Raw genomic sequence first — 57671 nt, 5'->3', positions numbered from 1 at the left:
GTAGTACGCACTCGCCGCATGTGCACGGTGGTGATCGACGTATTCGATGTTCTCGACCAGTTCTTGGACAGCCCCCGAAAGAGACGTCTCGGCAGCCAGTTTCTCGGCAGTCTCACGAACGATTGCGGGAGTCTTCGCAAGTCCAGACTGAACGGCTCGCAGTCCCTCAGCGAGTCGATCGACACTGTTGTCGGTGCGTTTCAGTTCGGTACGAAGAGTGCGACCGAGTGGCGCATTCTCTACTCCCGCCAGCGCGATTCGGTCGACCGACTCCACGTCTTCGAGGAGTTCGTTGACGGCACTCGATGGAAACCGGGCCTCGCGTTTGATCCTCGAAAGGCGACTCTCGTTCACTGCGGCGACGATTTCACCGTCGACGAGTACCGCTGCCCCGCAATCGTGATAGGGATAGCCGATGCCGACAACTGTCGTCATTGGGAACGAAATCCGATTTCGCCTGTAGATACATCTATCTGACGTCGGTTACAATCAGGCGGCACTCGGAGAGAGATGGTGCTAACGAACTCGATCAGTGATCGCATTTTTTCACGGCTAATACTTCCGCTCTTTCGGAAGCGCACTGTGTCCCGCGACGAACTTCGACGTCGATGCAGTGACCAGGGGGCCCATTGGCGTCTCGAGGCCGACGAGGTCTCGTCTCACTCCGATCCCGGACACGATTCGGTACTGGGCCGTTTGGAGTCCGGATACGACACGTCACCGCAATCGGTCTGTGAACTCCGCGACGTACGGCTGTTCGGCTCGCGAGGCTTGTTACAGACGGCCGACGGAGCGTTCGTCCTCCCGCGGAACGCCCCGTACTGGTTCGACGAGCAAGTACGCCACGGCTCTCCGCAGGCCGCTCTGGACCGACTCCGGCAACGGGTCTCGGGAGCAGTCGGATCGACAGATCCCGATTCGACGATCGACGTGGCGGTCAATATGGTTATGCGGACGAGACCGCACTACGCCCACTGGCTCCTCGAGTATCTGCCGATGCTCCGTGCGGTCTCCTTCTACGAGGAGACGACGGGGACGACGCCCACACTCATCGTAAACAGCGACCCGCCGGACTGGATGCGAAAGTCACTCGATCTCTTGGGGTACGACGAGAGCCGACGCCACGAGTGGGACGACGGACGCGCCACGATCGACCGCCTGGTGTTCCCGTTCTCGAGCGTCGTCGGGAGCACTCTCGGGGCGGTCTCGTACGTGCCTGCCGAACACCGGTGGCTCCGCGGCGAGTTGCTCGACAGCGTGTCGGGCACTGATCCGAGCGGCACCAATCGCTATTACATCTCTCGACAGGGGATGGATAAGCGATACGTTCTCAACTTCGACGAGATCCGGCCGATCCTTGAGGCGTACGATTTCGAGATCATCAGGCCCGAGGAGTTGGCTGTCACTGAACAGATTCGGACGTTCTCGCGAGGGTCGTTTTTTGTCGGGCCGCTCGGCGGCGGATTACACAACACGTTCTACGCGACGGCGGCGACAGTTCTGGAGCTCTTACCGCCTCGAACGCTCTATCCGACTCAATGCCTCCTCGACAACGAACTCGGCCACGACTACACGCGGTTGGCCGGCGACCAGTATCCGGTCGCAGCATACGAAGCGGCTGCAGGAGCGGGTCACAAGAACACACCGTTCCGTGTCGATCCTGCCACCCTCCGACTCGCCATCGAGTCCAAGCTATAGTAGCGTTTGCAACTGATCGCGCATCGGACCGCACGACGTCGTGCGATCGAGTGAGAAGGCGTGCAGACGCTACTGTAGGCGGCGACGGTGAATCGTAGACAGCCGCTCTTTTGTCCACCATCACTACCGAGTCGCTGACTGGATCACCGAGTGGAAAACGGGTCGGCTGGGGGTCACGAGGCGGTCGCTTCCGGTACGGTGGTAAGGCATATATCTGCGGCAATCGAGCAGTTTGGTATGACACAGTCCGGAGAGCAGACACTGTCAGACTCGGAGTTTAAGCAGTATCAGGACGAGGGCTACGTCCTCACGGACGTGCTCGCAAACGACGAGGTCGAAGCCGCGAAGACCCGATTGCGAGAGTACGTGACTGGGCAGCGTGAGACCGGCGACCTCGCTATGCAACTCGAACCGCGCGTCGAGCAGGGAGAGGTTGAGGTCGAAGACGAGACGAAGGCGTACCGAAAGATCTCTGGGCTCGTCAGACACGACGAGTTGTTTTACGACCTCGCCACGAAGCCAGCGATCCTGGAACCGATGAAACAGCTTCTCGGTCCACACCTCAAGATGTACTGGAGCGGGGCGATGCTGAAGCCGCCCCAGATCGGCTCCGAGAAAGGGCCACATCAGGATCTCCCGTACTGGCCGATCCAATTCCAGGGTGAGTGTTCCGTGTGGATCCCCCTCGACGAGGCCACTCCCGACAATGGATGTATGCAGGTGATCCCCGGCGCCCACAAGCGCGGACAGCTACCGCACGTCAGCGTGGAGAACGACTTCGTCATCCAGGACGATCAATACGAGGAAAGCCAGTTCCAATCCGTCCCTATGGACCCGGGAGAGGGGTTGTTCTTCTACGGACTGCTCCCGCACTTCACGCGCTCTAACCAGACGACAGACTGGCGACGTGCAATCGTCTTCGCGTATACGTCTTCTCGGTCCCGGTACACGGCAGACAGTGACCTCCCGGACTGTGTCCACGTGTCTGGGGAGTCCTTCCCGGGGTGTATCTGAGGCCCCGAGGGGACCCGCATCGCTACTCGCTCGGCCCGTTCGGGACGCGGCGTCGCGGGGCTGCGGGAGCGGTCACGCGTTCAGGAACCGTTGCCACTCGTCTTGGTACGTCGAGAGGTTGTCGGGTGCGACGTTCAACCGCGCCCACTGGCTCGACACCTCGTATCGCTCGTTCTTCCGTTCGATCATATCCCTGATCCGATCTACGTCGTAGTCTTCGGGGTGGTCTTCGACGTAATCCACGATGCGGTCAGACTGTATCCCCGATAGGTACCCTCTCGTCTGTATCATATCGGCTCCGTGAACGTCCGACAGCGCCCAATCGGCCAGTTCGTAGAACGCCCCCTCACGGCCCCGGTCTACGGCTCCTTGGGTCATCAGCCAGTTGTCCGCCCACGGCATCCCGCCGGTTTCCGGCAGCGGTGGATAGCCGACATCAGCCCCCTGGTCCTGGGCAGCGATGACCGCGGACTCGAAGGTGTACATATACGCCACTTCCTCGTTGACCAAGAGATTCACCGAATCCTGGAAGCTCTGCCAGATGGTCTTGAACTGACCGGCCTGCTTTCGCTCGATGAGGAAGTCAATGACCGTTTCGATTTCGTCTTCGGTCATATTGTTCGGCTTTTCGATGTCGGCCAGTCCAGCGCTGTTCATGTAGAGGGCACACAGCATCGGGGTCACCGAGTAATCGTCGACGATTGCGGTCTGTCCCATAAACTCGTCATTGTCGAACAGGACCCCGAACGAATCCGGTTCCGGTGCCCGGCTCTCGACGTAGGCTACCGAATCGACGTTTCGGACGCTCGGCACCGCGACCAGTTCCATCCCGTCGTCGGTCGGATACCGCAACGTTCCCGAGTAGATACCGCCCTCTTTGTAGTCTGGGTGAAGCGCGTTCCAGTTTGATATCTCGGATTTGTCTATCGGTTGGATCACGCCCTCCTCTCGCAGCAGGTCTTCCATCCCGTTGTCGTCGAGTCCGCCGTTGTCCCAGAGGGCATCGAACCGGTCCTGCCCGTCCCCGGCAACGAAAAGCGAGACGATATCGGACGGAGCCCCGGAGACGGATTCCCGTTCGAGTTCGACGCCGTGCAGCTCCCGGAACTTCTCCGCCCCGTGTGGTTCCTGTGGCAGCGCTATCGTCGGCGCAGCCACTCGCAACGTGTCAGCAACCGTATTGTCTTCTTGCCCGCCCGTACAGCCCGCTAGTACGCCCGCAGCTGAAAGGCCGGCGACACCTTTCAGCAGGGTTCGTCGATTCACCGATTGCATTTGCTGCCTCCGGAGAACCGGATGCACGGGGTTTTGTCCCTCTTGCCACTTTCCTGAACAGTTTCGACCGGACACAACTTGCCTGCTGATTCAATAGATAAATGCCTTTTGCGTTACCCCGATCGCTCCCCCTAGTCGGGGCGACCGCGTCCCCGGTCGGTAGTGCTTCCGGAAACCGGGGTGATGTCGTCGAGGTCCGGATGCCCGAGGTGCCGCGTCGCCCGGTCGGACAACCCCTCGACGTCGTCGGCGGCTCTAATCTCATCGCGGATCTGTTGCCAGTGTTTGTGTCTGGCCACGACAACCGCGGGGACCGAATCCAGGTCGAGCAACTGCGCGAGACAGAGACGGTGCTGCCCTTTGAACTGCCAGTACAGTTCCCCGTCGCGGCCGACGTTCACCCCGATCTCGTTCAACCGCGGCCGCTTTGCGTCACGGTTCTGTGATTTCGTCACACTCGGTTCCTCGTCGAGGAGTTCGGCCTGCGATTTGTATCCCTCTTCTCGGATTTTCTCGAGGAGTCGGTCGTACCGCCGGAGATACGCCAGTAGTTCGTCTTCGGTTGTACACCCTCGCCATTCCTGACCGCGGCGCAACTTCGACCTGACTTCCCGGTACTGTCTGGTCGCTTCCCACGGGATGCCGTCCTCGAAGTGTCTGAACATCGAACGGGCCTGAAATCGGCTTCGAAGGGGCAGCGTCGCCTCGTCCCACCGACCACCGTAGACGACGTTGGCCTCGTCCAGAACGGTCCCCATTTTCGTCCGCGTCTCACGGGTGACAGCGGTCGGATCGATCCGGATGAGTTTCCCCTCCGGGGCATCAGAGTACGACTTGTCCGTGAGCAGTGTTCGCTCACGAACCCATCGGTACAGGCGCTTCCGGTGGTACCGGAGGTGACTCCGGAAGCTATCCAGCGTCAGTCTTCGGCCTTCGGGTGTTCGCAGATCGTAGAACTGAATGAAACCCGGGTCGCCCGGGTCGTCGGGATCGATGTCACTCATTACTCACACATCCCTGGTGTGTGAGTTATAAATGTCAAGGAGAACACCTGCGCCTCACTCGTTTTGGACCCTATCGACCGTCACGGAGGACCGCCACAGATTCAACAGGACCAACACAGTCACGACCACCACCGCGACGAGAATAAACAAAATGTTGACAGTGTAGACGTCCTGCGTGAACCCGGAACCACTATACTCGGCGTAGAGATACCCCGAAAGCGGCGTGAACGTCCCTCCAAGCAGGTTCGCTCGGACCGGTTCGTTGAACGTCAGCAGGAAGGCGACGAGGAACGCGGAGATGATGCCGTCCCGTGCTAGCGGTGCCTCGATATCTGTGAACACGGCGACATCGCTCGCGCCGAGATCGCGAGCCCCGTCTAACAGGGTCCGAGGAATCCCTTCTACAGTCACCAGGAGAACGAAGAACGCGAACGGCAACACGTAGACTGTCTCGGCGAGCAGTAACAACCCGAATGATGGACCGGCGTCTACGGCGTTCGCCAGCACCAAGAGCGGCATAGCGTGTGCGCTTCCCGAGGTGAAAAGCGGGCCGGCCATAAACGTGAGGTACAGTTTCCGGTGAGACGTCTGCCGATAGCCCCGGGTCGCTAAGATTGCCAGGATCGTCGCTATCACTCCGGCTGTCACGCTCAGTACGACCGAGTCGTATATCGCCAGTTGTATCGTGCGGTCTGACACCGTCCGGACGATCGACCCTTGCGCACCGATCAGTACCACGTAGAGAATCGGGAGAAAGAGAAATCCCAGCACACACGCCACGTAAACGAACCCGACGACCTGCTTCAGATCGTCACTCCCGACTGCGCGTAGTATTCGATCCATTGTGCTACCTCTCACTCGCGTCGAACATCTCGTCCAGATCCGAATACCAAGCCACAGTGAAGAGGCCGGCGACTGGCAAAACTAACGCGAGGACAGCGAGCGCACTCACCTGCGGCACAGCGAGTAGATCGTACGCGCGGTTGATCATCAAGCCGAGTGAGTTCGACATCGGCCCACCGAGTACTGACGCATACAGGGGGCTGCTGATCGCCTTCGCAAACACGAACATAGCTCCGATCGCGATTCCCGATACGCTCAGCGGGACGATCACGTCCTTGACAACCTCGAATGGCCCGGCCCCGAGATCGGCCGCCGCCGCAGCCAGTGATCTCTCGAGCATCGTCATCGATAACCAGGACGTGAACACGACGAAAGGCACGACACTGGCCATTAGTCCGAGAACTGGGCCTGCTGGACCGTACAGAAGCACCGTCTGTTGGCTCTCGAGGACGCCGATTTGAGCCAGGGCCTCGACGAGTCTGGAGTTCCGGCCGAGGATCGGGATCCACATAAGCACCTTCGTGAGCGGGTTCACCAGAAACGGGACGGTAAACAGACTCAGAACGACGATTCGACTGTACTCGCTGGCTCGGAAGGCCAGAAAGTACGCGACTGGGAAGGCTACTATCGCGGCTGCGAGGGCGGTCGTCACCCCCAGTCGGAGCGCCCCGGTGATCTGGCTCCCCTGCTGAAAAAATATCGTCTGATATGCCGCGAGTGAAAACCCGGGCTCCATCCACAACCCGGCGGATTTCCAGAAACTAAACACGAACATCGCTGCCATCGGTAGATAGAATCCCACACCGACAGCGACCACTGGCACCCAATTCAAAAACCGTCTGCTGGGTTTCGTCTGCATCTAGAATTAGAGCCTGGTTACACGTATTTGAGACACTTTTTTGAAAGTTACTACTTCGCGTGTCCCACGGAGGCTCTTTGACCCTCCGTTCGCATTGAGCCGGATCCTGTCACGGGACTCGGTTACCGTGTGCTGTCACTTCGTCGCTTTTATGTGCAACTCGGATCTCCGTTCTCGCTCGTATTCGACGTTGAAACCGAAGGAATCGATTCTCTCCCGCAACTGCTCGGGCGTTTCCCCGTAGTCCTGCACTGCAGGGCGTGTTCCGTGGTCCTTCGGCAGGTGGATCTCGCAGTATATGGAGCGACACTCCTCCCGTCGAAGTGTCGCTTCCATTCCATCGAGCACGAACGGTTCGGCCCCCTCGACGTCAAGCTTGACGACTGTTGGGTGGGGCACGCAACCATCCTCGGTGAGCGAATCACCGTCGACACACCCCACGTGAATACTCTCAGCGTCTGGAGCAATGGTTCCCGTCTGCATCCCCGGGGTCGGCGGCGTGGGCGATTTGAACTCCACTGTCCCCGTCGTGTTGTGGAGAGCCACGGAGCAAACCGAATACATCTCAGCGGCCGCGTTTCGGGACAAGTTCGACTGCAGTTGTGCGACATTCGGGGGATACGGCTCGAATGCGGTGACGTGCCCGGCTGATAGCTTCCGGGCAGCGAAACAGCTGAAGACCCCGAGGTTTGCACCGATGTCCCAGAATACGTCGCCGTCATCGAGTTCGTCGACAACATCTTCGAGAAACGGACGCTCTCGGCGACGGGTCCAGGGCACGCCGAATTCGGCGTCCACGGATCGGGCAGAGAACGTTGCCTCGACGTCCCCCACGGTGAAGCTATAACTTGCTGGTTCAGGCATCGGTGGCTGTGTCACCGAAATACAACCGATGGGACGTATAGTTCTCGATCGGGCGACCCACGAGTACGATCACCTGCCCCCCGCATCGTCGTCGGTCACGAGTGTCTCGACTGCCGTCGTGTCGACTCTTATGTCCCGGTGTCGGGGGGCGATGCTCCGGTCAGCGACCGTTTCACACGCGAGACAGTCGTATGAGATACCGAGTTCAGCGGCCAACAGGAAATAGTGTGCCACGGGTCCCGTCTCGGGGAGAAGTTCGACAACGCTGACCGGGTCCTGCGTCCACAATAGGTGGATCAGCCCAGCGCCGTGGGGCCCTATGACCTTCTCTGCCCCGGCGAACAACCGAACCTGCTCCTGGAAGGAAAGCGCGCTCAGCTCGACGGACTGGAAGCCGAACTCCGCGATCGTGTCCAACAGCTCGGACTTATTCACGACCCGCCGGCGACGTGCGTCCTCGCGTGAAACATATATCCGATTCGGGGCGTCCGTCTGTCGGTCGGGTATGTTCGACGTGATGCGGTCGCCGACCCAGCGTAGGTTCGCTGGCGACGGCATATGCGCTCCGTGGCCGCTCCGGTATTTGTGGGAGGGAACGATCAAGGAGTCCACGTGGAGCGGCGCCTCCGGCCGTTCGATCCAGCTGTCTGATGGATACCCCATAAGCCTCAGCGAGTCACGTTGCCAGTCGGCGAGGTCGGACGGAACAATCAGGGTCGGGTCCCGGTCAACCGTTCGGCAGTATGCCTCGTAGGCACGCAGTTTCGGTAGTGTCTCGTCGAACCAGTGGGCGAAGATCTGGCCCCGCCGGTCCGCGAGCAGGAACGCCGTCTCGAGTTCGTCTGCTGGCTCTACCTGCCCGAGTAGCGCACGAACATCCGAAGGCGAGAGCGTCCGGTAGGTTCCGCGACGCCACGCTTCGGCACCCACCGCTTCTGGAACGACTTCCAGAGTACCGACCGCCTCGGGGACAACGTTTGCCCCGTCGGTCCGGAGTATCGGGACCGAGCCGACGATATCGACGTCCGAAAACTCACAGAGAAACCGGTTCGACGGCGTGTAGGTCCCCTCGGCGGCGGATATCGCGGTCGGTACTTCCTCCGCGAACTCACCATCGTACCTAACGGTGACGGGTTTTGCCGGCTGAACCACCGTCTGCCCGCGAGCAACCGACCGGATACGGGCATCGTCGACGGTGACAAAAGTTTGGTATATGTGCCGCTCAATGGAGGACGGCACGGACCGAACCCGCCGGCAAATCGCTGCTCTCGCATTCTCAACGCGTTTTGTGATGGCTTCTACTATCCACATACGAACAACGCCTGCCTCCTTCGCCTCGCACCCCGCATCAGATTATGGAAGTGTCAAGGCTAAACCCCCGCCCTTCAGGGAGGGGGATACAGCCGACAACTCCTCCACCGACCACGTTCGACGGCACAATCGGATATTCCACGCCCGGTCGTTATTACCATATACTATTCCGCTCTTCGGAAACAGGTTTTGGTCGAGTAGAGCTGCCGCTGTAGAAGCGTAGCGGGTAAGGGTGACGCGGTAGCGTCATCCGAATGCAACGTTCCCGTTTGAGTTGCCGAATTCAGAGGTGAGCGCCGCGAACCTGCAACGGGATGTCCTCATCGGCAAGCTTTCTGAGAATCTCGATACAGTCTGTAACGATGGGAAGTGACGGTGTTCGGCGATGGAACAGGTCACCTGTATGGATGACTGCGTCGACGTTTTCTTGGAGTGCGCGGTCGATGGCGGTCTCGAAAGCGCGCGTGAAGTCATCCCTGCGAGTATCGCTCCGGTATTGCCGATTGCCGAGATGTGTATCGCTTAGATGGAGGAGTTTGGTCGTTGCATCCGAACTGTTGTAACCTGACAGCGGTGGGTGCAATAACGTATGGCAACCAAGGTGAAAGTAGGGAGATACTGAGTATAGCTCAGAAAAGCCGTCCGGCTCCTGGAGGTGGCGAACGAGGGGATATACGCGACCGATGATATGCCCGAGCGGTGGCAGGGCGTAAAAAGGGTATCGTGTGAGAGCCAAGGGCCGGTTTCGTTTACCGTCGGTATTGGGTTCGAGGAGTGAATAGTCGACACCACGCGAAAACAGTTTTCCGTACATCCAGTACCCGTCTCGCCTGCATCCCTCGTCAGATTCGGTGCCTTGGTCGCAGTGTGAGAAACACTTCGGTGGAGGTGGCAACCCGAATTCTTAAGTCATTATCGCAGTAATCATTATCCTAAGTATGACCTTCTACGGCCGGGAGGGCGAACTCGATACACTCACGGGTGCGGTGGAGTCCCCCGGTTCGGACTTCGTCGTCGTCTATGGCCGGCGTCGGGTCGGGAAAACGGAACTCCTCAAAGAATTCTGTGCTGACCGTCCCCACATGTACTTCCTTGCCGCGCAGGAAGCCGAGCATCGACAGCGCGAGAAGTTCCTCGACCAAGTTGCGGATTACTTCGACGAGCGCGTCCCGCGAATCGACGGTTGGGACGAAGCGTTCGAATACCTCGGAGAGAACCTCCAGCGAGAGGATCTTGTCGTCGTCATCGACGAGTTCCCGTATCTCGTCGAAGAGAACGACTCGCTTCCATCGTACATACAAGCGTTCGTTGACCAGGCACTCGACGGAACGGACTCGATGCTGGTGCTCTGTGGGTCGAGCGTGAGCACGATGGAGTCAGAGATCCTGGGGCACGAGAGCCCACTGTACGGGCGACGAACGGCCCAACTCGACGTAACGCCGTTCTCCTTTCAACAGGCACGAGAGGTCATCTCATACGACATCACGGACGCGGTTCGCTCGTATGCCGTCACGGGTGGTACCCCGATGTACCTCACGCTGTTCGACTACGACCAGTCGCTCGCGGCGAACATTCGATCACACGTCCTGTCACCATCTGCGGTACTGTATAACGAACCCGAGTTCCTCCTGCGCACCGAGCTCCGAAACCCAGCCCGGTACATAAGTATCCTCGAAGCAGTCGCACTGGGCCATACGACACCGAACGAGATCTCCGGCGCAGCGGGGATCGATTCGGGACCGCTCTCGAAGTACCTACAGACACTTCGCCGACTCCGCCTCATCGAACGAGATGTCCCAGTCACGGCCTCGGGGAAGAAATCGAAGCGGTCACGGTACCGAGTTGCGGACGAGTTCCTTCGGTTCTGGTTTCGGTACGTGGAACCGCATCGATCCAGTATCGAGGAAGCACCGAAGATCGTGTACGACGGGACGATTGAACCGGACCTCCCAGCGCACGTCGCAACCACGTTCGAGGACGTGTGCCAAGAAGCCGTCTGGGAAGGGATTCGACGCGGCGCATTCGAACCGTACTCCGAAGTCGGTCGCTGGTGGTACGGAGACGAAGAGATCGATATCGTCGGGCTGGCACCGAACGACGACCGCATCCTCCTCGCCGAATGTAAGTGGACGACGGATCCAGTTGGGGAAGACCTCGTCGAGAGCCTGCGAGCAAAGGCGGAGAACGTCCGATGGGGACCGTCGGATCGAGACGAACAGTTCGCCCTGTTCTCGAAAAACGGGTTCGTCGACGGACTCGAAGCACAACTCGACGACTCGTGGTCCCTGTTCAGCGTAGCGGACATCGACGACCTACTCACGCCGTCCTGAGTGTTTCGCTACTAATCCAAGGGAACGTATATACGACGAACAACCAACAATCAAAAACCGCAAAATGCCTGTTCTGGACGATCTCTCCGGATTCGAGTTCGAGGACGTGATGGAGGATGTTTTCCGGAATCTTGGCTACGAGAACGTTCGACAAGCAGAACGGACGGCTGACGAAGGACGCGACATCCTCATGGAAGAGGTCGTGGACGGGACTCGCCGGGCCATCGTTGTCGAGTGTAAGCATACAGGAACTGTCGGGCGACCAGTGGTGCAGAAACTCCACTCGGCGATTGCGACCTTCGAGTTCGACGGACCGAAGCGTGGGATGGTGGTCACGACTGGTCGATTCACTAATCCGGCTATCGAGTATGCCCAGCGACTCCAGCGCAATGATGACCCGTATCCGATTGAACTCATTGACGGTGAAGACCTCCGTGAGATCGCTGACGAAATCGGACTCGACCTCTACAACGGTCGAATCGAGATCCTGTGCGACGAAACGCTCCGACCGTATGACCCAGCGACGTCGGTGACTGCGCCTGTCAAAGAAGTATTCCAAGACATCGAAAACATCCAGTTATCGAATCTTCCCGCGCCGTATTCCACCGTCACGTTCCAACCAGTCGTCGCCGTGACTGCGGATACGAACGCAGTCTTTGAGACATCAGTTGGCGTGATCCACCAGATCAACGAACGGTCCCGGTTCGTCGTCCACGCCGAACGCGGACGCCCCCAAACTGCGTCAGATGATGTTTCGACCCTCGTGTTGGAGAACCTCCACGCGACTGTTGATCTCGACGCAGATCGGTTCGAGAGTTTGTTCGATGCAGTTGAAGATCGGCGGTTCGGGCAAACCCAGACCGAATACAAAGACTGGACCGTTGAACGACTCCGAGACCATCACACGACGACCGTCTCCTACACCGGAGACAACAACGTCACGTACACGAAAACGTGTGAACCGAATCGGTCCGACATCTCAGTACAGTCAATCGAACCGGTGTACCTGCCGCAGGTTCGGCACACGACTGACCTACAGGAGTACTCGTATCCGTACGAGTATTTCGCGGCAGGACCATCACGCGTAACGAGCGAAGACGGAATCCACCAGTGCGTCCACTGCGACACAACAGGCACCGACAACGCCTACACGTACTGTGCGAACTGCGGAAGTATCAACTGTGACTCGCACATCAAAACCGAGCGACTAGAGGACACACCGGTCTGTACCGGGTGCGCGGTGACCGAGCGCTTCGCGTTCAAAGCGAAGTACTTCTACGACGAGGCGAACAGAGACACGTTCCGCGAACAGTACGAAGCGATGCCGTTCTACGAGAAAGCAATGGAAAACACGCCGCTTACCGTTGGCACAGTCGTTGTACTCGTACTCGTCTTACTCGGTGTATTCGTCAGTATTGGCGGTCTCTAACAGCCCTCGTGGCACGTTCACTACCGACCCTCGATTTCGTCGATTGCGACCGACGCCGCGTGACGCACCTCCTCGTTTGGATCAGTTTTCTCGATGTCTCATAGCCGCTCCAGTGTGTCTTCGGCTGCGAGATAACCGAGTGCCCAGCAGGCAGTGGACCGGGTGTCGGCCTTGCGTCCTACGGCGACCTCGTGACGCCGGAAGGTTACGGGAACGTCTACAACGTCTCCGGCTGGTCGGAGAACGTCCTCTCGTTCATCGAACACGCCGAGAATCCCAAGCAGATCATCGAGGAAATCGAGGCCTTCGAGCCTGCATAGCGTTGTCCTTTCATCTTTCTCCGTCGAGCGCGAGTAGTGTAGTTCGGTATCACGCGATCGTGCCACGACCGAGATGGGCGTTCACGGCTCCGCAGGAGCCGTGAGCTCGGAGGAGGTTTCCTCCTCCGGCGTTCGAATCGTCCCTCGCGCACTCGGAGCGCAGCTCGTGAATCAGACTGCCCGAGCGACGCTCTTCTACAGAGGTGACACTACGGCAACCACCAGTGACAACGACCCCGGACCGACGACGACTGCTGTCGTTACGATCCGTATCCCATGTGGCGCAGACGACGATCTCGTCACCGACGCCGAAGATCGCCTCTCACAGACTGAGAACATCAATGCCGTCACGGTTGACAATCTGTACGGTATCGCTCCGAGGCTTTCGGCAACGTCTATCACCATCAGCATCACCCTTCGTTGAACCACGACGATGACGGTACAGAGGTGAGGAACCATCTAGCCGAGATCCCCGGCCTTGAGTCAATCAAGCGTATCGGATGACCTGACCCGGACACCGCTATTCCCGACGATTTATCCGGTCACCTGCTGAGGAACATCTATGGGCGGTATCGAGCTCCGGAATGGAACACTCGTCGTCGAACGCGAGCCGAATCAGCTCGACGAGCTGGCGATCAGATTCTCCGAGATTCTCGGGCAGTTCGACATCAAGCACGTCTACATCGCGGGCTACGTCTCCATTCTCGCCGGGCGGGCGCGCTCTACCGAAGACGTCGACGTCCTCATCGAACAAATCGACGAGGAGACTGCAGTCGAACTCGTGGAGACGCTTGACGAGAAGGGGTTCTGGGTCCCGGCGATGCCGCTCTCTTCGATGTACGAGATGCTCGATAACGGCGACAACATCTGGGTCGCCCCGGAAGACCAGATTACGCCGCATCTCGAAGTGAAGTTCGCGCGTGACGAGTTCGACCGCGCGTCCCTCCAAAACGCGATCACAGCCAGGATCGGTGATGAGGCGATCTCGATTGGGCCGTTAGAACTCCAGGTCGCATACAAGCTCCACCTCAGCGCACAGAAGGACATCGAGGACGCGGTTCACCTCTACACGCTCTTCGAGGAAAGTCTTAGTGTGCCCCGTCTCGAAGAGTGGGTAACGCGACTCGGTGTCGAAGACGAATATGAGCGACTCAAACGCGCCTGAGCACCTCGATGCGAAGCATAAACGCAACCGTCAGCAGCGCATCGCGGGCATCAAGCGCTGGGTCGAGTACATCAAATCAGAGCCACCGGAGACGTGGGGACCCCAACAGAACGCGGTCGTCAACGACCAACTCGATGCGGCCCAAAGCGTACAGACCTCGGCGGCACATCAGCAAAAAGTGAAAGATGTAGCGGCCGAGATCCTCGAAGCGAGCGACAAGTCCGACGTAGAATCGGAGTAGACTGGTGTCTGTAGAACCGCCTGACTAGTGGACTTGCACTACGTTCTCTCTCATATACCCGCGTATGTACGTGAGTACGCACATAGGAGTGTACCACGAGGCGAAGGTAGATTTTGAAGAGGAGTCACTTTGTCGATGGTATGTTTCGACGGTCGTTCCTCGGTACTCTCGCAGCAGTACCGTCACTTCCGCTGCTCCCCGACCGAATCCATCAGGATAAGCGCCAACCCGTTCCGTCCGAAGGCAATCTTATGTTATGGTTCCATTTCTACGGGGCGATCAAACGCGACCGTCTAATGAGCACGGAATGGGCGCGCAAAAAGACCGTGGAGGAGCTGAATCTTCAGAATCTCACCGATGAGGAAGCTATAGTAGCGTTCGCAACTGATTGCTCATCTGATCGCACGACTGCGTGCGATCGTATGAGCGAAGACTTGCGAACGCTACTATAGCCGGCTCTTAGAACTGGCGAACGAAGGGGTGTACGACACTGACGACGTGGCTGAACGATGGCGTACCCTTTTCGAGAATATGGAACAGGAACTCTGAGGTGCGAGGAACTGCGCGGAGGCAGATGGGATCATATCTGAACTGCTGAGTTGAGTGGGGGGAAAGGGCCGAAGTTGGACGCCAACGTCTCTCGCGCGCGGCCAATTCCACTCTCTGCCCAAGTGTTATTCCTCACAGTGTCATTCAAACGGAAGCGAATCCCATGATACCGGCGACCCCCGTTCTGCAGCGTGATGAAATCCAAACGTCCGAAGAGGGGTTTCTTTATAAGCGCCGTACCGCCGTCTGCCAAATGTTGCCTGTCACGCAGAATGATGGGCGCTGCAGGCTCCGGTTCGACTATCGAACGAATCGACCTTTGAGGCGTGAGGCGGCTGAAACCAGCCGTCTCAAAATAGGTGTTCAACCGGGGGTTCGCGTGGGACCGACAAATGAGTTTGGAACCCATCGAACCCGAACGCGCGCTCGAACTGTACATCGCTGACCGAGAAAACAACGTCTCCCAAGCGACGATCTACTCCCACCGGTCACGGCTTGGGCACTTCATCCGGTGGTGCAACGACGAAGCTGGGATTACGAACCTGAACGAGCTGTCGGGTCGCCAGCTGCACGAGTTCCGAATCTGGCGGCGTATGGAAGGCGATCTCTCACCGGCAACGGAGAAGACCCAGATGGACACACTCCGAGTGTTCGTCAAGTGGTTAGAGTCCATCGACGCTGTCGAGCAAGATCTCCACACAAAAGTTCTGTCGCCAACGCTGAGTGGTGACGATAACATCCGCGATGAGATGCTGGACTCCGACCGAGCAGAGCAAATCCTCACATACCTCGAAAAGTACGAGTATGCCTCGCGGCCGCACGTCGTGCTTACCCTAATGTGGCACACGATGATGCGTGTTGGTGAAATCCACGCGTTAGACTGTGAGGATTACGACTCAGTTGATCAGTCGTTACAGGTGGTGCATCGTCCGGAATCCGGAACGACACTGAAGAATCAGAAGAATGGCGAACGGTTCGTCGCGCTGTCCGACGAAGTCTGTGAGATACTGGACGACTGGTTGGAGCATACCCGCCCAGCTGTGACTGATGAGCACGGACGAAAGCCCCTAGTCTCAACCCCGAGCGGACGAGCTCACACGACGACGCTGCGCGGTGACTGCTACCGCTATACTAGGCCGTGTGTGGTCACGCGGGACTGTCCTCACGGCCGTGACCTTGACGAATGTGAGGCGAACTCGTATGATTCAGCCTCTGAATGCCCCTCAAGCGTGAATCCTCACGCCCTTCGTAGAGGCGGGATTACACACGCACTGCAAGAAGGCTGGCCGATGAAGGCAGTTGGGGATCGTGCGAATGTGAGCGAGAAGGTACTCTCGATGCACTACGATTCGCGTACTGAGGAAGAGAAAATGGAGCAGCGACGCGAATATCTAGATGACCTCTGATTCACGATAGCACCCAAAGATAGCCGCTTGCAAGAGCACACTGCATTCTCTATTTTTCGCAGATTCTCCGTTTGAGGAAGTTATAGTATATAAAACTGCGGCTGAAGGTGGTTTTCACAGAAAATCCAGGAACTCTGCAAAATCCATTCCAAGTGCTATGCACGAAAAACATAGCAATAGAGGGGTAGAGCACACCAATTATACGTCGACCCTCTCGGACAATTTTGAAGAGATTAGAAAAGAGCGTGGAAGGTATGTCATGAAGATTGATTCGAGGGTGATGGAGTTCATTCACGACTTAGGAGCCGTGTTCACCCTCTACGAAAAATATGGTACTGGATACGTTGGATGTCTTATGTCGTCAAAACAGGACACGAGATATTACGAAGTTGATCCCAGTAAAGTAGTCAGCATAGAGATTGAATGGCCTGAGTCTGGCTGCCAATTAGTCGAGCTTGCAGTGTTACCATTACTGAATGGCAGTTGGCAACTCACATACTACGATGAAGAATATGCGAAAACACGGTTCTACGAGCTCTTCAACGGTGAAGGGATTTCTGTTCCCTTATCGCAGGAACAGCAAGATTCCCGACCTCGATAGAGTCAGGTGAAATCACCCAGACCACTCTGCTCCGTGGATGTATCTTCCTCTTCATCTTGTTCATACTTCTCCATCTTGGCCTCTTGCTCTTTTGTCGCACTCTCGCAGTACCGGCGAATGAAGATATTCGCTAATTCTTGTGTTTGATCTAGCTCTTGCGATCCTTCTTGGATGTTCTCTTCACCCACATCTTGTACCAAGCCCATAAACCGAATTGCATACTCATCATCATCCTCATCGTTAGCCAAATTCGCACCACAGAGGAAATCCAGTGCTCGACGAATCCAGATTTCCCTCACTGTTCCATTATGCATATACTCGTTGACTCTCTCGGTCAGGCCACCAACAGAAACCTCAACGGAGATCTCCTTCTGCCCATTCGTCGCTTGCCACTTCTCGTACTGATCATCACTCAGATACTCCGGGAAGATCTTATGCCATAGGAACGTGGCAAGGTAAGGACCCGGTGGAGCATCATTGCAGATCGGCTTACGAACCTTGAACGGAGTGAAATGCTCCGGATAAACTTCGAGAGTCTGGTACTCCCCTTCTTCACCCAAAATAGAGCTTAATGAGTTCTCTGTATCCAAACCTTCATCCTGGAATTCAAATTCCAACTGGGTCACTCGTTGAAACTCGTACCGCGACATCAAGGCATCTTGATTGAACTGATACCTGATCAGAACTGGGTTGTTCGTGAAGTCAAACTCGTCTTCCTCTGTGATAATCCGTTGTAGTCGAGTTCCGATCTGCGGGGCTGATGACCCTTCGATAATGATGACGATGTCACAGGTATCCGGGACAGCATAGCTATCCTCTGCGTGTTTCAGAGCGAGGTCGTCGTCGTAGTTAGCGATTTGCTCCAGCTCTGAAAGAATAGCTCTCCGGTCGTCCGGAAACGTCCGTTTGATCTCACCAATAAGACCGTATGAGTCCTCGAAAAACAGTGTGAAATCGGGGGTTAGCGTCTTTTGGCTGGAGTCTAATGACGGGAATCTGTCGAAGTAGAATCGATCAAACTCTCCTGCATAAATGTGATTCAGCGAAGCTTCCCAGCATGAAACAATATCGACCGCAGTATCATAGACGCTGAATTCTTTCAATAGCTCTTCTCGACTATCAGAAGACAAGATCGTTCACCCCCCGACGAAATCTTCCACTCCGTAGCTGGACTCCTCTGTTAGCTCAACGGCACTTTCGTCCAGATCTCTGTACAGCTTGTCAGAGATCCGCATCAGGAAATTCGTCGAACCTCTGTAACTTGGGACGATTTTAATCGTCTTGGAGTCGGTCACGAAGACATCACAACTCGACCCATCGTTGAAATCAAGTACTGAGATGTGGGCGTACGGGTTCTTGTGGTAGACGGTTACGCTGGATCTGGACAAATCAGAGAGAGCAGTGATTAGGTCCTCGTTGTCTTTGGTGGACTGGAACACGGGGTTAGCAAACTGGATTTCAATCTCCTGGATGTCCCCAGTATCACGTGACCGCTCTTTGTCCGTGAAGAGTTCAGCCTTCTTTTGCCCAAAGCTGACGTAGTCGTCAAGCAGATAGTTGAAGAACAACTCGACGCTGCCGTCCGATAGGGTGGTTGTGCCGTCACGGGTGATCGTGGCCTCTAACTCGATTTCGTCTTCCGACATTGATTTGAAGACCAGCGAATCAACGTAGTTACCGCCATCACGAGCATCCCGGAATACCTCTGGATACGGCCTAGTCTTGTATGAAATCTCGCCCTCTTCTCTGTGGGAGTAAGCAACTGCTTGCGTAACGATTATTTTCGAATCAGGGCTTACAGACTCGCTGAAGAGATCCAAGACGGTTTCAAGATCTCTTGATGTTGCGTAAAATTCTGAAATGTGCGGTTCGCTCTTACTGATGACCCAACCTAAGCCACGATCAAAGAAATCGGAGTCATGGGCAGTCAGCGCTGTCCAAACCTGGGTATCTTCGTGGTTGAAGATAGCAAATGAACCCCTGACCGTTCGTCCCGATCTTTTGATTTCTCGTTCGACATCTACCTCGTAGTGATCACCGTGGTTAACAACTTCAACACTACTCTTGTTGAAACGGGTATTCAAGAACTCAAATTGGTCGATAGGATCTTCGTGTGCAACGATGGATTTGAAATATACTGAGGAGCGAGGATTTTCCTTCAGATATGACTCGATACCGCGACGAATCTGCGATAGCGAGCAGTCTGAGTAAGCTCCTAAATCGGAGCTCTCACCTAATCCGTACATTGAAATCGGTAGTCCGGTACCAGCTTTTTGTTTTCTACGCGAATACTCCAAACCTCTTGGAATAAATCTTTATCCCAAGGTATGACTCGTGTCTTTGTCCCTGGCCAGGGTGATTCTGTGATGTCCATCTTTCTGGCTATGTTATCGCGTTTTCACTATCTCTGTTTTCTGAGTGCCTGGCACACCTCTCAACGACGCGAACTCCATCCTGCAGGCAGCTCCCTTAATCAGCCAGTCGTTCATTCACTACTCCGTTGACCTGATGCAGAAGTTCCAAGAGATCATTCTCAGCGTTCACCCGGTACCGTTCTGGCGAGGAATCCTCAACGGGTTCAAGAACACCCAGTACCAGTAGGAGATCCAGATGCGTATACACGGATTGGCGACTGACGCCTGCTTTGTCAGCGAGTTCTGTCTTCGTGAATTCGGATCCGGGTAGTGCGTCCAGCAGTGCATCAAGGATATAGCCGACGCTTTCATTCTGCACGAGAATCCGCCATCCACTCGGGTATTCGTCGCGTAGTTCGTCTATTGAGAGGTCCTCAACGGAATCGGCGGGAGATTTGTGGCTTGACATAGTGTGTTCCAGGCGAAGGATACTCTGGTAGTTCTGTATTGATCCCAACGCGTGTTAAACCTATTGGACATCGGCGTCATCTTGGTTTGGATATTTATAAATATCGGCGGTACAGAGTTTCCCGTAATGTCGGATGCTGCGGCGAAGTTTGTCTGGAAATTGGCTCGCCGTCACTCATGGGGGTCACCTATCCCAGCTGAACAACTGATTCGCTTAGTAGCGGGAACAGAAGATCACGACGAACTCGCCCGTGTTCTCGAAAACGAGGTGCTTGAGCTCCCATTTATCGTACAGTCCTCGGATGGGATCCACATCCCAAACGGTCAAGACGCCCACGTCGAGGCAGCCAACTGGTTGCGAGAACAGACGGATTTCGCCGACTTCACAATCAAGGCGACATTATCGCGGCTTCCAAACGGTTGGCCAAACGACGAGTGAATGGAAATGATGTAGCTTCTGTTGTAACTATACTATGGCTCACTTCCACCCTCTATAACACGAGAAATTATTGACGCTGTGTCGTCATCAAGACGTTCCGGATTTACAACCAAGTTGTATATCCAGTTCGTGGAACAATTTTGCTCAATACGGGTCTTATACAGAAGTTCACCATAAGGGGTTAGTGACCACTCTGCTTCTGGATCTTCTCGCGTCACCGGACGATTCACTTCACTGGAATCCTTGTAAGAAAGTCGTCGAAGAACATGCGTCCTGCTATGTCGAGTGGCTTTTATTTCGTCAAAATTTTCAACATGCGTTTTGCCATTCTCTCCCAAGGAGCAGACAATTGAATCGAAGTCAACACTCCAAAGCTCACGACTCTGAATGTGAAACACGTCTTCTATCAGATCTTGAGCCAGGCGATCAATACTTCGGAGCCGGGTTTGATTTGCGAGCTTGGACACAATAGACTCGAAACCGGTTCGGCGAGCGTCTTCTGAAGTCGGGCTCTCACTCGGGGGGTCAGGATGTTCAGTTGGGTTAGGATCAGTTGATGAGGATAAGTCCGTGTAATCAAGTTCGACGGAAGTCTCGTCGACAATCTGGTCCCGTGTATACTCCTGTTGCTCTATTGGAGTGGGATCTGTTGATGAGGACATTTGCATATTCTCAAGGTGAGCGAGAGTCTCGTCGTCAATCCCGTGCCGCGTGTATTCCTGTAAAACAGCGGTAACTAAGGGTGGCGCGGGAGCAAATCCTTGTTCACGTAATATCTCCCGGATTTCGTTTCGCTCTTCTTGGAAACCATCATCTTCGTGGGCTTCTGTGCCGGCAGATACCAGCCGCGTCTCATAGTAGTCTTCCAACTCCCCGAATAACTCAACCAAATTCTGCGCTTCCCGTTCCCAGTCCCGGTCAGATTCCCCAACGAGCCCGATAATGAACCCCCAAACGAGCTCTGCCGGCACCTGTTCGTCGTGAATAAAACGGATTATACTGCCAACCTCGAAGCCGAGATCTAATTCCGGGTCTGATCGTTGGTAGGCTGTTCGGGCAATAGGCGACTCTCGAACCACCTGTGAGCGATTCGAAATCGAAAGAAGACCTTTCCAGATTTCATCCTCATATTCTTCCAGATAGCCGTGGTAGTATAATAGCGATATGTCGTCAATCAATTGCTGAACCCGATCAGGGAGTTTTTTCGCTTTAGGACCAATCCGCTCTTCCATCGGTGAGGGCGAGTCCTCGCCTGCATCTCCGGTCAGGAGAAATTGTTGTTGCATAGGGGCTAGGCTTCGCCGCTCACCAGCATCCATCTCATCCGGATCCCAGAGTGGGCCGTCCATGAGAGAAGTATATAAAGAACGTAGAAAAAGTAGTTTCGGGGTCACTCGAACCAGCTTCTAACCGGCTAGATGTGCGTGTATGCGACGTACAACAGTTCGTCAGCAGCAGCACGCGATAAACACGCAGCCGTTGGACGGTGGTCGCTCATGTCTGTAGACGACGATCTCTCAAGCGAGATCCAACGCGTCCTACACGAATACGGTGACTCGCTGGATCCACTCTCGTTCGATGAAGCAGTCGACCTGTTCTTGAAAAATAATGAATCGGAGCTCAAGCCTAGCACGCTCGGTGAGTATGAAGACGAATTAATTCGGTTCACGGATTACTGCGAGCGGAATGGTGTTGAGGATTCATCGGATCTTGCAGGCCGAATATTCCTGGAGTTCAAAATCTGGCGGCGCAACGAAGGCCACGACGAGGATGAACCACTCGGTAACAAAACCATGCGGGATGAGATGTATCTGTTGCGGAGCTTCACCCGATTCTTAGCATCGATCGACGCGGTGAGGCCCGGCCTGCACAGGAAAATAGAGATTCCCTCGTTGGATCCTGGTGATGGAAAGCGCGATATTGATTTCGCTGCCGAACGATTAGAAGCGATTCTTGATCACCTGGAAAAGTACGAATACGCAACCCGTGAACACGCTGTCTGGGTACTCTTCGCTGCGACAGGGCGGCGTCCCAGTGACCTCAGATCTCTTGACTGTGATGACGTATCTCTCGATAAAGAGAACCCGCACATTGACTTCCAGCATCGAGAGGGAGAAACACGCCTCAAAAACGGGAAAAATAGCGAGAACTCAGTCAGTATCAGTGACACTGCTGCTGAGGTACTCGGTGATTATATCGATGTGCACCGGATCGATATTGTCGAAGATGATCGTGAGCCTCTGCTAACAAGCACCTACGGTCGCCTATCGACGGGTACAATTCGGAAATATGTCTACAAGTGGAGTCGTCCGTGTATGATTGGGCAGGACTGTCCCGACGGCCGTGACGAGAATTCCTGCGAAGCTATGGAGTCGATTGACCAAGCTACCAAGTGCCCGTTCAGTAAACCACCTGTGGCACTCCGACACGGGTACATCTCGAACCTACGGCGAGAAGGCATCCCGCTTCACGTCATCAGTGATCGATGCGATGCCAGTGAAGACGTGATAGAAAAATACTACGAGGAAGTTGATGAGGATACGAAGCGGGAATTACGGCGGCAAGAACTCGAAAAAGCATCTGACGATCGCGGATACCTGTAGTCGCTGGTTCTCCCAAGGCGGTTTAATGACAGCTTCGCTCGTTACGTGTTCGTATTCGTATTTGCAGAGGCACGATAAAACCGTTCACAGGGCCGTTCCACCCTGTTCTTCGATGGTCAGTTGAAGAGTAGATCTGGCTAGTGAAGCGTTGGTGTATATTCTGGATTCGTTAACGAGATTCTCGAAGATGTTCTATTGCGGGTTCCCATTCCATAAACTCCTCTCCACATTCGCAGTACAGTACTGGCGCGTTCACATCCTCTCTTTGTAGGATTTCACGATTAACCGGTTCGACCTTATCCTCGGACTCGATATACTGATATTCGATCTCGACTCGCGCTGGCGCGTCTTCATATAATACGTGTTCAGTCATAGAAGGAACTTCACCACACGAGTATTTAGTCTGTCGTGAATCGGGCTCCCGCCATAGGCTGAGTTCACATTTACTACGGGACTGGTTAGAAGATTAATATATCACCCTGGGAATTGGCCTCTATATCTCTCCTATCGTAGTTACAGAGATGTACTTAAAGACGCGAAAGAATCTGGATTTGGAAATGTAATAAATCTGAATTTGCCAAAATTGCCAGGAACTTTTTGAATTTCTTCTTGGGCGCAATGTGTAACCATCAGTGCGATACTGACAAGGAGTGCGCCAAGAATACCGATACGACCCACAAAACTTCGGTTAGCGGGAAAGCCAGCACCGGGGCCTGGAGCGAAGTTGATTTTTCCAACCCAACTTCCGACGCATACCCACCAGCCTGGCTCGAACGTGAGCAATGGATGGGCCACCGCGATAAGCGCCCATTCGCACCCTGGGGCGTCCGCGATCACCCCGATGCTGCCCCAGACAAAGATGCTCGGTACAAGTGGAGCCTATCTGAGAACTACGTTGACGGTGAGAAGATTGCGATGGCGGAACACGACGAGCGGCTCGACGGCCGCGTCTTCTTACAGCAGGAAGATGATCCATTTGCATTCGTTGACGGTGACGATGTCCGCGATCCCGAAACCGGTGAGGTCCACCCAGCGTTCGTAGCGGTCCTCGAACATCTTGGTCTCACCTACGCGGACGTGTCGATCTCAGGCACGGGCATCCACGCGCCATACATCGCGTCTGATGGACTCCCACTCGACGGTACAACGCAGGCATCTTTTCCTCTAGATACTGAGCCTTGGGGGACGAACGAAGAGCTCCCGTCCATCGAAATTTACGCTGGCACACACGTCTGCGTAGCTACCGGCGACCACGTACGTGGGACGCCAACTGACATCCGTGAGTGGAACGCTGACGCGCTACGATCGATCTTGGAAGCTAACGGCTACGATGACGCGCTCAAGGTACAGCACGATACTGACCGCGACCGTGCTGATATTGACGACTACGAACCCGATGCCACGACCGCCGACGAAACGACCGAAGATGCCCGGGACGTGCTGGCCGCTGTCGACCAGCTCCGGCCACAGGATCTTTCTCTTAGGACTCGTCAGGTCGGGAGCGACTCAACCGGGTGGGAAACCTGGGATCCCAGTACGTACCGCCACTCAAGCGGGAAGGATTCACTCCACACTCCCGACCGCGAGATATTCTATGACCAGAAGAAAGGCGAAACATTCGGCGTTCTCAAGCTATTCGCGCTTGAGCAAGATACCCTGTCACGCCCCGGTGAACGCCTCGCCGGCAATAAGTGGTGGGAAGCCATCAAGAAAGCCCGTGAGGCCGGTGCACCGATCCCTGAGTACGTTGGCGGGCACGGGAAGGATGGTCAACCTATCGGGGTGCTACCGTCTGCTGATCGAGACCTCACGACTGCTGCTAGTGGCTGGGATTGGAAACACACCACCCAGCAGGATGAGGAGACGCTTACCATCAGCGAGGCACGTGATCGCACGACCAACGCAATCGCTGAAGCATATACAGAGCACGATCAGACGCTGGTTGAAGCGCTGCCCACGATGGGGAAATCCTACGGCGCTGTGAAAGCCGCTGCTGAGACTGGACAGCAGGTCACGATTCTCACTGGCCGCGGGCATAACGAGCAGTACAATCAGTTCAGAGAATGGTGCGACGAGTTCGGCCTGGATTACTACACGCTCCCGAGTTTCACTCGCCACTGTGATACTGCCAACGGCACGTACGGCAACGACTTGGCCGACACTGTTCGTAACTGGTATCAGCGCGGTGCAACCCCGAAAAAGATCCACAAGACCGCCGAGTATGTCCTTGATCACCCGCTTCCCTGCCAAGAAGACGAAGCCCGGACCTGCCCATATACCAGCAAATGGGATTTCGACCCGGACGAATTCGATGTCCTCATCGGGCACTACTCACACGCATATAAACCGAAAGTCACCACGGGCCGCGTCGTCGTCGTCGACGAATTCCCCGATACGTATGAAACGATCCTTCGCTCCAAGCTGCAAGGTGCTGTCTCCTACTGGCTTGACATCACGCCTGACGTTCCCTTTGACAGCTACACGGATCTCATCGAAAACCGCGATGATCAAGAACGACGAGGACAGGCACTCCTCTGGTTCAAACACAATTGTGTCGAACCTGACGAGATGCACGTCTTCGACGACGAGAAGGCGCACGCTGCCGCCCCAATCGCCGTTTACACACTCCTCGACAGCGAAGATCTCGGCAACGGATTCGAGTATACCCAAATCGACGACGTTGGAATTGGAGTTCACAATCGAGCAGCCGGGACTGTCTCATTCCTACACACGCCCAGCCTAGACTACGCCAGCAGCGTCGTCGGCCTTGATGGCACCCCGACGAAGCAGATGTGGGAACTCGCAGTCGGCGAGCGACTCACGCATCGACCAGTACTCAAAGACGAAGAGCGCACAGAGTACATCCGCGACGCTCTCAACCTCAATCTCGTGCGTACCACTGAGTACGTCAAGCCCTACAACCCTGATCCAGGATCTGCTGGCGATCGTATTGCTGTGGATAAAGACGCTGCACTGCTCGACGCAGTCGTCGAGAAACACGGGCAACGCCCGGCACTGATCACGACCACAACCGCACTCAACGAATACGACGATGCAGGGCTGATTGATCTGGACCGCAGCGCTCCAACCGGCGACCGCGTTACCGACGGCCCCGTAGACTGCGCCAAATGGTACGGCGATGTCCTCGGCAGTAACGAATTCGACGACACACGCCTCGGCGTCGTAATCGGTTCCAACCACTATGGTGACGGGTTCATCAAAAAGTGGGGGGCGTACGCTGGACAGGCCGTCGAACGGAACGGCGAGAAGGGTAGCGATCTCTCCTACGGTCAGTTCGGCGATAAGGTTCTCCTGCATATGCGTGAACACGATACGCTCCAGGCAGCGATGCGCTTCGGCCGCGACGGCAACGGCGCTGTCGTCTACGTCCACACGGACACGCTTCCCGAGTGGGTACCACTCGCCGGCGAGGGACGGGTCGTGACGACGTGGAGTGACGGGATGAAAGCCGTCGTGCAGGCGCTTGAGGATCTCGGCGAGGTGACTACCGCCGCCATCGTCGAACACCCGGCCGTCGATCTCTCACGGCAGCAGGTTTTCAAGCACCTCGAAACACTGCGTGAACGAGGCATCCTCAACCGCGAGCAGGATGACGAGGATGGCCGCCGGGTCGTGTGGCGCGACGACGGCCTGCATCGCCTCAGCGATCACGGTGACGTAGACCTCGACCCTGTCGAACTGGAAGAACTTGACGACGACGAGGAGCTTCGTCAACTAGCACGTAATAGTATCTATACGTGGAAGTTTACGAACCAAGACGGGGACAAGCCGAATCCCCGCGGCCAGTCCGGGCCTTCACCATCTGCTGATGATGGTCCCGGTGAGGCCAGGAGTAGTTCTACCTGAGGCGGCTAGTTGGTCCTGGTTAGATAGCACGTCAGTCGCTGGCTTCAGTAAGAGAGCGACAAAATATATTTCACGGACACTTTCGTAGAGGGTCGGGTGTCAATTATTCGCTCGACGCGTTACAGGACTTGGCTCACACAGCGCGTCAATTCTCGGCTTGAAGGTCTTGCAGAAGCAGCTAAAGGGGATCAAAGTCTTCGAGATGCGTATGATGCCGAGTTAACTAGTCATGGAAACAGCGAGGAGAAGATCGCTCGAAGCCATGAGGGACGGGAACTAATCGAGTTAATTCAAAATGCTCGGGATGCGATCCAGCCGTCTGGTCCGGGCCAGGTCTATGTCGGAATTCTTGACGAAGGAATCCTGGTAGCGAACACTGGCAAGCCATTCGATTTACTCGATGAAGATACGGAACGGGCGGTCAAAATGATTGGTGAGTCGAATAAAACGGATTTGGAAGATGATGACACGGCTGGTGTCGATATGGATTCTGATTCTGTCGGTCACATCGGAGTTGGACTCAAATCTACCGTTGCCGTCGGGGATGATTTTGAGGTCTGGTCAAGGCGACCTGGAGACTCAGAAACCCTACGCGTCAGGTATAGTCGAGCTTACATCACTGCAGCTGTCGCAGCACGGTTCGGTCATCAACTTCCGACCGAACTGAATCTTAGTGATGGACTGATAGGGCCGTACGCTAAAGCCGCTGCGAACGGCCTCTTTAACCCAGATCAACAGTTCGTCAATGACCCGATTCCCCTGAAAGACGATCTCGGCAAAGCACCTCTATTCTGGTTTCCGTGGCCGCTTGACCCGTCATCACCTGGCCCATCGAATTCAACGCTCGCGGACCGAGCGAATAAGCTGTTGACGGCACCGCAGGAAACCCTTTCACAGTTCGCAGAACCGCCTTCGGACCCATTCCGAACGGCCGTTTTTATCGAGTACAGGGACGATATGTGGCGGACGCTATTATCTGCGTTTGACATCCCAACGCCAATTGAATCGCCGGACGACCCGGCTGCAAGAGCGGATGAACTTTGGGAGAAGTTATCGTATTATGGCGATCGGGCAGAAGGGTTTGATCCGGAGACGCTCATCAACCTTGGAAAGATAGACGACTTGTATCTTGAGCGAATTCCTCAAGAATCGGCGAATGAAACCGAGCACTGGGATGTCACTGAGACGACGCCTCAACGGACAATCCCAGACGACGGGGTGAAGCATCGAAAGTTCGATGTGAAAATATCTACTGATAGTGGGAATCAGACGGTAACGTACGACAGTTACGCGGGAGAGTGGGACGGGACCGGAACGACGCGACCACGACTCGTTATTGAGCGTCCACGTACGGATGCAGATGGAATCGCGCGAGCAAGCTACCCGTTACATCTCTATTATCCGATTTCAGCAACAGACGATGCACTCCCGGTCTGTTTCCACGGTCGGTTCCGAGTGACGACAGAGCGGAAAGATCTGAGCAGGAGTAGTGCTGATCACAACAAGCGAGTCCTCAAGCACGGAGCAGAACTCTTCGGGCGGGTTGCGGGCGGAACAGCTATGCTTGCGTGTGATCCTGAGACAGCAGACCACTGGAATCGGTATCCGTGGCTGTTGCTTCCTGATACGGAATCAGATATGGAATATGTGCCCGAATCCCCCAAGGATACGGCTGATCTCATATCTTACTTCCGGCGACAAATCCTCGAACATCTGCGCGACACTGCTGCAGTTCCAACAGTAAACGGGCCGACAACTGTCGATAGTATCACACTATACCCGTCGAAACCCGTTTTCAAATCGTTCGCGGCAGCTGCTGAGATTGCAGATACCTCTGGGACGGCAGCTATAACGGCCGGGACAGATCCGGTTCCGACATTAGAGACACTCCGTGCTGCGTTGACGCTGCAGTCAAAACGAGGTGACTCAGAGCGCCGGCGTCAGCGATGGAAAGCTTTCGTTGGGGCAGAGCGAGCAACAGCAACGCTGAAAGATTGGGCACAATGGCTGGACTCCAACCTCACCGTCAACGAATCTTCACCGTCGAGTACAGGTGCCCCAACTAAAGTTGTCCACCATCGCCGTGGGAAGGACCTCTTCGGCGGGATGGTCGAACTCGTTGACAAGGCTGCTACTGAACTGGATACGTCGATTGCAAACGTGTTGAAAAAAGACTGGTTGGCGGACACGCTTCCAGGAGTATATTTACTCCCCTGTGAACGGGCGGACAGCGATGAAACAGTTGAACTTGTCCCAATTGAACCGAGTCCCAGCGGTCAAATTGAGCGGGGAACCCAATCAACACGAACCGTTCTCTGGGGATTAGACCGCGAGTCATTACCGTTTTCGTACCCCCCAGAACACGGGCAATTCGATGTGTTCTTTTTTGATCAAGAGTCGCAACGCGGGGCGACAGAAGTGCTGAGCGATGCTGGTAAGACCCGTACATGGGGTGTTCGTGAATATAATGACCTTCCGAATCTGTTCGAGGCACTCCTACAGACATTCAAACCACCGACACGTGACCTGGATCTCGGGAGCGTGGCTGCTCTCGCCACGCTTGTCTCAAACCTAGAGGTTGACTCCACAACACTGGGTCAAACCGAATTAGCCGTCGGGAGTCGCTCGCACTTCGTTAATGCCTTATCCAAGACCGATCGTCGCTCACTGCTTCGACTCCGACTCGGGGTCCGTCGATCCGCGATACGCGGACCTACCTTCCCCGACACAAAGCTATCTGATTTTTCACTCTCCGATTCCTGGCAGCAGCTCCGGCACAAAGCGCTTCAGGCCGCTACAACTGATTCAGGGGCCGGGGGCGACTCGAACACACTAGAGGAACCAGAATGGCAGTCCACCGGCGACTTTGACGCGTCTTCACTACCCGATCTAACGCAAGATGCTGATGCTTGGACGGGATTCCCTGAAGACCTGACTGAGACTGACACTCGCCGTGGACTTGCTCGTGCAATCTCCCTGCTCGGCGTCAGTAGTCTCCCCGGTATTCGATACCTGCCGTTCCACGGGGAAACACATCCGCCAGTTAACGAAGGAATCCCTCACTGGCATCCATCAGAATGGATCGATGAAGGTCTTCCGACGTGGGCAGTAAATCACAGAGAAAGTCTCCGGTTAGCAGTTGAGACAACCAATTACACACAGTACATTACGAGCTATAATCACCATCCCAGAGCAACGATCAATCATCTCGGCTGTGAAAAGGCCCCGACAACCGCAGACTCATCGCATCAGCAATCGTATCTTATCGGGTGGACATGGTTCGACCCTGCCCAGCTTTCAACACTGGAATCGAATCCAGAACGGACTCGGGCGCTTCTTGAGAGGTATAGTAACGAGTATCGTCAGAATCTGCTCACAACGAAGTGGCACTGCCGTCGGTATAATGGGTGTTCGATGAGGGACGCAACCGTCCCGACGGTCGCAAATCTACAGTTACGGCAACTGCCGATCTGGGACTCTATCGTGAAGGTAACGGATTCGCTTGAAGAGCAGCAAGCGTGGGAGTCAGAGCAATCTCAGCTTAGTTACGCTGTCATCCAGACCGAAGGCGGTGGGAGATCGGGGTGGCGACTGTTCCCACATATAGACCCTGACGGTGAGGATGTGTTGCTTAATGAGTCGCTCCTCGCTGAATTTGGTGTTGTTCCGCTTGGTGAAATTGACGTTACGGGCGCAGAACATCGACTTCAGCAGGTACAAGCGGTATTGGCCGATGTTAGTACAGATGAGTTCGACGAAATTGACGAACCAGTACCGCTCTCAATTCCGTCTTCACAGGTAGAAAATTGGAAGCGAGCGTACTCACAGCTACTTCGACCCATCCTTGATGCATGGGATACACCAGATGACGCTAACGCGGTTGATGCGAAATTAGATGAGCTATTATCCACACTCACGCATATTCCGCTGAAACGAGAGGGTGAGTGGTATACGGCGTCTATTGAATGGGTTCGTGACCACGGCGGATCTGCCGTCTGGCGGTATCCGCGTGAAAATCCTACCCGGTGGGTGAAAACAGCGCTCTCGATAGCCTATGAAGGCCAGCCAGGGTACCGTTTTGAGCATCCTGTACAACAAGCAGGGTTTGCTGAATTCGCTGATAAAGCGCTTGACATTCCATCAATCTCGGCCACGGAGCCGCAACTGTCTGCTGAGGAGTTCAATGCCCGAAAGCGCCCTACAACCGGATTTATCGGTCGTTCAAAACTACAGAGGTGGACTGATACGCTCCAGTCGCGTCTACCACTCCTTTTGGCGACTATCTCAGCACGTAGTCATAACCGTCTTGAGTCAGCGACGGAAACGCTGCGAACCGGAATTGACAACATAGCGGTCATAGAGCGGTTACCTGCCGATATTCGAGCGGATCTTTCTGATCCAAAATCAGTCACGTACCTTCTCCCAGATAGAGTGGAGTCCAACGGTGAACAGGCGCGAGGGATTGCTGTCGTTGCTTCCGAGGTAGATAGCCCGACTATCGGAGACCTTACTCAGGCGATCGCACTTCTCACGAAGCAGTTCGGGCACCTTGGAACAATCCAGCACGTGTTAGAAGCGGATGAGTATACTCAGGCGCGTCGTCGACTTGAAGGAACATTCCCCGTTGAGGATGCCGAACAGTTCCTTGAAGAACGTCGGCGAACCAACCTTCGAAACCGCCTCGAACTAGCTGCTGATTTGCTTGATTGGCTTGGCCACGAACGCCCCCCAGTTGAGGGGGCTGCAAAGCAGTTACAGGAGCGCTCAAACGAAGAGACTGATCTCTTCGAACGGCTTGGTAATGATGTCCGGAGTAGTGGTGAGGTTTCGGGACTCCCTGATGAGCTTCAAACATATCTTAACCGCTGCCGCAGTGTTGACCGACCAATCCGGGAAATAATTGCACTACTTTTCAATCCTGGATCTGAAGGAGTTTCAACGATCCGTGAACACATCACGGTACTCTCCTATGGAGATCGCAAACAGGCACTTATCGAATGGTTTGCCGTTCATTCACGTGAACTACCAGGTGATTTTGTCCCCTCAGAGATCGCCAGTCAGTGTCGTCGGCTATCTCAAATCGACGCTGTCTGGGTTGAGACGGACTCGGAGTTCGTCCAATCGCCAGTTGATTGGCATAATGCAGTAGAAGAGAAGGAGACGACGCTAGCGTGGCACGAGGAGCTACCGGAATACGCTTCCGCCGAGGATTTCGGGACGTACTGGCTGGACCTCTGCAAAGATGATCGCGCTACTGCATTAGCCGACCGCCTTCACTCACAGCTCACAAATGAACTCCCGGATCACACAGCGGCAGCTGTCCGCGCATACATCATTGACGGCGAACCACTACCATCGCCAACGGAGTCGTCCCCTGATCACAAAGAACGAGCCTTCGCTTCTGCGACAAACTATCTCCGCGAAAATGAGATCTCTTCATTAGAGATTATTGATGATGAGTCAGTGTCTGCTAGCGTCGCTCCTGATAGCTCTGATTCAACAACAGCAACTGGTGGTACTGGCGGGCAACCGCAATCCTTCACTGGCAGAGGCGAACTTGCTGAGGTCGCTGTCACACTCGAAATCCTAACGCGAACCGCCGCGTGGTTAGAAGCGGACGCAGAACACGAAGACATACTCATTGACCAATTCAAGGATCTGTATCTAACGCAGACCAAAGACGGAGACGATGCTATCGACTATAAATGGCATACTGAAGGTCGTTGGAACCGCGATCTTCTCCCACTCCTCAACCAGGACTCAGAGCAGCTCTTGAACGAGTTCATCAATTGGCAGTCAACGATTCCAACTAGTGGCTCTCTTGCCGATCTCGCATCCGTTTCATTGCTTGACGTGTCGGGTGAACAAGGCCCAGGATTCGACATCATTGACCCAGTAACACGAGACGGGACCTCGTTTTCACCACGCCCGGTTGAGATCAAATCCGTCGCAACCACTAATCCACCATTCAACATCCGTCTATCGACGAACGAGTATCAGCAGTGTAAGCTCCACGTCAGTCAGTCAGATCACCCCTACATACTACGTATTGTCTACGTCCCATCGGACGACCCAACAATCGCAGCGTCTAAAGACGTTGCAACGTATCAGATCACGAGTGTTGACGAACTCAGAACCCTCGTTGGAGAGCCATTTGATATGCAGGTGCGCAGCGGGTATCTACGGCCCACACTCGACGAAAAGTGAACGCACTCGAAGTTGATATTTTGCTGAAAGCTAATCTGTCGCGTCTGCGGAATTAGGAAGCCTCATCAAGCCACTCTCCCAGTGACGACGAGGATCTTCGTCAACTGGCACGTAATGGTATCTATACGTGGGAGTTTACGAACCGTGACGAAGGCGAGCCGACGCCCGGCGGTCAGTCTGGGTATTCACCAGCAGCTGGGGATGGTCACGGTGAGATCAGAGATAGCATCACACGACAAGGCTGGTTGATCCCAGCTTGGAAGTGGCTTAATCGCTGGCATCAGTAGCGTGACGGCCAGTTTGGATTCTATTTGCTGACCCTATCCACCCTGAGCGGACGAGTTTTCATTACTATCCGTTCCAATACTCGTATGTCTGCTACAGGATTTTTGCAAAGATAAAGCGGATTTCACGTAGAGGAGACCGACGAAGGATCATAGTCTCATCTTCAGTATGAGAGCGACAAACTCAATTATTGTTATCGACTCCCCATCGCTTGAGCAGATAACCGATCCCGCCTAGTGCCGTGAGCGCTTGCACTATGCCGAATCCAGGTTGGTCTACGGTAGTTGGTTCGGCTTGTGTACTCGAATCATCAGTTGATCCCTGGTCTTCTGACGCATCCGTGTTGTCGTCTGCTGCGGTCACCTCGAATGGCTCTGACTCGACTCCATCCACACTCACCGTATATTCACCGGGAGATGTGAATGAGTACTCGAATTCAGTACGGTCGACCTCGCCGGGTGCAATGGTCACTTCGGCCGTGTCGACGGTTTCGCCGTCAACTACCAAGGTGGGGGACGCAGTTGCCTCGGTAGCTCCGAGGTTCTCGTAAGAAACGCTTATTGTGAGAGTCTCTTCTACAGTGAAGGTTCCGCTGGGCCACTCTATCGTACGAGAGAACTGCGGGCCGAATTCCTCGTGCTTTTGCCGTCGGTGGAAATCGACCACGTCCTCGATCATTGCGTCCGTAAGCTCGTGACCTGCACCCTCATATGCAGTAAACTCGGCAGAGACCCCAAGCTGTTCGAAGATCGCTTGGCTAGTTCTGAAACGGTCATCCACCTGTAGTGAGCCAAAAACCTCGGAAATCAAGGTGTCAACCTCACCTGAGCCTCTGTACAGCTTGTGGACGTATTCTTCTGGATTCTCCGGATCTTGATCTTCAGCCCCAATATACCAGAACTGGTTGGTTTCAAGCCACGCGTCCCTGTTGAATTCGGTTCCGATTAGATCCGGGAGATCACCGACCCCGACAGACCAAGGGAGTGTTGTTGTGCTTGGATCCCCCGCGGTTGGAATGTCCTCACTGAGTTCTTCGAGAGGAAGCACAGCGATGCCGTTCCCACCGGCTGAGAAGGCGTTGATTCGTTCTGGGTGAAGAGCTGTGAATTTATCGTAGAATCGGCCATTAGACGAGAACCCCTCGGCGTGGAATTTCTCTGGAACGTCGTATGGCTGATCTGAAAGCCGTGTTCTGGCATCCTCGACCATTGCAAGTACCTGCAGATCAAGACGAGGCGGGTCTGATCCAGATAGACTCAGATTCTCATACGACCCGTCTTCACTTCTGCTCGGGATGAGTGCAACCAACGCAGGAGAGTTTACTTCAGTTGCAATTTCGTTTAGTCTCCCATTCTCGATATGCCCATGCCCTGATTCGAGTCGCCTTTCTGTTTCAGACGGAACCCCTCTCCACGGGCTGTTCCCAACGATTAGTGGTCGTGTACCAGTGTCATTTGATTCGGTAGTGGAGTTGGACGTGCTTGGGGTGTACAGTAAATACGGCCAGTTGAACCCGGCGTCAGGATCTGCTTCGACGAGTTCAACTGTTGCTTCTGCTCCGTTTGCATCTGGTTCATTTAGCGGTTCGTCAACTGCCACGGTCGCGCGGGCACCGCCGTAGGAATACCCACCCTCTGGCGGTTGAATTGAGATGCTAATCAGTTGCGTTTCCGGGATTGGTTCGTCAAGTTCGATCGTGCGATTAGAGAATTCAGTCCCGGCCTCAACGTTGAGGACTTTGTACCGCTGTCGATCCCCCTCTGAGTGAAAAATAATGATTTCTGCTTCGACTTCAGTATAGAGCGATTCTACAACCACGGATGAGCCGTCTGATTCTTGATCGTTGAATCGTACCGATACGTTAGCGTCCTCTTGAGCTACGGCTCCTGTCTGGCCTAGTGCGAGCGTGCCAACCGCTGAGATTCCAGCCAGCGTTAGAACTTGTCGTCGATCCCACGACGAAGCGGTATCTTCCATCGTAACAACGAGTGCATAGGTCAGTCACTAAATGATTAGTAAATCCCGTAGTACACTCCACCAAATCCATCTGAATGCCTCTGTTGGATTCCTCAAAAAGTGATATATTCTGACCCGGTCGCGGTCCATACAGAGGATACAAACGTCATATAACCCCGCCTCGCTTGTGGATAATCAAGGCGAAAATCCGAGAGAAAGCTACTGAACTGCTTCACCAATAGCCTTGACGAACTCCTCGGCGTGTTGTGACCCAATGAGAATTGAACGCCCGTTCTTCCGTTCGATCCAGACCCCCTGACTGCCACTGACATTATATGCGATCTTCCCGGGTACCCAACGGATTCCCCAACCCCCGAACTCACGAAGGGGGCTGTACTGTTTGGACTCGTAACGTTCAATCTCTGACCACGAAATGTGACGGAAGGACCGATGAATAGGCCACATTTTGAAATAGATGCCGTCGGTTCTAACTTCAGTGTGGAGACGAAGACTGTAGATTAGTCCAGCGACCCCAACGACGATGGCGAGTCCACCCCACAAAATAGGGCCTAATACAAGCATAAGAACCGCGATACCCCCAAGAAGTCCCCATATCCACGGATGACGAAACCGCTGTACTTCACGAAATCGTGGATTTCCTTCCATAAGTGGGTTGTTCAAAATTGTCGATACTCAGTAATAGGCTCTCCGGACATCGGGACTCAACCATATCAGACACGTCTTGTAATTCGTACGGCTATCGGACTACCCCTTGAGCTGGTCGGACTCTCGGTAGTCAAACGCACTTTTCACCGACCAGCTGTTGCTGATGAGAATGTATCTGAAGAATAGGAGTTCACCAAAGCCATCTGAATAGATCGATGCTGACGTAATCTATCCATCATATGTGACCTTCTATTGAAGCGATGGGAGCTGGTTCGAATCCGTTCTGTCAGGGATGGCTTCGTTCCTGCTCGATTCAACTTCGGAACCCCTGTTTCAGCAAAACGTACTCATCCCTGCGCCGAGGCATAGTATCAATTAAAAATAAAGAATATTTTCTTTCTAGTCGGCGGATTCATTTGGATCCACGCTGTATGCTCAAGCAACGATGTCCTCGGAGCCCGCCGCCACGACGCCTGATCCTGATGAGGGTGATTTAGAGCAGTACGTGGATGACCAGTTGTTTAGCGGGAGTATGGGAACGCTCACGGATCACGTCACACGGAAAGCAGCACTGGGTGATGGGCGACGGTACGCGATCCTGTATTACCTGTGGGATCGTGAGGAAGTCGCCCGAAAGGAACTCGCTGAGATCATCGACGACCCTGGATTTGATCTCACCCACCACCTCGGAGAACTCGTTGATGCTGGTCTGATTACCCGTGTTGGAGCTCCAGAGGATACAGATGGCCGGCAAACCTTCTACCGGATCACACATATCGGCCAGCAGGAAATCACGTCTGATGTCCAGAATATCACTGGCTCTGGACCGTAGTGACTGTTTCCGCTGTCCCTGTCGAGACTGCTAGAGTTTGACGGCGAGGCGAATCTTCGTTAACTGGCACGTAATAGTATCTATACGTGGGAGTTTACGAACCCGGACGAGGACGAGTCGAGCCCACACGGCCAGTCCGGATACTCACCAGTAGCTACCGATGGTCACGGTGAAATTAAGGGAGAACACCACCTGAAGCGGCCGGATGATTCCAAATCGGTAGACGATTGAATCACGCAGATCGGCCAGAAAAAACGACGGCGGTTTGTCGGAAGAGTACTTGTTCAGCGTTATTCAGGATCAGCTCTGACGATTATGCGTCTTCCTCGATACCGATATTCTCTATCACGTGCCGCTTGATCTCCTTTTCGCGTTCGATGACGAAGTTGTCAAAGTCATCGTCGAGCAAATATTCATACGCAGATTCAGAGATGAAGTGCTCCTTCAGTAGGCTCTTTACTTTTTCTTCACTCCCGTGGCTCTTGATCATCTCCTCAACGTAGTCAGAGGGCTTCTTGCGCTTGATTTTATTATTCGTCTCGTCCAGAATCAACGTTCGATTCACTATCGAATCCCGATAGAGATCAAAGGATTGCGCTTTCTCTTGATCAATCCCCTGTACCTTCTTCGGGAAGATGTGATGATCGTTGATGCGGTGGTCAGTGAAATCACCGGTCCCCAAGATGTTTCCACGATAGAAGTCCCTCGGCCCGTTCAATGCGAGCAAACAGATCACGCCATTATACCGCCCTGAGCCTTTGTCAGTACTTTTCAAATCGAGTTCCTCGATGAATTCAGCATCAACCTTTGCGATCTGTTCCATCGTCTTCCCTTGGGAAATCCATTCTTTCCAATCTCGAAAATCGCTGCCCATTACCGTGTCTGAGGAGCCACCGTAGTCTTTCGAGAAGACAGCAGCCCAGTACCACCGCTTCAGCATCGTTCGGAACTCGGGGTCAGCGACAGAGCCGTCATACTCCCACAGAACAGCCGCAATAACCGGAAGCATCGTCCCGTATGGGATGTACTCTTCTCGAATAGCTCCGAAATCACGGCCGCCCGTGTTCATAATGATTGAGCGGGCCTCTTCGGCATAGTCGACAGCCGTGTTCCACAGCTCTTCGAACGCGTCCCCGGATTCTACCAGGACTTCCTCATACCGAGTCCCATCTGGTTCCTCGCGTACTGTTTCTTCGCCAGGGATCAGGTTGTAGAGATACTTCGAAGAGCAATAGTTCTGTTTCCGGAGCGAAATGATCTTCAGGATATTGATGTTCATACTGGAGTCCATCGATTTCAGTGCCTCTGGCACTTCGCGTTCCCAGAGATCTTTCCGTAACTCCACTCCATACGGGTATAGGAACGCATTCATCAGGTCAAAGGTGGACAGCGTCATCCCGCTCGCATTCACCTTAGCGAAAATGTTGCAGATGTCCCTGATGTCTCGTTCAGAGCTCAGTGGGTAATGGACGAAGTTGTAGTTGAGAATTCGCTGGAACATATCCCGCACTTTGAACTCGATCACGTCCTCTGGCAGAACGTCTGAGTGCGCTTCGATGAAGCGCTTGGACCACTGGTTGAACTCTCTGGAGTTAATATAGCTATTGTCCGGATTCTCCGGATCATCGGCTGACAAAACACAGAGCGGAACTCTTCCTTCCTCAATCCACTCGTCTCGATCCTTTAGATCGTTCCAGTCACGGTGATGTCTGAAGTACTTGTAGGGAATCGCTTCGTCGTACTCCTCATTCAGCGCTTTCACCAAGTCAAGATAGAATACGTAGTAGGACTTCCGGCTGGGGAACTTCTTCTCCGGATTATAAATCGCGTAGTAGAGTGACGACAATCGCTGTTGCCCATCGAGCACGGCCTGTTGAGGAATACCCTCAATAGAAGCGCCCCATACAGGATCCCATTCCTCTTGTTCTGCTTTGGTTTCGTCTAGGTCCCAGAACAGAAGCAAGCCCGTGTAATAATCCTGGAGTATCGACTGAAAGAGCTCTGACGCCATTGAGGGCTCCCACTCGAATCCCCGCTGAAAGTAGGGGATAACGTAGTCTCCAGAATCAACATCCTTCATCAACTCACTCACGTTTTTCGTCCCAGGATTCTCCGATTTAACCATATCTTCCCCAACACTCGAATTACCGTTATATCTTGTCGTGACTCTTACAGAGTCGATGACGGTACCGACGATGACGAGGTTCGTCAACTGGCACGTATTAGTATCTATACGTGGGAGTTTACGAATCGGCCTGGTCTGGCGTCGGAGTTATTCGCTCGGGCTCTTACCGAAAACAATGAAGCAGAATGACTTACCTGGGGCTTGCCACAAAGGGTCGTGATGAATACACAGCGCGAATGTGGTACAAATCGAGGCCGATCTACGGGAGAGAGGGATCGGTCAGTACAGGGGCTCTTTGTAATGGTTGTGTCAGAACTCAGCTTGGCGAATCCAGAGTCCGAGCCCGGTCAACACAGTCCCTGTCACTGCCAACCAGAGAACTCGTGTTGCTGTGCCTACCAGTGGCTCTGTGCTGCCTCGCGCTCCGTTATAATACAATTCAAGCAGAAAGAGACCGATCATTAACACGCCAGTCGCATAGGCACTGGCTGCAATCGTCTGCTGGACCGTCGGTCGGGTGTAGAGAAACGCGACTAGTCCGACGACGAAGAGAAGCCCAGCGACTCCGAGGTTGTTACCCGCCACTAACAGTGCTAGGAATACAACCGGAATGCCGATAACAACGATCAGCCGACGGTATTCGGTGCGCGCAACGAACTCAATACCGTGACCGACGACAGTTTGTGGGCGCTTGTCCATACGTCTACACGAGTCTTCTCAGACAAATCGCTTTGCTACATACGCAAGCGAATTCTATTGGTTGGTTCAGGATTCACATGGAGAAAATAACGCAGGTCCCGTGATGACTACACCCTCTATATTCATCACCGCAAACTCTCTCATATCAGCTTTCAGGTAGCTGTTGCACCAGGGCAAGGGCCTCGCTTGAACTTCGATCTGTTACTGTGAGTCGCAAAGTTGTGATCAGGCTACTCCCCAAAGTAATCGTCAGCAATACTCGATAAGGAGTCATCTGGGTGAGACTGTGGTCTGGTCTCACCTGATCCGATCTTACGGGCGAGTTCACGTATTCGCTCAATATCGGCATCGTCGATTTGGGTGATGTTGAACCCCTCTTGACCACAGTACTGCATCTTCTCAGAAAGTCGTCCAGCCTCGATTTCGGACTGTATGTCTCCGTAGGAAACCTTCGGGATTATTTCCTTAACCGCTGAAAAGGTGAGCCGGGCCCCGTCCGTGTCGTCGAGAGAGACATCCTCAACGGTCAAGATGTGGCTGAGGCACGCACCGTGTTCATCCACGCTACTCGTACAGTAGAGCAGGATTTGATCACCTGGCTCGACGGATACCCACGCTTCCCGACGGCCGAATCCGTCCCGCTTCCAGTATGGGCTGGCATTGAAGTATTCGCCGTGTTTGAGCGGTTCGTCACAGAAACGAGGACCTTGTGCACCTGCTATGTACTCCGGTTGTGCCTTCTCCTCAATAGCATGGCCGCTGACTTGGATCAAGAAGGCCGACATACTATTTGGAGTATACGTCGAACCTCTTTACTGAAATATACATCCCAAGATACGCAACTGTCGGTCACCTCTGCCGAGTGATTCGACTTGATCCTCGAAATGAATCCTGATTCCACGGGTGATCCGGACTCGCTGGTCTGTGTGAGTTACCGTTGGCTCTAGGTTTCACTCGGACTTCTCTGCAGATTGCGTGAGGAACTGCGACAACTCCGTCTCACGGCTTTCAGCGAAGTGCCGACGTATGTCTTCCCGATCCCATCCAAGTGGCGAGAGGACGCTCTCTGCGGCTCTGATGAGTTGTGTCTGGTAGTAGTCTGCATCGTACGTTGGAATGTCCTCGTGGGCGAGAGCAACGCGATCACGGGATGGTTTCGCGTCATCGATGACGACGTATTCCACGTCTTGACCAGGATGAATGTCGAGGCCCTGGTCTCGCGCTCGCTTGAGGGCCGCAAGGTTCTGTGTGCGTTGCGTATAGCCCTCGATTGGTTTGGAGACACGATTCTTCTCCACGAGTTGATCAACTGCTACAGTCCCCTCGTGGAGTTCTTCTATGGCGTCGGAAAGGATCCTGAGTACGGCTTCCGGCGATCGAGTTGCATCGAACTGTTCGATACAGTCGCGCTGCACGTTAGCGATGAAGGGTGGGGTGGAGCGCTGCCGGGCCTCGATACCTCTGATCTTGAATTCGTCTTCATCTGCGACCTTCCCGAAGTACTTCGTGAGCGCCCCAGCGTTGCTGTCACGTTGCGGGACGAATGCGACCCAGTCGTAGTGGGATTCGTGTTCAAGTTTAATCTCGACTGCTTCAGTGATTCTGTCGGCGAGCTCAGTGATGGACTCGCGGTCTGCAGCAGCGACAGTAGGATCGGGCGTGACCCAGATGGAATCGACGATGCCGTGGACGACTCGCCATCCGCCAGCTTCGAGGTGCTCCTTCGCTGTGAGGAGAATGTCTCGGGCGAACGCGTTGATGGCTTCGTGACACTCGATCCGGCCGAACTTCGCGTTATTGAACCCCTGATAGCCGAAGCACGCGACGAGAATCCACTTCAACGCGGCTGATCGGCCTTCAAGCGCTGCAACGCGGTCACTGTCAGGATTCGCTCGCTCGGTTTCAGCGCGGATAGCCGCCTTAATCTCGTCCCGTGCGTCGACCAGTGGTTGCAGAACATCAACGAGGTACCCGCGGTCATCACAAATCGAGTAGCCGAGCTCGGGCACGTCTTCTCTATCCGCGTGGCAGTCACAGCGGATAACATCAGGAGAGACGTTCCGGGTACAGATGATATTCGGGTACAGGCTGGAGAAGTCGAGTTCGTGGACGTTCTCGTGGACGCCAACCTCAGGCGCGAAAATGAATCCGCCACGGTCAGCATCGTGCAGCGTCCGCATCGATTTGAACCGTTCGTGCCGCCAGGAACGCCACGGAACCAGCACGTCTCGGGCGTGTGCTTCACGTACCTGAATCGCGGTGAGGATATTCCCGATTGAGGCCCACGCAGCTTCCTGCAGCGGTTTGTGCGACCGCGAGACGAGATCGATGACGCCGTCAAGGTTCGTTTCGCCGTAGAAGAACGTGTTCGACTCATCGATGATCACGCGTCCGGGAACGTTGAACCGGGCTGGTGAGTGATCAACGCGCCCGTAACTCGAATACGTCGACTGGATTGCGAGTCGCTGGTACTCAATATCCGGCCAACGGCTCAGCGAGAATGCATCAAAGCCTGTGCGGTCCGCCATCTCATACAGCGTCGGGATGAGTTGACTCGTCGAGCACACGAGCACGTCTGGGTCAGTGCTGTCGAGTGCAGCCTGGACCGCGGAGAGCATCTCTGTCGGTGATCCACTAACCGTCTCCCCGTCGATGCTCACTTCGGAGTACTCGTCGTTACCAGACTCTGGTAGCGGCACGGAGAGGTGGAGTGTCGCTAACTCCACAGCTGGCGTCGGATCTGTTCCTGTTTCTAAGCAGTAGCGGAATTCACGCGAGAAGTCAACGTTGAAACACGCGAGGTCCCCGATAGGTGCGTCGGACACTTCTCGTGTTTGATGCGCAAGCGCCTGGATTCGATCAACATGGGTGGCCGTAACGGCGAGAACCGGCTCGGGATCTCTGCGGAATGTAGGTCGTCGCTGGCTGAGTTCAGTTTCGATGATGTCCGGGTGCCGGTCGTAGACAGTACGGAGCGTGGTGAACTCAGGGTCAATATCTGGCTCCCGTGCGGCCACGTAGAACCGCGGTGCGTACTCATCGCGTTCAGTGACGGTACTTCCGTCAGGCGTGGATTCCCACTCAAGTACCCGCCCATCGTCGAGAAAATCGATCGTGAACGGCATTATGCCTCAGGCACCACCATTTTGCCTCAATCCTCACGGCACAGCGGAATATCCGCTTGTGTGTCGCTTCCGAAGTAACGAGGTAGGCCTCGGTCCGCCGTCAGATTGGTGGGTAGCTCGTGGTTTCAGTATATTCTCTGCAGTTTCCGTAAATCCTTCCGGGAGACTATGCTCAATACACAGGATGCGACGATTGCTTGGTCGCTATATCCCAGTCCAAGTAGTGATGCGCTTGACGGGGTTGGGCCGGAAATGGGCGAGAGGTATCTTACATACCGAACCAGTCTCGGAGTTCGTCTTCGTACTTCTCTCCTATTCGAAATTCTGCGTGGTTATGGCTATCTTCGACCCACCGTCCCGGAATTAAATCTCTCCGGAACTCCTCAGTGTACCATTGTGTGTAATGACTCAGATGGATAGCTATGGCACCGGGTTCATGGGGTACAGATAATCCATACTCGTCTCTCATTTTCTGTCGAATATCGACGCCACGAATCCACTCACCATCAGCGTCCAATAGCACCTGAAATAGTGCTTCTTTCTTCGGGGAGAGTCGCTCGAAGAAGTCTTCCGGTAGACTGTCTCGGGGCATCTCTTAGCCCTGTTTCTCAGCAAGCCTCAAGAGTATACTGCAGGATCTGGAAACTCTGTTTCCCAGCAAATACCTGTGGACGGTCGTGGGGCAGGTCGCTGGAATCCGAGCAGACTAATCACCGTTCACTTGTATCGCTCTGATCAGGCTCCTGAAGGGACTCTTCGAGTGTTGTGAGTCGGTCCTCGAAGTCATCGAGTCGCGCTTCCTGTTCAAGATCAATACTGAGCAGTGCTGGCAGTAGTGGTTGCTGATGATTCAGCAGACCACTCGCATCAGCGTGTTCCCGAGCGTACTCAAAGAGCCGGTCGAACCGTGGCTGATCGTGCCCTCGGAGCGCCCGACGGAACGTCGCCCACCGCTCTTCAATCGCCCGCAACGCATCCCGGTAGGTTGGGTTCGTCCGCCCCATCTCACAGTCCCCCACCAGCGCCCGACCACGCGTCACGTAATGGTGCCGCCTCGAAAGCCGTGTGGTTCCTATCCGCTGTCACGCCCGTGCCGACGGTCGCGGGTGAATTCCGGTCAGATTGCCCTGCAGGTTCGATCCCGACCTGTTCAGCGCGAGTGGCGAGTACGTGCCGCCAATAGGCGAAGGTAGTCTGATAGTACGATCCATCGTCGACGGGATAGACCAGCGTCTCGAAGTTCTCGCCGAAGAACCGCGGTCCGAAGCGGGTACGCTCGCACGTAAGATGGTGATCGGCTGCTTGCTCGATAAGGGCAGTAAAGCCATCAGACTCCGTTCGCGTCACCAACACGGGCACGTCGTACCCGTCAGCGTACGCACGGAGTCGTGCGAGCCCCCGAGCAAGTAGCGTCGAAGCCGTCTCCCCGCGGAGCGTGTCCTCACCACGGTATCGAGCATCAACCGCAGGTACTACGATCAGAGACAGACCATCGGCTGCCGGGCAATCCCGATCCGCTGAGTTCTGTCCGACTTCACCAGTCTTTGCGGCTGCACGAATGCACTCATTCACCGTCGAAGAAAGGTCCTTAACGATGGCGTAGTGCTGGTAGGCAGTGAAACCACGTGCGACGTGAATTCGGTCTAACAGCCGGTTGCTTGGCGCGAGTCGGGCCAGCAACGTGGTCGTCGCGTACCCGTTCGCATCTACCCAGAACGCTGGGCCGTCTTCCAGCAGTAGGTGATCAAGCACCAATGACTGGACGACAGGCACGCCCCTATCTCCCTCAATATCAAGCAGCGTGATACCTTCATTTAACGAAGGGAAGAGGAAGTCGTCGGTTGTGGTGTCTCTCTCACTGGCTAGTGTACGGTTCCGATCGGCCGCCCGAACTTGCTGGACCTTTCGGGAATCGTCCGACTGACCTCTCACTCCCGTATTCGTGTCTCGCATATCTGGTGAGTCGCTGCCGGACGGCATAGGCCGTGGCGTGTTGGTTCCGGATTTCATAGAACAGACGGATTATCGAATGGCGGCTATCACAGAGGCTTCCAGCCGATATAGACAATTTCCATCAATGTTTCATTATCTGCAATCTATGAAAATCGAACTGCAGATGCGAGTACTGCTTCATCAAATGGTCCAAACAAACGTACCGGATGTTTGGGGCAGTAGGCCTGTTGAGAGAATGGTTCTATTAGGACACTCTTTGATTGGCTGGTCCAACTAAAGTCAGTCACTAGTATGGCCATCAAGAGTCGCACATATCTCGACGCGCACAGCATTTCTTAACTTTATTCTCAATTCGATTGTGCGCGGAATATCGTGATCGGTGAAGATGCTAATGAAGTAGATGGTGTCGCGGCTGACGTAGAAAAATTCTCAAAAAGCTAATAAAATTGTCAGAAAATACAAATTTGATCGAAGAACCTGTCGATGTCTGTGGCGGGGAATCCAGTGGCCTCATTCTGTGAACGAATATAATCCCATATCGTCAGCAGTATTATACCCATTCAAATAAAGTCCGTAATATGTCACAGAGTGCCTTAATCGCGTTCGAGAATTCTGATGGGACGTTCGATTTGTATTGGAGCCACAATGGCGCAGACGAGTTTTATCTGAAACCCTACCTAGAAGATGTCGTTTCAGGTGAACGATCTCGTACGCTCCCAGATGTAGAGCCAAAACTGCCAGACGGAGCGGAAGATCAACGTTTTCGAGTCGTAGATAGCCTAAAAAAGGCGGTTGTCCCTCAACCAGTTAGTCAACGTGTTCCTCGAAGGAAAGTGGGAGAAAACATTGATTTTCTGGCGTATGAGGGGTTTTATCTGGTCTCAAATCAAGGCGTACAGCTTTACTATCCAATGTGGACCTATCCTGGCATCTTCATAGCACTTCGAGAGATGTTTGATTTGGAAGTCTACGACAGAAATCGGTTTGAAAACGCATCTGAAACGGAACTTGAAGAAGCTGTACCAGAAGCGATTATTTCATCGGATGGATATTCATTAGACAAGTTCGAAAATATACGCTATCGACGTTTCTTCGAATTGCACCATCTGGGGATTTTCCAAACCATTTCCGGGACAGTAAACACGGCCACGAAAGAGAGTGATCTCCAGTCCAATACGCTCGTTAAAGAAGAATATGTCAATATAATCCCCAAGACTATTGAAAACCTGTTTGAACCGCATCGGGTTGGGAATGGCGTCCTGATAAGTTTCCCTTGGGACGAAGGGAATGTCTCTCAACGTCTGAATTCGATTATCAATCGAGCTTCCTCGATTCGTGTCGATGTATCACTGCGTCTTTTAAAAGAAAGTGGTGGTACCCCCACGCAAGACCAATACGAACAGTTTGAACGAGAACTTGTTGAACAGGCATATCGGCATTTTGGGATGATGATATACGATGAAGGAACTCAACCGTTCACGAGCCTTCTTCAGGAAATATCCGAAGCATACGCCCCAAACAAGCGAGTACGCGGTGAAAGATACCGTGTTATAGACACAGATGGTGAATCAGCACTTCTCAAACCTACCGAACAGTATGGAAAGACGGGCGTTGTTAATCAGTCTGCATTATCATCCGACGATGTACAAATCGTTGACTTAGAACAAACAGCTGAGGAATTTATTGGAGTCGCAACTCACATCGAAGACGGCGACATCGTAATTGCAGATCTGGATGATAGTACTACGCCATCAAGGATTCAATCCATACAGTTGCTGCAGAAGATACCGATGGTAATGGCAGATGTAGAGGTTGTTCCAGAGTTTGTGGAACAGCTCTATGAGGACCAAGTGAAAGGGTCTACACATAGTGATAAATTCCCAAGCGTACGCACCTTCCTAACAAGCGTACACGAAACGATCTCGGACTCTAAAATCGATATTGGTGAAGTTCAAGTTACGCACGACCCTGAAAATATCATTTGGAAAGGGCTTGAGTTTGGAGAAATTAGTGAACAGGTGTATGGGCGGTTCCAATTTACCTCTGAGCAACCTCACGAAGTAATTCTCTGTAACCCTCAGACGGAACCCTACTGGTTTGGTTTTTTGTTCGAAAGTCCAATGACTGGGTTTGCGCGATATTGGCGAAATCAATTTGGGTGTGAGTATCAAGTAGATACCCTGAATCCCACCGGCAAAGACACAGATATTGCAGAAGAGGTTATGAGCGAGCTGGGAGAAACATTTGATCTTCTAATGAGCGCTAAGAATGGTGTTCTTAGCCCCGAGCCGAGAACGATCGAGACTACGTTTACGGGAAGCAAATCTGAGGCTATCGATTCAGCAAGGACTCTGGTAGAAGAAGTCGCAAATGAAGCACCCGTCGAAGTTTATGAAGAGTACATAAGTGAAGTAGATCCGATTCCTGGCAGTGACGAATCCCGACACCAGGTGAATATCGTGATAGATGGACCATCAGACACAGATAACTGAGTGTTTCTGAAGGAACAATACGTTTGAGAGTGAGACGGGTTCAAGGCAATCATCGAAGAACAAACCTAACAGATGCATATTTCAGTACTATTACTGACTGAGAGTTCAACAGAGCCGAGAGATTAGAACTTATCTCACTTCGCGTAGAGTACCGAGTATCCGTCGCGGCTTACGAGGAAGTCAGGCTCGGATCCCGGGCCGAGGGTGTGAGCGACTTGAGTTTGAACTCTGATTTCCCGCAGTACTCTTCGGCGAGTTTCGCCAGTGCCTTTGTCCGAAGGATGTCCGCGAGGTTGTGCGCGACCAACGGCTCGAACGTACCAGCCTCGAACGCTGTCACGGCCTCACTACTGTCCGTGAACGGGTCGACATCTCCGAGTTCACCGCCAATCAGGACTTCGTACGCAGTCACGAGATCATTCCGCTCTGTTCCGTCTTCACTGACCGTGTTGAACCGGTTCTGAATGAGCGGTAGGATGTCCGCGTACGGGAGTCTGTCGAACGGCCACGCGAGATCCTGCAACGAGTACCGGGTTCGGAGAAATGGCAGGTCGAATCCGCCGTTGAATCGCTCGCCATTATACGCGACGAGCAGGTAGTCCCTCGGTGCGATGGTTTCTGCGACGAACTCTGCAACGGCAGTGAGCAACGCGTATTCGCTCTCGTGTACACTGAGCTGGACGTTCGTCTCGATCCGTTCTGTAAGCGACGTTTCGAGATTCGCTTGGTCGACACTCCGTCCACCCGTATTGAGGAACACGCGGGATCCGAGTGGTACGGCGAAGCCAACGACCGTCACGCACGCGGTTGTCTCAAACCCAGAGGTTTCGATGTCGAACGGGACGTGGGTCAGTCGTGTCCCCATTCTCACCACCTCGTATTGATACACAATTCCTTGCCAGTCGTCACACTCCGAGTCATACCGATCTCAACACGCGTCGTTCAGATAAGCCGTAGCGTGATCTCTCCGGACTTCCTGAATGCACTACGATTGCACAGACAGCACCTCAGCCAGTGGATTCTATCAGCGTCTGGGATTTCCGGAATCGTTTCCAGGAGACGGAACACGCCTGCTGGCCGCCTGCGCGAGTACCGCATCAGTCTCCCTTCTCAGCAGGCACTCACGTTACGCTGGGGATGGTGACGCACCGGTGCGGATAGCGTATTCCCTGTCACGACTCGTCCCGGTTGCTTCAAGGAGATTGTACTGCGTCATCTTCGAGAGGTACGTCCGAACCGTGCGCTTCGTCCGCGGATCTTCGACCTCACGAGCGTACTGCGCGTAGATTTCACTCGGACTCAGCGAATCGTGCTCCCCGACGATGTCGTAGACGATACGCTGATGTGGAGTGAGCGAGTCGAGGCTCTTCTGCCGGATCTGTGCTCGTGCGTCATCGGCTGCTTCAAGCAGCATCCCGTCTGTCACACGGTCGTGGTTCTCTCGGTTGGCTTTGCTCGCTGCCGTTCGCAGAATCCCAATCGCTAACCGGGCATCACCGGCCGCCGCATCCGCGATACGGTACAACTGCTCGTCCGTGATCGCGTTCGGTTCCAGTCCCCACTTCGCCCTGGCGTGCAGGATGTCGTACAGTTGCTCGTCGTGGTACTTGTCCATCCGAACGTGCTCACTGGCACGCAAGCGACTGACGAGCCGGTCGTCGACACGACTGAGAAGCTCCTCTTCCTTGTTGGCGATGCAAATGATAGAGAATTGCGGCAGGCTATGCAGGTCGTAAATGACACTCGGATCTTCGAGTTGATCAGCCTCATCGAGGATCACGACTGATCGCTGGCCCTCGTGTTGTTGGAGCCGGTCGATCAACTCATCGTGCGGGGTCGACTGGCGGTGAATATCGATCGTTCGTCCGAGATCGTCGAGAATCTGGTACAGTGTGCGGAACCGCGTGTAGTTCCGCCAACAGTTCACATACGTCGCCTCAATATCGAGTACCTCTTCACGGAGACGTTCAGTGACGAACTGGGAGATACACGTTTTCCCTGCCCCACTCGGCCCGGTAACAATCGCCGTCTCAGCCGGATCCCCGTTCGTGAGGGGTTCAAGCACGCTGGAGAGGTGATTGACTTCGGCGTCACGATGCTCGACCTCACGGGGAACGAACCCGGCCCGGAGTACACGAGCATCGCTGATCATTGAATCAGGAGATTAGTTTAGTCGCAGAGATGAAAAATGTGGGTGGGGTATTTCCGGAAACTGGCTGCGCGACATAATATACCGCCCAAACCACTGAAACCCAGCAGTACAGGCCTTTCACAGATTTTTCCGGAATCGATTTCTGGACCTACCCTCAGATTGAACCACTCGAATCGGTACGGGGCCGCGAACAGACTGCGGTGAAGTTCGTCAACTGGCACGTATTAGTATCTATACGTGGGAGTTTACGAACCTAGCACAGAACCAGCGTCCCCACGTGTTGTGTTCGCCGTTACCGACGCTGACCGCTGGTCGGGAGAACCCTTATTGCCGTGTCAACGGTAGTCCGGGGTGAGATGCGTACCACGGTTCGCATCGTGAAAACGCCAGACGTGCTTCACGGGAAGCCCCGAATTGAAGGGACGCGCGTCGGCGTGTTCCAGATCGGGACTCTCGTACGAGAGCAAGAGTGGTTCGTCGAAGATGCGGCCGCGCAGTTCGATCTTGATGTCAGTCAGATTCGGGCTGCTGTTGAGTACTATGACGAGCATCCGGAATTGATGGAAACGCTCCGGGCACAGGTAGAAGCTCGACAGCAGTCCATTCGAGAGCCGTGACTGCTGGATCGACCTCAAGTCACAGGATGTGTTTTCAATCGAAATACCTATTCCGAGGTGTAAGGCAATAGTAGTCTATGCCCGGAACGTCAGTTCAATTACGCGTTTGGGTGATTGGTGTTGACGAAAGTGACCAAGAAACAGTGTCTGAGTTGCTTAATGAGTATGATTTTCAGATAGCAACTACTTGGGAACCAGCGGCTGGGGAGCTTGAGTATCAGACAACTGCCTTTGAAAATACAGAAACAAACCAAACCACCATTCAGGAATTGAAGTCAGAACTTGCCTCGCAACTTCCTGAAGCCACAATCTCCTTATCTGATTTAGACAAATCCAGTCAGAATACGCGAGATCAACCATTTAGTGGTGTCTATCACATCGAAATAGAGAATTGAGGCTATCCCCAATCTCAAACCAATCTGACGCTGTTCTGTCCTCGATCAGTCTCTCTGGTATCTTAGTGATTTACTGAATCGAGAATCCTGAAGTCCCGGTTTAGTTGCGGGTCGATCTTCGGGCTGCGACAATCAACATCAAGCTGCTCGTGTTGCCAGTGTCGGCCATCTTTCCCGTTCCAAACGCCATATATCGTGGCCTTCGGAAGTGTGACGACTCCGAACAGGACAGATAGGTAGTAGAGCAGTTCACACGCGTCTGTCCAGGAGCCTGTTACTTTCCGTGGAAGATCAACCGGATACTCAATATGCTGTGCCGGGACGCAGGCGGAATTACTGCGCTCAACGAATTCACGGTCATTGCTGAACAAGATTGCCTTCTTCCGACTCTCCTCGTTGAACTTCCGGTACCGCTCGATAATCGCTTCGTCACCAGTCTCGCATTCAACAATATCGACTGTTCGGTTCGTACGGAGTCGCCGGTACTCGTAGAGGCCAAGCAGTCCTTCGCGGTTCGCGCCCGCGGGCTGACTATCCAACCGCTCGAACTCTTCTCCGAATGCTGTGGTCAGCTCGTGAGTGTTGTACTGCTTGAAATGCCAGTCAAGTTCCTCTTTGACCCCTGTCGCTAACGCGTACCCGTTGGTTGGCCGCCGTCCACGGTCATCTCTGTCGCCGGTTTCACTGTCGATTCCGAGTACTTCGGGCAGCCGCCACGGCATAATATTCGCGTCAAGTCCCACGACGACAGGGTCGTGGCCCGCTTCGAGGTCAGCGTAGCCGTGTCGGTTAACGAACTTGGAGATAGCGTCTAGGTTCGCCAGCTCGATGTGTCCGCTGGCAACCATCGTTCGAGTATACGTCTGTGCATCCGGTAGATCGTCGTAGGCAGCCTCACCGTACTTCGCGGGAATCGACTCACGGTTGTCCTGGTACGTCAATGACCCCTGTGTGAATCGAACTGACGCCCGACCATTGTCTTCCAGTTCGATTCGAACGAGTTCCCCAATTTCGTCACAGGGATGCTCGACAGGAATTGAATGTACGTCTTGATCGAATAGTGCGTTCAGCAGAACCATAAGTCGCTGGCGTTCGACGTGCATTACAGTACCTCTGTGAAGTCGATGAGGTCAGTAGCTGTCCGTGGAATTTCGGAGTAGAACTGTCCATAATACCCGCCTGCTTTTCGATGGAAATAGTAGACGTGGTCGGCTCCAAATCGAAAACCTGCTTGGAACGCGATAGCTGACATAAACTTCCGGCCAGGAGTGACATCAACGGCAATCTCATCTCCATTCTCTTCGGCTGCCTCGATAGCTGACCGGTAGAATTCGATTATCTCCGGAAAGTCCGTTTCACTCTCAAGGCTGTACTGGGATATGTCAGCACTGCCGCCATAGGCATCAATGATTGTGTCGAACATCTCACTGGCCGCCGCAACCGAGTCAGCGACGCCAGGGTTCGAGAGGATTTGTGCTTGATCCGGAACGAATCCGCGATCACACGCGGCAGTAAGAGGATTCAAAATTCCCGGCATCGTTGGTGTGCCATTCGTCACCCATATTCGCGCCATTACATCTCACAAAAGTGCCCACCACAATAGTCTCTCGTGATACTGATTCTTTTGAGTGACCACCCCTTACCAATAGATTGTGAGGCTGTCAACGCTTCTCAGGACTCCTCTTCGATCAACTGGATAGCTTGCTCTGCAGCATTTCTGACTTCCTCGCTCGAATCAACCTGTCTCCGTTCTTCAAGAGCATCCAAGGCCAGATCCGCCTCAACGTACCCCAACGCCCAGCACGCATTCCCACGCGAGTATTCAAAGTCCTCGTCCAGCGCATCGATAAGCGACGGAATCGCTGGCTCGACATCTTCCGGATACTGTTTTGCGACCCGCGCAAGGATTGAGGTCGCGTTGTATCGCACCTTCTCATCATCGTCATCTAATAGATCAATCACTCGGGGGACACTGGCCCGAACTTCCGCGGGGTATTCATCAGACAGATCAGCAAGTAACCCGGTCGCGTTCGCCCGGAGCATATGGTTCTCAGCGTTCAGCAGTTCCGTCGCTGTCGGAATCGTTTCCTCGGCTATGTGGGGATAATCCTTCGAGAGTGTACCCAGGACGGCGATTGCTCCGATACGGTTCGAATCGCTTCCCTGCTCGATATACGTGATAAGGTCTGGTGTTATTGGAACGACCGCGTCCGGATATACATCAGCAATCCGTTTTAACGCGGTGAGTACCGTCGGTTCAGCTGGTGAGTCTGCCTGCAGAAGCGTTGCGAGCTTTGGCACCGCATCAACGACAGCGTCTGGCTCATACTCTGCTATCGCTGATATGATCTGGACTGCATCCGGGATAAGCCCTGAATCACCCCCCACGTCTAGAAGGGGTACTACTTCGCTGGCGGTTGGCGTCACCTGCTCTGGGTATTCCTCGGCCACTGTCGAGAGAATGTGAAGGGATTCGACCTGGAGTTCGATCTCGAAAGCACGTAACTCCGACGTGAGAATAGGGATCACATCCAGACCACATTCGGGATCTCTCTCAACAGTCTTGGCTAGCCGTGCAAGCGCAATCCGTCGTTCTCTCCCTTCATCAACCCGAATCGATTCAATCAATTCCTCAAGTTCCTCGGAGTTATCGCTGTCCGGCAGTTCGGACACACTCTCTCGTCCATAGTCGTTTCCGTCCTTGTCGTACACGACGTAGTCAGTGAGATCTGTGGTTGGCGGAATCGTAAGCTCGGACAGTCGCAGGGAATGCCCGATTTTCGTGAGGGCCTCGCCAGGTGGTTTCATCATATCCATCTCGACGAGATTGTATCCCTGCTCCGGATAGTGTGCCTGCCGTTCCTCTTCAGCAGAATCAAACCCCATCGCCATTCCCCTCAGAGGACTTGTCATTGCTTCCTGTACCGTGGGGGTGAGCAGCCAGTTCGATAGCAACCTGTTCGAACTCGTCACACTCGTCAATCTCATCGAGCCATCGGTTCGGAAGTGATGAACCCCCGAACCGCGCACCAGCAATTGCTCCGGCAATCGCACCGATTGTGTCCGTATCCCCGCCCCGGTTGACTGCCGTGATGATTGCTTCCTCAGCCGATTCAGCAGTCACTGCGTCGTATAGGGCAGTCTGAAGCGTATCGACGACGTACCCACTATTCGAGAGTTGATCCGGATTGATTCCGTCTGGAATCGCTTCAAGAGTGGTTCGGAGTTCTTCCGGGATGCCCCCTTCGAGTACTGGCGATGCACCGTCAGGGATGACCCCGGCTGTTCGCTGCATACTCGTGGCCAGGTCCTCGGCAAGGAGATGTAACGCGGTACTGAGTGGTGCATCCTGATCTTGTAGAGCGGCAGCAATAGTGAGATTGAGGACAGCGCAGCCAAATGTACAGCGCGGATCTGCGTGGGTGATCCGGGATGAGTCAATGCTTGTTCTGACGAGCGCAGCCGGATAGTCCGCGTACGCAATAGCCAGCGGTGCGCACCGCATCACGCTCCCGTTCCCAGCATTGCTCCCTTCTGGGCTTGCTTCCCACTCCCGCTCGCCAGCCGTCTCCCACGACTCCCCGTCTTGAATGCGGCTGAGAGCGCGCCGCGTCATCCCACCGATGTCGAACGGGCCGCTCTCGTACCACGCAACGAAGCGCTCAGCTACATCCGCCGGATCAAACTGATCCTGTTCTACCACGCTGCGGGCGATACACAGCGCCATCTCAGTATCATCGGTAATCGTGCCTGCTGGCTGGCGATGGGTTCCATTCCCGAGCATCTCGGTCACGCGTCCGTGGTCACGCTTGATCTGCTCCGGTGAGGCGAACTCTACCGGACGACCGAGTGCATCACCGCAGGCAAGCCCCAGCAAAACTCCCTTTGCACGATCCTCGAACGCATTCTCAACCGGCATCAGGCGATCGCCCCCGTATCCTCAGCAATGAAGTCCCCATCCCTGCATTCCGGACAGCGCTGCCCAACGAGCTCGACGAGCAGTTCGATCGCGGTAGATCCGCAATTGGGACAGCGTAACTGATCACGGTGCGGGTCGCGGTCGAATTGCTCGACACAGTCGATACAGACACAGTGATAATTGAATCCGGTGCGACTATCGAACTCCTCATCAGTTGCATCTTCTCCGATTACCTCACGGGCTTTCGATTGTTCGCCGGGATGTGGACACGTTATTCGTTCGCCGTCGTCCGCTTCTGCGTACATATAGTACCCCCAGCCACTCGGCCCAGAGAACCCACACGTCTCGTTCGTACAGTAGTAGTCGTGAATGAGTGGCATGATACTATTCACTATGAGAGTGTCCCGACATAATTTGTTGGTCGGAAAGTCCAGTCGGCCGTGAATGCCTTCAACTTCCACGTCACCAACTCCTATCTCCATAGGGTGTGCCCAGTGTTCCTCGTGTGCCACACGTCGAGCGAATCTGGCAGGCCTACGCAGCACGCCTGACGGACCGGGTGAATACGTTACCTAGTGAACCTCAACTACCTGTCCCACCTTGCTGGCGTGGTGTTGTATAGGAACGCTCACTGACGGATGCCCACTATGCTCCTGGTGCAACTGTACATCCTTAGTTCGCTCACCCAGCATAACCACTTCGCAGTCCTCAGTTGCACTGAGTTCCTGGCGGACCTGAGGAACCTAAGGTTCACGCAGTCCCTGAGTCACGCGATGCACACAAGTGCCGGTACCAAGAAGCGTTCTGGGTACTCGAATCGACTGTCGAACTGGGAGAACTTGGCGACGAAGAGATCTTCGTCAACTGGCACGTAATAGTATCTATACGTGGGAGTTTACGAACCGGTCCGGAGACTCAGCTCGTTCCAGCGATCAGTTCCGGTACTAACTATCTGCGGATGACAGTCACGGTAAGGTCAGGGCTGGCTCCACTTGACTTGGCCGTTCGTTGCGGCTCGGGAACAGGGTAGTCGCTGGCTTCAGTAGCGTCATAACCGGCTAATGGCTTGTTGAACCAGCAGGGTGACGGTTGTGATGGCGTACAGCGTTCGCTACTGATCACTCCACGTGAGTGCCTCAACGGTTGGAAATTCGTGTTTCGCTGTCTGAGGTGGGTTGTAGTACCGGGATTCGATCTCATAGTAGCCGAATTCAGGCGGAATCCGAGCACACGCTCGTGCTAATCGTTCATCTGCTGTGTGAGTAATAACACGGATTCGAGCGTTCTGCTCAAACAACCGTACCGCTAACGCAACTATCGACGCGTCCCGCCAGTTATTGGTTACCGGGTACTTGCTCCGCTGGTTCAGGAATTCGTCTGCGAGATGTTGCGCCTGTTCAACTGGATTTGTGACTGATTCAAACGCATCATCTCGATTCCCGGCGAGTGGTATCGCAACCCGGATCCATCCGTCTTCAACGCCGTCATCAAGATAGGGATTCACCGGCGGCTCCGTCCCGTAGCCCGTCAGCTCACGGTAAATGGGCGATGGAACCCATAGTTCTGTTCCAGCCTGTTCAACCGCGTCCGTGAGCGACTGGACGTGTGGGCTCGAAGATTTCCCCAGGCTGCGAAAAATCACCGTGTCCACGATATTTGCCGTGTACATTCACAACTGCTCAGTCAATTCCGTCAGTAGGTCGTCGTCTTCGTCCACCACATCAGCTGGCGTGTATGTAGTTGGACTGGAGTCATCATCACCGAGGTCGTGGATTGCATAGAGTGCTTCCAGAAGATCGTATGTAGTTCCGTGTGAGAGGGTAGTGAGGCTAGCAATTTGCCGGACAGTGATGTCGCCCTCGCTATGGGATTTAATGAGATCGTGAGCGAGGGCGAAGGTCACGAGTCCGTGGTCGTCGCGCACCCGGGCGATGATCGGGTATTCGTCGGCGTGTGCGACGACTGCGACGAGTTCAGGAGTGATCGACACTTCGACGCCTCGAATTGTGAGTTGTAACTCGAAGTCCTCAGCTTCGTACGGGCTGGGACTGGTCTCATCTTCCATTTCACTGATGAGGCCCGCCTGTTCTAATCTGTGTAGGTACTCGTAGACCGTCTTTTTCGAGACATCTGCCGTCTTGACGAGGTCGGGCGCAGTAATGCCTGGTGAGCGGCGAATCGCTGTATAGAGGCCAGCAAGAGCCGAATTTGTGAGTAACTCCGTAAACGTCGGGACGCCAGTAATCGGCTGTATGCCGTCACCTACATTCCGCACGTGCTCTGTCTCGTAGCTCATTGTGTAGAGTTACGTAACTCGAAACCATAAGCGTTTGTCTTGGATAAGTACTCCTCGCGGGATCGATAGCCCTAGTCCCGGAGTCTGTCGACGACTTCATCAAGATGTGCGGCTCCAACGAGAACTGCCCATCTCGTTGGTAAAGAGGGGTTCAAGTCTGTAATCAGCAGGCGTTCGTAGAGGTGCTACACGTGAGAATTATCAGAATTTAGTAATCTTTGATGTGGCACTGAGACGCTGCTCTCTCCATAGTAAGCAAATTTATTTATCATATTATACTGAATGTATCTGATCTTTTCTCAATTCCTTCTCATACAATTCTGATGTTATTTATAACGAGCGGCGCTGTACAGCGATTTCATACTTTGCATATGCTATTTATAACATCGCCCCGATTTCTGCCGTCTCGTGGTTTTTGGTTTTTCGTATGCTATTTATTACGGGGTGATTCTCACGTCTTATCAATACACAGTTAAGTTAGTTTACTAACTATTATTGCGGGTCGATCCGGTGCGATAGTGGATGTCGACGAAATTCTACTCGTGTCTTTGAATTTTCGGGAAATTATACTGTTATTCTAATGAACTCGGGACCGTTTGCTTGCTTGCGCTTTTCGTGAATTCATATTGAATTTATAATGGGCATTTAGCATCGATCAAATCACGTTTCCACAACTGGTGAGCATCCCCCGATTTATTAGGATTTCACCCCGCTTTCATCCGGCGATTTTATGTTTTCCTTATTGAATTTATTATGAATTCACCCTATTCATCAAAATTATGTTAAATAGACCGGGAGATAGCTTAGAGCTTCTGAGGGCTTTAGAAACAACAAGGAGATATTAAAATCTGTTATTTTCCTCTCGCACAGTTCTATTACCCCCGTGATTTTCCATAGGTGTGTGTAGTAATAGATGGGTGTGCGATATTCAATCTGGGTGATATATGTTTTTGCCGCCGGTTGGCGGGTCCTATTCAAGCGCCATATTGGTTCCCGGCTTTTGCATCTTGTATCACTATTTCGATATATATTCGGCATCTCTGTGAGTCGAAGTATCGCTCGGGACTATCGTGGTCTATGCCAGGTTCCCAGTGTAGTGGTTGCTGACTCTGTCCAAACCACAGACGCGCAGTGGATGTGACCGCGCTGGTTGGCTGTCGTGTGGAGTGCAGTCCACGCTGCTGAAGGTATTATGCCTTGTTTTGCCGCTAACTGACTGTAGTTTCAGACGCTCTCACAGGAAAATACCGTCAAGCTAACCGGGAATTGGACGCCGTCTGGCGATATGGGATCGCTCAGACGGCTAGCGATG

Annotated in this window: 45 protein-coding genes and 1 tRNA gene (1 of these 46 running past the window's edge); 18 read left to right on the top strand and 28 right to left on the bottom strand. The window is 54.0% G+C overall.

The genetic code is table 11. The features are described 5' to 3' along the window. Window positions 1–435, bottom strand: the 5' end (the start) of a protein-coding gene (locus tag RJT48_RS03705; RefSeq protein ID WP_311170899.1) for a carbamoyltransferase C-terminal domain-containing protein. 1296 nt of this gene lie to the left of the window's left edge; only the first 435 of its 1731 coding nucleotides appear in the window; it begins with the start codon at window positions 433–435; its stop codon lies beyond the left edge, outside the window. Between the two features lie 147 nt (window positions 436–582). Between RJT48_RS03705 and RJT48_RS03700 the strand changes: the two genes are divergently transcribed. Continuing rightward, window positions 583–1698: a glycosyltransferase family 61 protein gene (locus RJT48_RS03700; RefSeq protein ID WP_311170898.1), complete on the top strand. Its 1116-nt coding sequence runs from the start codon at window positions 583–585 to the stop codon at window positions 1696–1698. Between the two features lie 237 nt (window positions 1699–1935). Next, window positions 1936–2712: a phytanoyl-CoA dioxygenase family protein gene (locus RJT48_RS03695; RefSeq protein WP_311170897.1), complete on the top strand. Its 777-nt coding sequence runs from the start codon at window positions 1936–1938 to the stop codon at window positions 2710–2712. 72 nt (window positions 2713–2784) lie between these two features. Here the strand turns inward: RJT48_RS03695 and RJT48_RS03690 are convergent, their stop codons facing one another. The 7 genes from RJT48_RS03690 to RJT48_RS20745 all read right to left on the bottom strand — a co-directional run bounded on the left by RJT48_RS03690 (window position 2785) and on the right by RJT48_RS20745 (window position 9682). Beyond that, window positions 2785–3987, bottom strand: a complete 1203-nt coding sequence (locus tag RJT48_RS03690; RefSeq protein ID WP_311170896.1) for an ABC transporter substrate-binding protein — start codon at window positions 3985–3987, stop codon at window positions 2785–2787. A gap of 131 nt (window positions 3988–4118) precedes the next feature. Next, the gene (locus RJT48_RS03685; RefSeq protein ID WP_311170895.1) at window positions 4119–4991 is read right to left on the bottom strand and encodes a hypothetical protein; all 873 of its coding nucleotides are present in this window, start codon (window positions 4989–4991) and stop codon (window positions 4119–4121) included. A gap of 54 nt (window positions 4992–5045) precedes the next feature. Beyond that, a complete protein-coding gene (locus tag RJT48_RS03680) occupies window positions 5046–5834 on the bottom strand; it encodes an ABC transporter permease (RefSeq protein ID WP_311170894.1) in 789 nt (262 codons plus the stop codon). 4 nt (window positions 5835–5838) lie between these two features. Further along, window positions 5839–6636: an ABC transporter permease gene (locus RJT48_RS03675; protein WP_311170893.1), complete on the bottom strand. Its 798-nt coding sequence runs from the start codon at window positions 6634–6636 to the stop codon at window positions 5839–5841. 192 nt (window positions 6637–6828) lie between these two features. Further along, on the bottom strand, window positions 6829–7572 hold the full coding sequence (locus RJT48_RS03670; RefSeq protein ID WP_311170892.1) for an FkbM family methyltransferase: 744 nt from the start codon (window positions 7570–7572) through the stop codon (window positions 6829–6831). A gap of 54 nt (window positions 7573–7626) precedes the next feature. Next, the gene (locus tag RJT48_RS03665; RefSeq protein WP_311170891.1) at window positions 7627–8868 is read right to left on the bottom strand and encodes a glycosyltransferase family 61 protein; all 1242 of its coding nucleotides are present in this window, start codon (window positions 8866–8868) and stop codon (window positions 7627–7629) included. A gap of 283 nt (window positions 8869–9151) precedes the next feature. Next, window positions 9152–9682 carry a metallophosphoesterase gene (locus RJT48_RS20745; RefSeq protein WP_311170890.1) on the bottom strand — a complete coding sequence of 177 codons (531 nt, stop codon included), beginning with the start codon at window positions 9680–9682 and terminating at the stop codon, window positions 9152–9154. A 124-nt stretch (window positions 9683–9806) separates the two neighbouring features. On the opposite strand from RJT48_RS20745, the gene RJT48_RS03655 reads away from it, so the two are divergent. The 8 genes from RJT48_RS03655 to RJT48_RS03620 all read left to right on the top strand — a co-directional run bounded on the left by RJT48_RS03655 (window position 9807) and on the right by RJT48_RS03620 (window position 16909). Then, window positions 9807–11198, top strand: coding sequence for an ATP-binding protein (locus RJT48_RS03655; protein WP_311170889.1), 1392 nt, complete (start codon window positions 9807–9809; stop codon window positions 11196–11198). 64 nt (window positions 11199–11262) lie between these two features. Next, a complete protein-coding gene (locus tag RJT48_RS03650) occupies window positions 11263–12627 on the top strand; it encodes a restriction endonuclease (protein WP_311170888.1) in 1365 nt (454 codons plus the stop codon). Window positions 12628–12818: 191 nt separating this feature from the next. Beyond that, window positions 12819–12947 carry a hypothetical protein gene (locus tag RJT48_RS03645; RefSeq protein ID WP_311170887.1) on the top strand — a complete coding sequence of 43 codons (129 nt, stop codon included), beginning with the start codon at window positions 12819–12821 and terminating at the stop codon, window positions 12945–12947. A gap of 27 nt (window positions 12948–12974) precedes the next feature. Continuing rightward, window positions 12975–13098: transfer RNA gene (locus RJT48_RS03640), tRNA-Gly, on the top strand. 411 nt (window positions 13099–13509) lie between these two features. Beyond that, complete coding sequence (locus RJT48_RS03635; RefSeq protein WP_311170886.1) at window positions 13510–14112, top strand: hypothetical protein; 603 nt, start codon at window positions 13510–13512, stop codon at window positions 14110–14112. Further along, window positions 14090–14353: a DUF8150 family protein gene (locus RJT48_RS03630; RefSeq protein ID WP_311170885.1), complete on the top strand. Its 264-nt coding sequence runs from the start codon at window positions 14090–14092 to the stop codon at window positions 14351–14353. The genes RJT48_RS03635 and RJT48_RS03630 overlap by 23 nt, the downstream gene beginning before the upstream one ends. A 941-nt stretch (window positions 14354–15294) precedes the next feature. Further along, window positions 15295–16308 carry a tyrosine-type recombinase/integrase gene (locus RJT48_RS03625; RefSeq protein WP_311170884.1) on the top strand — a complete coding sequence of 338 codons (1014 nt, stop codon included), beginning with the start codon at window positions 15295–15297 and terminating at the stop codon, window positions 16306–16308. A 157-nt stretch (window positions 16309–16465) separates the two neighbouring features. Beyond that, window positions 16466–16909 (top strand): hypothetical protein, encoded by a 444-nt coding sequence (locus RJT48_RS03620; RefSeq protein ID WP_311170883.1) that lies wholly within the window; start codon window positions 16466–16468, stop codon window positions 16907–16909. 2 nt (window positions 16910–16911) lie between these two features. Here RJT48_RS03620 and RJT48_RS03615 read toward each other — a convergent pair whose 3' ends face one another. The 3 genes from RJT48_RS03615 to RJT48_RS03605 all read right to left on the bottom strand — a co-directional run bounded on the left by RJT48_RS03615 (window position 16912) and on the right by RJT48_RS03605 (window position 19732). Beyond that, window positions 16912–18012 (bottom strand): hypothetical protein, encoded by a 1101-nt coding sequence (locus tag RJT48_RS03615; protein ID WP_311170882.1) that lies wholly within the window; start codon window positions 18010–18012, stop codon window positions 16912–16914. 33 nt (window positions 18013–18045) lie between these two features. Further along, the gene (locus tag RJT48_RS03610) at window positions 18046–19155 is read right to left on the bottom strand and encodes a hypothetical protein (RefSeq protein ID WP_311170881.1); all 1110 of its coding nucleotides are present in this window, start codon (window positions 19153–19155) and stop codon (window positions 18046–18048) included. Between the two features lie 223 nt (window positions 19156–19378). Beyond that, window positions 19379–19732 (bottom strand): ArsR family transcriptional regulator, encoded by a 354-nt coding sequence (locus RJT48_RS03605; protein ID WP_311170880.1) that lies wholly within the window; start codon window positions 19730–19732, stop codon window positions 19379–19381. A gap of 126 nt (window positions 19733–19858) precedes the next feature. Here RJT48_RS03605 and RJT48_RS03600 point away from each other — a divergent pair, with 126 nt between their 5' ends. Beyond that, the gene (locus tag RJT48_RS03600) at window positions 19859–20170 is read left to right on the top strand and encodes a hypothetical protein (RefSeq protein WP_311170879.1); all 312 of its coding nucleotides are present in this window, start codon (window positions 19859–19861) and stop codon (window positions 20168–20170) included. A 32-nt stretch (window positions 20171–20202) separates the two neighbouring features. Here RJT48_RS03600 and RJT48_RS03595 read toward each other — a convergent pair whose 3' ends face one another. Beyond that, window positions 20203–21519, bottom strand: coding sequence for a hypothetical protein (locus RJT48_RS03595; protein WP_311170878.1), 1317 nt, complete (start codon window positions 21517–21519; stop codon window positions 20203–20205). Window positions 21520–21666: 147 nt separating this feature from the next. Between RJT48_RS03595 and RJT48_RS03590 the strand changes: the two genes are divergently transcribed. The 3 genes from RJT48_RS03590 (at window position 21667) to RJT48_RS03580 (ending at window position 32847) form a co-directional block, all read left to right on the top strand. Further along, entirely contained in the window at window positions 21667–22773 is a 1107-nt protein-coding gene (locus tag RJT48_RS03590) for a tyrosine-type recombinase/integrase (protein ID WP_311170877.1), read from the top strand. A 786-nt stretch (window positions 22774–23559) separates the two neighbouring features. After that, window positions 23560–26640, top strand: coding sequence for a hypothetical protein (locus RJT48_RS03585; protein WP_311170876.1), 3081 nt, complete (start codon window positions 23560–23562; stop codon window positions 26638–26640). 96 nt (window positions 26641–26736) lie between these two features. Continuing rightward, window positions 26737–32847, top strand: a complete 6111-nt coding sequence (locus RJT48_RS03580; protein WP_311170875.1) for a sacsin N-terminal ATP-binding-like domain-containing protein — start codon at window positions 26737–26739, stop codon at window positions 32845–32847. A 468-nt stretch (window positions 32848–33315) separates the two neighbouring features. On the opposite strand, the gene RJT48_RS03575 is transcribed toward RJT48_RS03580, so the two are convergent. After that, entirely contained in the window at window positions 33316–35109 is a 1794-nt protein-coding gene (locus RJT48_RS03575) for a CARDB domain-containing protein (protein WP_311170874.1), read from the bottom strand. Window positions 35110–36199: 1090 nt separating this feature from the next. Between RJT48_RS03575 and RJT48_RS03570 the strand changes: the two genes are divergently transcribed. Further along, a complete protein-coding gene (locus tag RJT48_RS03570) occupies window positions 36200–36586 on the top strand; it encodes an ArsR/SmtB family transcription factor (protein WP_311170873.1) in 387 nt (128 codons plus the stop codon). Window positions 36587–36899: 313 nt separating this feature from the next. On the opposite strand, the gene RJT48_RS03565 is transcribed toward RJT48_RS03570, so the two are convergent. The 6 genes from RJT48_RS03565 to RJT48_RS03540 all read right to left on the bottom strand — a co-directional run bounded on the left by RJT48_RS03565 (window position 36900) and on the right by RJT48_RS03540 (window position 44488). Continuing rightward, window positions 36900–38678: a GmrSD restriction endonuclease domain-containing protein gene (locus RJT48_RS03565; protein ID WP_311170872.1), complete on the bottom strand. Its 1779-nt coding sequence runs from the start codon at window positions 38676–38678 to the stop codon at window positions 36900–36902. Window positions 38679–39020: 342 nt separating this feature from the next. Further along, window positions 39021–39410 (bottom strand): hypothetical protein, encoded by a 390-nt coding sequence (locus tag RJT48_RS03560; RefSeq protein ID WP_311170871.1) that lies wholly within the window; start codon window positions 39408–39410, stop codon window positions 39021–39023. A gap of 230 nt (window positions 39411–39640) precedes the next feature. Beyond that, window positions 39641–40195 (bottom strand): hypothetical protein, encoded by a 555-nt coding sequence (locus RJT48_RS03555; protein ID WP_311170870.1) that lies wholly within the window; start codon window positions 40193–40195, stop codon window positions 39641–39643. Between the two features lie 165 nt (window positions 40196–40360). Next, the gene (locus RJT48_RS03550; RefSeq protein WP_311170869.1) at window positions 40361–42535 is read right to left on the bottom strand and encodes a type B DNA-directed DNA polymerase; all 2175 of its coding nucleotides are present in this window, start codon (window positions 42533–42535) and stop codon (window positions 40361–40363) included. 710 nt (window positions 42536–43245) lie between these two features. Further along, entirely contained in the window at window positions 43246–43539 is a 294-nt protein-coding gene (locus tag RJT48_RS03545; RefSeq protein ID WP_311170868.1) for a DUF8156 family protein, read from the bottom strand. Between the two features lies 1 nt (window position 43540). Next, entirely contained in the window at window positions 43541–44488 is a 948-nt protein-coding gene (locus RJT48_RS03540) for a P-loop NTPase family protein (protein WP_311170867.1), read from the bottom strand. Between the two features lie 578 nt (window positions 44489–45066). Between RJT48_RS03540 and RJT48_RS03535 the strand changes: the two genes are divergently transcribed. After that, the gene (locus RJT48_RS03535) at window positions 45067–46980 is read left to right on the top strand and encodes a DUF6735 family protein (protein ID WP_311170866.1); all 1914 of its coding nucleotides are present in this window, start codon (window positions 45067–45069) and stop codon (window positions 46978–46980) included. A gap of 169 nt (window positions 46981–47149) precedes the next feature. On the opposite strand, the gene RJT48_RS03530 is transcribed toward RJT48_RS03535, so the two are convergent. Together RJT48_RS03530 and RJT48_RS03525 are read right to left on the bottom strand one after the other, a co-directional pair. Further along, window positions 47150–47845, bottom strand: a complete 696-nt coding sequence (locus RJT48_RS03530; protein ID WP_311170865.1) for a hypothetical protein — start codon at window positions 47843–47845, stop codon at window positions 47150–47152. Window positions 47846–48106: 261 nt separating this feature from the next. Then, a complete protein-coding gene (locus tag RJT48_RS03525; RefSeq protein WP_311170864.1) occupies window positions 48107–49132 on the bottom strand; it encodes a Cdc6/Cdc18 family protein in 1026 nt (341 codons plus the stop codon). Window positions 49133–49488: 356 nt separating this feature from the next. Between RJT48_RS03525 and RJT48_RS03520 the strand changes: the two genes are divergently transcribed. Together RJT48_RS03520 and RJT48_RS03515 are read left to right on the top strand one after the other, a co-directional pair. Continuing rightward, on the top strand, window positions 49489–49749 hold the full coding sequence (locus RJT48_RS03520; RefSeq protein WP_311170863.1) for a DUF433 domain-containing protein: 261 nt from the start codon (window positions 49489–49491) through the stop codon (window positions 49747–49749). 77 nt (window positions 49750–49826) lie between these two features. Next, entirely contained in the window at window positions 49827–50144 is a 318-nt protein-coding gene (locus RJT48_RS03515) for a hypothetical protein (RefSeq protein WP_311170862.1), read from the top strand. Window positions 50145–50206: 62 nt separating this feature from the next. Here the strand turns inward: RJT48_RS03515 and RJT48_RS03510 are convergent, their stop codons facing one another. The 7 genes from RJT48_RS03510 to RJT48_RS03480 all read right to left on the bottom strand — a co-directional run bounded on the left by RJT48_RS03510 (window position 50207) and on the right by RJT48_RS03480 (window position 56359). Then, a complete protein-coding gene (locus RJT48_RS03510) occupies window positions 50207–51247 on the bottom strand; it encodes a hypothetical protein (protein ID WP_311170861.1) in 1041 nt (346 codons plus the stop codon). Continuing rightward, a complete protein-coding gene (locus tag RJT48_RS03505) occupies window positions 51247–51702 on the bottom strand; it encodes a PDDEXK family nuclease (protein ID WP_311170860.1) in 456 nt (151 codons plus the stop codon). Before RJT48_RS03505 ends, RJT48_RS03510 begins: the two co-directional genes overlap by 1 nt. A gap of 113 nt (window positions 51703–51815) precedes the next feature. Further along, window positions 51816–53030 carry a HEAT repeat domain-containing protein gene (locus tag RJT48_RS03500; protein ID WP_311170859.1) on the bottom strand — a complete coding sequence of 405 codons (1215 nt, stop codon included), beginning with the start codon at window positions 53028–53030 and terminating at the stop codon, window positions 51816–51818. Beyond that, on the bottom strand, window positions 53020–54063 hold the full coding sequence (locus tag RJT48_RS03495) for an ADP-ribosylglycohydrolase family protein (protein WP_311170858.1): 1044 nt from the start codon (window positions 54061–54063) through the stop codon (window positions 53020–53022). The genes RJT48_RS03500 and RJT48_RS03495 overlap by 11 nt, the downstream gene beginning before the upstream one ends. Next, window positions 54063–54443 (bottom strand): hypothetical protein, encoded by a 381-nt coding sequence (locus RJT48_RS03490; protein ID WP_311170857.1) that lies wholly within the window; start codon window positions 54441–54443, stop codon window positions 54063–54065. Before RJT48_RS03490 ends, RJT48_RS03495 begins: the two co-directional genes overlap by 1 nt. A 731-nt stretch (window positions 54444–55174) precedes the next feature. Continuing rightward, window positions 55175–55732, bottom strand: coding sequence for a PIN domain-containing protein (locus RJT48_RS03485; protein ID WP_311170856.1), 558 nt, complete (start codon window positions 55730–55732; stop codon window positions 55175–55177). Then, window positions 55733–56359 carry a helix-turn-helix domain-containing protein gene (locus RJT48_RS03480; RefSeq protein WP_311170855.1) on the bottom strand — a complete coding sequence of 209 codons (627 nt, stop codon included), beginning with the start codon at window positions 56357–56359 and terminating at the stop codon, window positions 55733–55735. It lies immediately after the preceding gene. Window positions 56360–57671 lie beyond the last annotated feature (1312 nt).

Origin of the sequence: Halobellus ordinarius (assembly GCF_031823395.1) — an archaeon.
GTDB classification, from domain to species: Archaea; Halobacteriota; Halobacteria; order Halobacteriales; family Haloferacaceae; genus Haloquadratum; species Haloquadratum ordinarius.
Note: the sequence above shows the minus strand (reverse complement) of the source record. Positions and strands in the feature narration are given on the sequence as shown.

Excerpts from the sequence above, each read along its gene's own strand:
- RJT48_RS03625 (WP_311170884.1), top strand. The coding sequence starts at position 15,295 with ATGAGTTTGGAACCCATCGAACCCGAACGCGCGCTCGAACTGTACATC.
- RJT48_RS03560 (WP_311170871.1), bottom strand. The coding sequence starts at position 39,410 with ATGGACAAGCGCCCACAAACTGTCGTCGGTCACGGTATTGAGTTCGTT.
- RJT48_RS03575 (WP_311170874.1), bottom strand. The coding sequence starts at position 35,109 with ATGGAAGATACCGCTTCGTCGTGGGATCGACGACAAGTTCTAACGCTG.
- RJT48_RS03535 (WP_311170866.1), top strand. The coding sequence starts at position 45,067 with ATGTCACAGAGTGCCTTAATCGCGTTCGAGAATTCTGATGGGACGTTC.
- RJT48_RS03610 (WP_311170881.1), bottom strand. The coding sequence starts at position 19,155 with ATGTACGGATTAGGTGAGAGCTCCGATTTAGGAGCTTACTCAGACTGC.
- RJT48_RS03555 (WP_311170870.1), bottom strand. The coding sequence starts at position 40,195 with ATGTCGGCCTTCTTGATCCAAGTCAGCGGCCATGCTATTGAGGAGAAG.
- RJT48_RS03515 (WP_311170862.1), top strand. The coding sequence starts at position 49,827 with ATGCCCGGAACGTCAGTTCAATTACGCGTTTGGGTGATTGGTGTTGAC.
- RJT48_RS03590 (WP_311170877.1), top strand. The coding sequence starts at position 21,667 with ATGTCTGTAGACGACGATCTCTCAAGCGAGATCCAACGCGTCCTACAC.
- RJT48_RS03550 (WP_311170869.1), bottom strand. The coding sequence starts at position 42,535 with ATGCCGTTCACGATCGATTTTCTCGACGATGGGCGGGTACTTGAGTGG.
- RJT48_RS03665 (WP_311170891.1), bottom strand. The coding sequence starts at position 8,868 with ATGTGGATAGTAGAAGCCATCACAAAACGCGTTGAGAATGCGAGAGCA.
- RJT48_RS03630 (WP_311170885.1), top strand. The coding sequence starts at position 14,090 with ATGAGCGACTCAAACGCGCCTGAGCACCTCGATGCGAAGCATAAACGC.
- RJT48_RS03530 (WP_311170865.1), bottom strand. The coding sequence starts at position 47,845 with ATGGGGACACGACTGACCCACGTCCCGTTCGACATCGAAACCTCTGGG.
- RJT48_RS03540 (WP_311170867.1), bottom strand. The coding sequence starts at position 44,488 with ATGCGAGACACGAATACGGGAGTGAGAGGTCAGTCGGACGATTCCCGA.
- RJT48_RS03500 (WP_311170859.1), bottom strand. The coding sequence starts at position 53,030 with ATGGGGTTTGATTCTGCTGAAGAGGAACGGCAGGCACACTATCCGGAG.
- RJT48_RS03570 (WP_311170873.1), top strand. The coding sequence starts at position 36,200 with ATGTCCTCGGAGCCCGCCGCCACGACGCCTGATCCTGATGAGGGTGAT.
- RJT48_RS03650 (WP_311170888.1), top strand. The coding sequence starts at position 11,263 with ATGCCTGTTCTGGACGATCTCTCCGGATTCGAGTTCGAGGACGTGATG.
- RJT48_RS03695 (WP_311170897.1), top strand. The coding sequence starts at position 1,936 with ATGACACAGTCCGGAGAGCAGACACTGTCAGACTCGGAGTTTAAGCAG.
- RJT48_RS03680 (WP_311170894.1), bottom strand. The coding sequence starts at position 5,834 with ATGGATCGAATACTACGCGCAGTCGGGAGTGACGATCTGAAGCAGGTC.
- RJT48_RS03690 (WP_311170896.1), bottom strand. The coding sequence starts at position 3,987 with ATGCAATCGGTGAATCGACGAACCCTGCTGAAAGGTGTCGCCGGCCTT.
- RJT48_RS03490 (WP_311170857.1), bottom strand. The coding sequence starts at position 54,443 with ATGCCACTCATTCACGACTACTACTGTACGAACGAGACGTGTGGGTTC.
- RJT48_RS03495 (WP_311170858.1), bottom strand. The coding sequence starts at position 54,063 with ATGCCGGTTGAGAATGCGTTCGAGGATCGTGCAAAGGGAGTTTTGCTG.
- RJT48_RS03525 (WP_311170864.1), bottom strand. The coding sequence starts at position 49,132 with ATGATCAGCGATGCTCGTGTACTCCGGGCCGGGTTCGTTCCCCGTGAG.
- RJT48_RS03485 (WP_311170856.1), bottom strand. The coding sequence starts at position 55,732 with ATGTACACGGCAAATATCGTGGACACGGTGATTTTTCGCAGCCTGGGG.
- RJT48_RS03510 (WP_311170861.1), bottom strand. The coding sequence starts at position 51,247 with ATGCACGTCGAACGCCAGCGACTTATGGTTCTGCTGAACGCACTATTC.
- RJT48_RS03635 (WP_311170886.1), top strand. The coding sequence starts at position 13,510 with ATGGGCGGTATCGAGCTCCGGAATGGAACACTCGTCGTCGAACGCGAG.
- RJT48_RS03655 (WP_311170889.1), top strand. The coding sequence starts at position 9,807 with ATGACCTTCTACGGCCGGGAGGGCGAACTCGATACACTCACGGGTGCG.
- RJT48_RS03600 (WP_311170879.1), top strand. The coding sequence starts at position 19,859 with ATGTCGGATGCTGCGGCGAAGTTTGTCTGGAAATTGGCTCGCCGTCAC.
- RJT48_RS03685 (WP_311170895.1), bottom strand. The coding sequence starts at position 4,991 with ATGAGTGACATCGATCCCGACGACCCGGGCGACCCGGGTTTCATTCAG.
- RJT48_RS03585 (WP_311170876.1), top strand. The coding sequence starts at position 23,560 with ATGGGCCACCGCGATAAGCGCCCATTCGCACCCTGGGGCGTCCGCGAT.
- RJT48_RS03595 (WP_311170878.1), bottom strand. The coding sequence starts at position 21,519 with ATGGACGGCCCACTCTGGGATCCGGATGAGATGGATGCTGGTGAGCGG.
- RJT48_RS03545 (WP_311170868.1), bottom strand. The coding sequence starts at position 43,539 with ATGGGGCGGACGAACCCAACCTACCGGGATGCGTTGCGGGCGATTGAA.
- RJT48_RS03620 (WP_311170883.1), top strand. The coding sequence starts at position 16,466 with ATGCACGAAAAACATAGCAATAGAGGGGTAGAGCACACCAATTATACG.
- RJT48_RS03480 (WP_311170855.1), bottom strand. The coding sequence starts at position 56,359 with ATGAGCTACGAGACAGAGCACGTGCGGAATGTAGGTGACGGCATACAG.
- RJT48_RS03605 (WP_311170880.1), bottom strand. The coding sequence starts at position 19,732 with ATGTCAAGCCACAAATCTCCCGCCGATTCCGTTGAGGACCTCTCAATA.
- RJT48_RS20745 (WP_311170890.1), bottom strand. The coding sequence starts at position 9,682 with ATGTACGGAAAACTGTTTTCGCGTGGTGTCGACTATTCACTCCTCGAA.
- RJT48_RS03520 (WP_311170863.1), top strand. The coding sequence starts at position 49,489 with ATGCGTACCACGGTTCGCATCGTGAAAACGCCAGACGTGCTTCACGGG.